General features: G+C 60.0%; 51 protein-coding genes and 2 pseudogenes (2 of these 53 running past the window's edge). 14 read left to right on the top strand and 39 right to left on the bottom strand.

Translation table 11 applies throughout. The features are described from left to right. The 6 genes from CFter6_RS12745 to cyoA all read right to left on the bottom strand — a co-directional run. A protein-coding gene (locus tag CFter6_RS12745; RefSeq protein ID WP_061540241.1) for an ATP-binding protein crosses the window boundary here: on the bottom strand, positions 1-599 show its start. Its footprint begins 751 nt before the window's first position; 599 of the gene's 1,350 nt are visible here — the first part of the coding sequence; it begins with the start codon at positions 597-599; its stop codon lies beyond the left edge, outside the window. Next, entirely contained in the window at positions 589-1,431 is an 843-nt protein-coding gene (locus CFter6_RS12750; protein WP_061540242.1) for an SURF1 family protein, read from the bottom strand. Before CFter6_RS12750 ends, CFter6_RS12745 begins: the two co-directional genes overlap by 11 nt. Next, the gene (cyoD, locus tag CFter6_RS12755) at positions 1,428-1,922 is read right to left on the bottom strand and encodes a cytochrome o ubiquinol oxidase subunit IV (protein WP_061540243.1); all 495 of its coding nucleotides are present in this window, start codon (positions 1,920-1,922) and stop codon (positions 1,428-1,430) included. The genes CFter6_RS12750 and cyoD overlap by 4 nt, the downstream gene beginning before the upstream one ends. Then, a complete protein-coding gene (gene cyoC / locus CFter6_RS12760) occupies positions 1,919-2,548 on the bottom strand; it encodes a cytochrome o ubiquinol oxidase subunit III (RefSeq protein WP_061540244.1) in 630 nt (209 codons plus the stop codon). Before cyoC ends, cyoD begins: the two co-directional genes overlap by 4 nt. Beyond that, positions 2,541-4,544, bottom strand: coding sequence for a cytochrome o ubiquinol oxidase subunit I (gene cyoB, locus CFter6_RS12765; RefSeq protein ID WP_061540245.1), 2,004 nt, complete (start codon positions 4,542-4,544; stop codon positions 2,541-2,543). Before cyoB ends, cyoC begins: the two co-directional genes overlap by 8 nt. A gap of 105 nt (positions 4,545-4,649) precedes the next feature. Beyond that, positions 4,650-5,603: a ubiquinol oxidase subunit II gene (gene cyoA / locus CFter6_RS12770; protein ID WP_061540246.1), complete on the bottom strand. Its 954-nt coding sequence runs from the start codon at positions 5,601-5,603 to the stop codon at positions 4,650-4,652. A 165-nt stretch (positions 5,604-5,768) separates the two neighbouring features. Between cyoA and CFter6_RS12775 the strand changes: the two are divergent. Then, positions 5,769-7,113 (top strand): annotated as a pseudogene (locus tag CFter6_RS12775) (MFS transporter). A 53-nt stretch (positions 7,114-7,166) separates the two neighbouring features. On the opposite strand, the gene CFter6_RS12780 reads toward CFter6_RS12775, so the two are convergent. The 3 genes and pseudogenes from CFter6_RS12780 to CFter6_RS25625 all read right to left on the bottom strand — a co-directional run. Continuing rightward, entirely contained in the window at positions 7,167-7,619 is a 453-nt protein-coding gene (locus CFter6_RS12780; protein ID WP_061540247.1) for a transposase, read from the bottom strand. A gap of 119 nt (positions 7,620-7,738) precedes the next feature. After that, entirely contained in the window at positions 7,739-8,644 is a 906-nt protein-coding gene (locus tag CFter6_RS27045) for a YadA family autotransporter adhesin (RefSeq protein ID WP_470294992.1), read from the bottom strand. 282 nt (positions 8,645-8,926) lie between these two features. After that, positions 8,927-13,321, bottom strand: a pseudogene (locus tag CFter6_RS25625) (ESPR-type extended signal peptide-containing protein); the annotation flags it as partial. Between the two features lie 567 nt (positions 13,322-13,888). Here CFter6_RS25625 and CFter6_RS12795 point away from each other — a divergent pair. Further along, the gene (locus CFter6_RS12795; RefSeq protein WP_061540248.1) at positions 13,889-15,133 is read left to right on the top strand and encodes an alkaline phosphatase family protein; all 1,245 of its coding nucleotides are present in this window, start codon (positions 13,889-13,891) and stop codon (positions 15,131-15,133) included. 31 nt (positions 15,134-15,164) lie between these two features. On the opposite strand, the gene CFter6_RS12800 is transcribed toward CFter6_RS12795, so the two are convergent. Next, on the bottom strand, positions 15,165-15,824 hold the full coding sequence (locus CFter6_RS12800; RefSeq protein WP_061540249.1) for a class I SAM-dependent methyltransferase: 660 nt from the start codon (positions 15,822-15,824) through the stop codon (positions 15,165-15,167). A gap of 204 nt (positions 15,825-16,028) precedes the next feature. Between CFter6_RS12800 and CFter6_RS12805 the strand changes: the two genes are divergently transcribed. The 4 genes from CFter6_RS12805 to CFter6_RS12820 all read left to right on the top strand — a co-directional run bounded on the left by CFter6_RS12805 (position 16,029) and on the right by CFter6_RS12820 (position 20,306). Next, entirely contained in the window at positions 16,029-16,991 is a 963-nt protein-coding gene (locus CFter6_RS12805; protein ID WP_061540250.1) for a sulfonate ABC transporter substrate-binding protein, read from the top strand. A gap of 36 nt (positions 16,992-17,027) precedes the next feature. Next, on the top strand, positions 17,028-18,329 hold the full coding sequence (locus CFter6_RS12810) for an LLM class flavin-dependent oxidoreductase (RefSeq protein WP_061542356.1): 1,302 nt from the start codon (positions 17,028-17,030) through the stop codon (positions 18,327-18,329). A gap of 295 nt (positions 18,330-18,624) precedes the next feature. Beyond that, entirely contained in the window at positions 18,625-19,359 is a 735-nt protein-coding gene (locus CFter6_RS12815) for an SDR family oxidoreductase (protein ID WP_061540251.1), read from the top strand. A 47-nt stretch (positions 19,360-19,406) separates the two neighbouring features. Beyond that, a complete protein-coding gene (locus tag CFter6_RS12820) occupies positions 19,407-20,306 on the top strand; it encodes an SDR family oxidoreductase (protein ID WP_061540252.1) in 900 nt (299 codons plus the stop codon). A 7-nt stretch (positions 20,307-20,313) separates the two neighbouring features. Here the strand turns inward: CFter6_RS12820 and CFter6_RS12825 are convergent, their stop codons facing one another. The 4 genes from CFter6_RS12825 to CFter6_RS12840 are packed head-to-tail and all read right to left on the bottom strand — an operon-like array spanning position 20,314 to position 24,321. Further along, entirely contained in the window at positions 20,314-20,634 is a 321-nt protein-coding gene (locus CFter6_RS12825; RefSeq protein ID WP_061540253.1) for a hypothetical protein, read from the bottom strand. Between the two features lie 8 nt (positions 20,635-20,642). Beyond that, complete coding sequence (locus CFter6_RS12830) at positions 20,643-21,536, bottom strand: type II secretion system F family protein (RefSeq protein WP_061540254.1); 894 nt, start codon at positions 21,534-21,536, stop codon at positions 20,643-20,645. Between the two features lie 33 nt (positions 21,537-21,569). Next, on the bottom strand, positions 21,570-22,427 hold the full coding sequence (locus tag CFter6_RS12835; RefSeq protein WP_061540255.1) for a type II secretion system F family protein: 858 nt from the start codon (positions 22,425-22,427) through the stop codon (positions 21,570-21,572). Further along, positions 22,420-24,321, bottom strand: a complete 1,902-nt coding sequence (locus CFter6_RS12840) for a TadA family conjugal transfer-associated ATPase (protein WP_236904255.1) — start codon at positions 24,319-24,321, stop codon at positions 22,420-22,422. Before CFter6_RS12840 ends, CFter6_RS12835 begins: the two co-directional genes overlap by 8 nt. Here CFter6_RS12840 and CFter6_RS12845 point away from each other — a divergent pair. Next, positions 24,320-24,658 (top strand): DUF192 domain-containing protein, encoded by a 339-nt coding sequence (locus CFter6_RS12845; protein WP_082815030.1) that lies wholly within the window; start codon positions 24,320-24,322, stop codon positions 24,656-24,658. The genes CFter6_RS12840 and CFter6_RS12845 overlap by 2 nt on opposite strands. 15 nt (positions 24,659-24,673) lie before the next feature. Here CFter6_RS12845 and CFter6_RS12850 read toward each other — a convergent pair whose 3' ends face one another. The 10 genes from CFter6_RS12850 to CFter6_RS12895 all read right to left on the bottom strand — a co-directional run bounded on the left by CFter6_RS12850 (position 24,674) and on the right by CFter6_RS12895 (position 34,374). Further along, entirely contained in the window at positions 24,674-26,323 is a 1,650-nt protein-coding gene (locus tag CFter6_RS12850; protein ID WP_167351385.1) for a type II and III secretion system protein family protein, read from the bottom strand. Positions 26,324-26,349: 26 nt separating this feature from the next. Continuing rightward, positions 26,350-27,333 (bottom strand): Flp pilus assembly protein CpaB, encoded by a 984-nt coding sequence (cpaB, locus tag CFter6_RS12855; RefSeq protein ID WP_061540259.1) that lies wholly within the window; start codon positions 27,331-27,333, stop codon positions 26,350-26,352. Between the two features lie 98 nt (positions 27,334-27,431). Further along, complete coding sequence (locus CFter6_RS12860; protein WP_061540260.1) at positions 27,432-28,730, bottom strand: TadE/TadG family type IV pilus assembly protein; 1,299 nt, start codon at positions 28,728-28,730, stop codon at positions 27,432-27,434. Between the two features lie 23 nt (positions 28,731-28,753). Further along, the gene (locus CFter6_RS12865; RefSeq protein ID WP_150118737.1) at positions 28,754-28,960 is read right to left on the bottom strand and encodes a hypothetical protein; all 207 of its coding nucleotides are present in this window, start codon (positions 28,958-28,960) and stop codon (positions 28,754-28,756) included. Between the two features lie 25 nt (positions 28,961-28,985). Then, positions 28,986-29,486, bottom strand: a complete 501-nt coding sequence (locus tag CFter6_RS12870) for a hypothetical protein (RefSeq protein WP_061540262.1) — start codon at positions 29,484-29,486, stop codon at positions 28,986-28,988. Positions 29,487-29,488: 2 nt separating this feature from the next. Next, positions 29,489-29,698, bottom strand: a complete 210-nt coding sequence (locus tag CFter6_RS12875) for a hypothetical protein (RefSeq protein WP_150118738.1) — start codon at positions 29,696-29,698, stop codon at positions 29,489-29,491. 24 nt (positions 29,699-29,722) lie between these two features. After that, on the bottom strand, positions 29,723-30,898 hold the full coding sequence (locus tag CFter6_RS12880) for a hypothetical protein (RefSeq protein WP_150118739.1): 1,176 nt from the start codon (positions 30,896-30,898) through the stop codon (positions 29,723-29,725). 100 nt (positions 30,899-30,998) lie between these two features. Continuing rightward, positions 30,999-33,326 carry a pilus assembly protein TadG-related protein gene (locus CFter6_RS12885; protein WP_061540265.1) on the bottom strand — a complete coding sequence of 776 codons (2,328 nt, stop codon included), beginning with the start codon at positions 33,324-33,326 and terminating at the stop codon, positions 30,999-31,001. A gap of 203 nt (positions 33,327-33,529) precedes the next feature. Further along, complete coding sequence (locus CFter6_RS12890; RefSeq protein ID WP_082814749.1) at positions 33,530-33,820, bottom strand: Flp family type IVb pilin; 291 nt, start codon at positions 33,818-33,820, stop codon at positions 33,530-33,532. A 182-nt stretch (positions 33,821-34,002) separates the two neighbouring features. Then, positions 34,003-34,374, bottom strand: a complete 372-nt coding sequence (locus CFter6_RS12895) for a MerR family transcriptional regulator (RefSeq protein ID WP_061540266.1) — start codon at positions 34,372-34,374, stop codon at positions 34,003-34,005. Between the two features lie 571 nt (positions 34,375-34,945). Between CFter6_RS12895 and CFter6_RS25635 the strand changes: the two genes are divergently transcribed. Further along, positions 34,946-35,143: a hypothetical protein gene (locus CFter6_RS25635; RefSeq protein ID WP_150118740.1), complete on the top strand. Its 198-nt coding sequence runs from the start codon at positions 34,946-34,948 to the stop codon at positions 35,141-35,143. Between the two features lie 270 nt (positions 35,144-35,413). Here the strand turns inward: CFter6_RS25635 and CFter6_RS12900 are convergent, their stop codons facing one another. Beyond that, the gene (locus CFter6_RS12900) at positions 35,414-41,155 is read right to left on the bottom strand and encodes a putative Ig domain-containing protein (RefSeq protein WP_167351386.1); all 5,742 of its coding nucleotides are present in this window, start codon (positions 41,153-41,155) and stop codon (positions 35,414-35,416) included. A gap of 619 nt (positions 41,156-41,774) precedes the next feature. On the opposite strand from CFter6_RS12900, the gene CFter6_RS12905 reads away from it, so the two are divergent. The 4 genes from CFter6_RS12905 (at position 41,775) to CFter6_RS12920 (ending at position 44,047) form a co-directional block, all read left to right on the top strand. Next, entirely contained in the window at positions 41,775-42,308 is a 534-nt protein-coding gene (locus tag CFter6_RS12905; protein WP_061540268.1) for a phage tail protein, read from the top strand. A 38-nt stretch (positions 42,309-42,346) separates the two neighbouring features. Then, on the top strand, positions 42,347-42,880 hold the full coding sequence (locus CFter6_RS12910) for a phage tail protein (RefSeq protein WP_061540269.1): 534 nt from the start codon (positions 42,347-42,349) through the stop codon (positions 42,878-42,880). 68 nt (positions 42,881-42,948) lie between these two features. Further along, entirely contained in the window at positions 42,949-43,482 is a 534-nt protein-coding gene (locus CFter6_RS12915; RefSeq protein ID WP_061540270.1) for a phage tail protein, read from the top strand. Continuing rightward, a complete protein-coding gene (locus CFter6_RS12920) occupies positions 43,460-44,047 on the top strand; it encodes a GNAT family N-acetyltransferase (protein ID WP_167351387.1) in 588 nt (195 codons plus the stop codon). The genes CFter6_RS12915 and CFter6_RS12920 overlap by 23 nt, the downstream gene beginning before the upstream one ends. Here the strand turns inward: CFter6_RS12920 and CFter6_RS12925 are convergent. The 9 genes from CFter6_RS12925 to CFter6_RS12965 form a co-directional block, all read right to left on the bottom strand. Further along, positions 44,040-44,330: a DUF6916 family protein gene (locus tag CFter6_RS12925; protein WP_061540271.1), complete on the bottom strand. Its 291-nt coding sequence runs from the start codon at positions 44,328-44,330 to the stop codon at positions 44,040-44,042. The two genes, CFter6_RS12920 and CFter6_RS12925, sit on opposite strands and share 8 nt — an antisense overlap. A gap of 105 nt (positions 44,331-44,435) precedes the next feature. Next, on the bottom strand, positions 44,436-45,047 hold the full coding sequence (locus CFter6_RS12930) for a glutathione S-transferase family protein (RefSeq protein WP_061540272.1): 612 nt from the start codon (positions 45,045-45,047) through the stop codon (positions 44,436-44,438). After that, entirely contained in the window at positions 44,956-46,050 is a 1,095-nt protein-coding gene (locus CFter6_RS12935) for a cupin-like domain-containing protein (RefSeq protein WP_061540273.1), read from the bottom strand. Before CFter6_RS12935 ends, CFter6_RS12930 begins: the two co-directional genes overlap by 92 nt. A gap of 19 nt (positions 46,051-46,069) precedes the next feature. After that, positions 46,070-46,372: a hypothetical protein gene (locus tag CFter6_RS12940; protein ID WP_061540274.1), complete on the bottom strand. Its 303-nt coding sequence runs from the start codon at positions 46,370-46,372 to the stop codon at positions 46,070-46,072. 2 nt (positions 46,373-46,374) lie between these two features. After that, on the bottom strand, positions 46,375-46,701 hold the full coding sequence (locus CFter6_RS12945) for a YbjQ family protein (protein WP_061540275.1): 327 nt from the start codon (positions 46,699-46,701) through the stop codon (positions 46,375-46,377). Between the two features lie 76 nt (positions 46,702-46,777). Then, complete coding sequence (locus CFter6_RS12950; protein WP_061540276.1) at positions 46,778-47,803, bottom strand: NADP-dependent oxidoreductase; 1,026 nt, start codon at positions 47,801-47,803, stop codon at positions 46,778-46,780. Positions 47,804-47,892: 89 nt separating this feature from the next. After that, positions 47,893-48,507, bottom strand: coding sequence for a 3-isopropylmalate dehydratase small subunit (gene leuD / locus CFter6_RS12955; protein WP_061540277.1), 615 nt, complete (start codon positions 48,505-48,507; stop codon positions 47,893-47,895). Next, positions 48,500-49,924, bottom strand: a complete 1,425-nt coding sequence (gene leuC / locus CFter6_RS12960) for a 3-isopropylmalate dehydratase large subunit (protein WP_061540278.1) — start codon at positions 49,922-49,924, stop codon at positions 48,500-48,502. The genes leuD and leuC overlap by 8 nt, the downstream gene beginning before the upstream one ends. 17 nt (positions 49,925-49,941) lie before the next feature. Next, positions 49,942-50,832, bottom strand: coding sequence for an alpha/beta fold hydrolase (locus tag CFter6_RS12965; protein ID WP_061540279.1), 891 nt, complete (start codon positions 50,830-50,832; stop codon positions 49,942-49,944). Positions 50,833-50,924: 92 nt separating this feature from the next. Here CFter6_RS12965 and CFter6_RS12970 point away from each other — a divergent pair, with 92 nt between their 5' ends. Continuing rightward, positions 50,925-51,848, top strand: a complete 924-nt coding sequence (locus CFter6_RS12970) for a LysR family transcriptional regulator (protein WP_061540280.1) — start codon at positions 50,925-50,927, stop codon at positions 51,846-51,848. Here CFter6_RS12970 and CFter6_RS12975 read toward each other — a convergent pair. Both CFter6_RS12975 and CFter6_RS12980 read right to left on the bottom strand, forming a co-directional pair. After that, entirely contained in the window at positions 51,802-52,710 is a 909-nt protein-coding gene (locus CFter6_RS12975) for a pirin family protein (RefSeq protein ID WP_236904257.1), read from the bottom strand. The two genes, CFter6_RS12970 and CFter6_RS12975, sit on opposite strands and share 47 nt — an antisense overlap. 35 nt (positions 52,711-52,745) lie before the next feature. Beyond that, positions 52,746-53,480 (bottom strand): isochorismatase family protein, encoded by a 735-nt coding sequence (locus CFter6_RS12980; protein ID WP_061540282.1) that lies wholly within the window; start codon positions 53,478-53,480, stop codon positions 52,746-52,748. Between the two features lie 155 nt (positions 53,481-53,635). Between CFter6_RS12980 and CFter6_RS12985 the strand changes: the two genes are divergently transcribed. Then, a complete protein-coding gene (locus CFter6_RS12985; RefSeq protein WP_061540283.1) occupies positions 53,636-54,556 on the top strand; it encodes a LysR substrate-binding domain-containing protein in 921 nt (306 codons plus the stop codon). Positions 54,557-54,766: 210 nt separating this feature from the next. On the opposite strand, the gene CFter6_RS12990 is transcribed toward CFter6_RS12985, so the two are convergent. The 3 genes in view from CFter6_RS12990 to CFter6_RS13000 are tightly spaced (at most 11 nt apart) and all read right to left on the bottom strand, a layout consistent with a single transcriptional unit that may run on beyond the window. After that, entirely contained in the window at positions 54,767-56,257 is a 1,491-nt protein-coding gene (locus tag CFter6_RS12990; RefSeq protein ID WP_061540284.1) for an efflux transporter outer membrane subunit, read from the bottom strand. An 11-nt stretch (positions 56,258-56,268) separates the two neighbouring features. After that, on the bottom strand, positions 56,269-57,411 hold the full coding sequence (locus CFter6_RS12995; RefSeq protein WP_061540285.1) for an ABC transporter permease: 1,143 nt from the start codon (positions 57,409-57,411) through the stop codon (positions 56,269-56,271). Further along, positions 57,408-57,671 carry the 3' portion of an ABC transporter ATP-binding protein gene (locus CFter6_RS13000; RefSeq protein ID WP_061540286.1) on the bottom strand. Its footprint extends 738 nt past the window's final position, so the window shows 264 of its 1,002 coding nt (coding positions 739-1,002); its start codon lies off the right edge, out of view; the stop codon is at positions 57,408-57,410. The genes CFter6_RS12995 and CFter6_RS13000 overlap by 4 nt, the downstream gene beginning before the upstream one ends.

The following is a 57,671-nucleotide window of genomic DNA, read 5'->3' on the forward strand; positions in this document are numbered from 1 at the left end:
CGGCCGATGCGGGTGATGAAAAACACCAGCAAGGCGGCATTCAGCACAAAACAGATCAGCAGACCTTCGACATACAGGCTGGACAAGCCGTTGCCATGGTCGGGCGGCAGCGCCAGCGGTTCGGAAAACAGCGAGAGGCCGGCCAGGCAGGCGCTGGTGACGGCGACAATGGTCCAGGTCGACCAGGTTTCCAGCAGCACGGCGCTGAGGATCACCTGCAACAGGAACAGAAAGGCGAACGGATTGGTGATGCCGCCGCTGAAATACAGCTGGGCGGTGAGGATGCCGACGTCCACCAGCAGCGCCAGGAACAGCTCGCCGTTGCTGGCCACGCGCCGTTCATGCCAGCGCAGGTGGCTGGCGATGTTGAACGCCACCAGGCACGCCAGCACCTTCAGCATGTGCGGCAGCGGCAGGTGGATGCCGAAACCGGCGATCACGATAGCGATGGTGGTGATCTGCCCGACCACGGCGATCCAGCGCAGCTGGATCAATTGCAGCATGTTCTTGTGGCCGGCGGCGTTTTCAACGCCTGCCGCCAGCGTCCAGCGCCGCTTCAAATCTTCTGTATTTGCAAGAATATCAATTTTACTTGCCATCGTCACTTTCACGGTCGATACCATCGGCATGGGCGCCTGGCGGATGCCGCCGGCGCAGATTCCGCTCTTCCCGTCCTACCCAGAAACAGGCGCCTGCCACCATCAAGGCAAGAGCATACCAAGTGAGAGCATAAACCAGATGGTTATTGTGAAAGGCGATCACCGTCAGGCCGCCGACCGGGTGGTTGCCGCCGGTATCCTTGCTGGCCGTCGCTGCGTCTGCATCGATGAAATAAGGCGCCGCCGGCAACAGGTTGCGCGCCGCCGCTATCGCTTGCACGTCGCGCGAAAACCAGCGGTCGCCGGCCGGATCGTTGTGGCGCAGGAAGCCGCCGCCCGGCTCACTCATGCGCAGCAGTCCGCTTACCTCGGCCGGACCGACCTCCGGACCATCCTGTTCGGCGCCGGCCTTGGCCGGTACAAAACCGCGGTTGACCAGCACCACGCTGCCGTCCGCGCAGCGCAACGGCGTCAGCAGCCAGAATCCGCCGCCGAGTTCGGTCGAAGCCTGGACCCGGGCTGTCAGTGCATAGAGGAAGGTGCCGCTGAGGCGCACGCGCCGGTATTCGTCGGCGTCGGCATTGACCTGCGGCCAGCGTTCAGGACCGGGAGCAGCCACGGCTGGCGCATGCACCCTTTGCTCAACCCGTTCGATCAGGTCAAGCTTCCATTGCAGGCGCTTGAGCTGCCAGGTCCCCAATGCGAAGAAACCGGCGAACACCAGCCCGGCGCAGATGGCCAGCGCCAGCAGCACAGCTTTGGAGCGAGCCCTTGGCGCAACCGGCGCCGTGCCCTGACCGTCCGTCACCATGCCGCGCGGCGCCTGTTTCATTGCATGTTTTGCATATGCTGCATGTCTTGCATATTGTGCATTTTCGGCATGTCAGGCATTTTCTGCATCGATTCCGGCACCACTTCCGTGGTGTCGGGCATCATGCCCGGCATCATGTTGTGGTTCAGGTGGTACATCACCCACAGCGAACCGCTCAGCATGATGAACACCAGCATGATCGTGAAGATCAGCGCCAGCATCGACCAGCCACCTTCGGATTTGGTGTTCATGTGCAGGAAATACACCATGTGCACCACGATCTGCACGGCGGCGAAACCGAGCAGCACCAGCCCGGTGGTGCTGGATTTGTCGAACACCTTGGCCATCACCAGCCAGAACGGAATCGCCGTCAGGATCACCGCCAGCACGAAGCCGGTGGTGTAGCTCTTCAGGCTGCCGTGGTCGGCATGGGTGTGGCCGTGATGACCATCGTGATCACTGTGGCCGTGGCCGACGACGCGCGCCGGGTGCTGTTGATGTCCGCCGCTCATGGCAAAACTCCCATCAGATAGACAAAGGTGAAGACGCCGATCCAGACCACGTCCAGGAAATGCCAGAACATCGACAGGCACATCAGGCGCCGGCCGTTTTCAGCGGTAAGGCCGTGGCGCTTGACCTGGAACATCAGCGTGACCAGCCAGACGATGCCGAAGCTGACGTGCAGGCCGTGGGTCGCCACCAGTGCGAAGAACGAGGTCAGGAAGCCGCTGCGCTGCGGGCCTGCGCCTTCGTGGATCAGGTGCACGAATTCGTACAGTTCGAAGCCGATAAAGCAGGCACCGAGAATGCCGGTGACAGCCAGCCAGGCCAGCGTTGCGCCCTGGCGCTTGCGCTGCATTTCCAGCATGGCGAAACCGTAGGTGATCGACGACAGCAGCAGCAGCGACGTATTGACTGCCACCAGCGGCAGGTCGAACAGTTCGGCGCCGGTCGGGCCGCCTGCATAGTTGCGGCCCAATACGGCGTAAGTCGCGAACAGGCAGGCGAAGATCAGGCAATCGCTCATCAGGTACAGCCAGAAACCCAGCAAGGTGCCGTTTTCCGGATGGTGTTCGCGGGTGTAGAAGCGCGCGCTCGGATCAGCCGCGCCGGTAGTGTTCATGGTGGTATCAGACATGGCTAGCCAGCAATCGTGTGCGTTCGCCCTCGGTGCGGACGACTTCGTCCGCCGAGATGTGGTAATCGCGGTTGTAGTTGAAGGTGTGGATGATGATGGCAGCCATCATCGCTGCAAAGCCGAGGCCGGCCACCAGCCACATGTGCCAGATCAGGGCAAAGCCGATGGCTGCGCTGAGCGCGGCGATGATGAAACCGGCCGCCGTGTTCTTCGGCATGTGGATGGCGACGAAGTCTTTCAGCGGACGCGCGTAGCCGTTGGCCTTCATGTCGGTCCAGGCGTCGTTGTCATGCACCACCGGCGTGAAGGCGAAATTGTAGTCCGGCGGCGGCGACGAGGTCGACCATTCCAGGGTGCGCGCGCCCCATGGATCGCCGGTGGTGTCGCGCAGCGATTCGCGGCGGCGGAAACTGACCACCAGCTGCACGATGAAGGACGCGATGCCGAGTGCGATCAGGACAGCGCCGAAAGCGGCGATCTGGAACCAGATCTGCAGCGACGGATCCTCGAAGTGGCCGAGGCGGCGGGTCACGCCCATCAGGCCCAGCACGTACAGTGGCATGAAGGCAAAGTAGAAACCGATGGTCCAGAACCAGAAGCAGCACTTGCCCCAGAAGTCGTCCAGCTTGTAGCCGAAGGCTTTCGGGAACCAGTAATTGATGCCGGCAAACATGCCGAACAGCACGCCGCCGATGATAACGTTATGGAAGTGGGCGATCAGGAACAGGCTGTTATGCAGCACGAAGTCGGCCGGCGGCACTGCCAGCAGCACGCCGGTCATGCCGCCGATGGTGAAGGTGACCATGAAGCCGATGGTCCACAGCATGGGCAGCTCGAAGCGGATACGGCCGCGGTACATGGTGAACAGCCAGTTGAAGATCTTGGCGCCGGTCGGGATCGAGATGATCATCGTCGTGATGCCGAAGAACGAGTTGACGCTGGCGCCGGAACCCATGGTGAAAAAGTGATGCAGCCACACCAGGTAGGACAGGATGGTGATCACCACGGTGGCATAGACCATCGAGGTGTAACCGAACAGGCGCTTGCTGCTGAAGGTCGAGACGACTTCGGAGAAGATGCCGAAGGCTGGCAGAATCAGGATGTAAACCTCAGGGTGGCCCCAGATCCAGATCAGGTTGACATACATCATGGCGTTGCCGCCCATGTCATTGGTGAAGAAATTGGTGCCGACGATGCGGTCCAGCGACAACATGCCCAGCACGGCGGTCAGCACCGGGAAGGCGGCGACGATCAGGACGTTGGTGCACAAGGCGGTCCAGGTGAATACCGGCATCTTCATCATGTTCATGCCGGGCGCGCGCATCTTGACGATGGTCGCTATCAGGTTGATCCCCGATAGCAGCGTCCCTACCCCGGCAATCTGCAAGGCCCATATGTAGTAGTCGACTCCGACGTCCGGGCTGGCAAGGATGCCTGACAGCGGCGGATAAGCCAGCCAGCCGGTGCGGGCGAATTCGCCGACGAACAGCGAAGCCATCACCAGCATGCCGCCGAAGGTGGTCATCCAGAAGCTGAAATTGTTCAGGAAAGGAAAAGCCACGTCGCGTGCGCCGATCTGCAGCGGCACCACATAGTTCATCAGGCCGGTCACCAGCGGCATGGCGACGAAGAAGATCATGATGACGCCGTGCGCCGTGAAGATCTGGTCGTAATGGTGCGGCGGCAGGAAGCCGGCCGAATCGCCGAAGGCAAACGCCTGCTGGGCGCGCATCATCAAGGCGTCGGCGAAGCCGCGCAGCAGCATCACCAGGCCCAGCACCACATACATGATGCCGATCTTCTTGTGGTCGATGCTGGTGAACCAGTCGCGCCACAAGGTGCCCCAGACTTTGTAGTAGGTCAGCGCGCCAAGCACTGCTGCGCCGCCGATGGCGACCATGAGGAAGGTCGCGATAAGAATCGGTTCGTGGTAGGGAATCGCTTCCCAGGTGAGACGGCCGAAGATCAGCTTGGTCAGATCAATATGGTCTAGCATCGTTACTTTCCGGTGAAAAAGGGAAACGCGGCGGCTGTCATATGCACTGCGGCGACAGCGCCGTTGCTGGCAGAACGGAGCACTGCCGGCTCTTGTTGCAAACGGTTATTCATGGTGTTTGGCCGGGTCCTCGGCCTGGTGTTCTGCCATGTTGTGGCCGCTATCGGCCGCCATCATCTGGTCCATGCACATCTGGCCCGGCTCGATGCAGCGGTTGAGGATGGCGTGGTACAGGCTCGGATCGACAGCACCGTAGTAGCGCACCGGTTCCTTCTCGCTCGGCTTTTCGAGCTGCAGGTAATCGGCGCGGTCCAGCTTGCCGCTGGCTGCCTTGGTGGTCTTGACCCAGTTCTCGAAATTCTCCGTGGTCATGCCATGGAACTTGAATTTCATGTCGGAAAAACCGGCGCCGCTGTAGTTGGCGGAGAAGCCGTCGTACTCGCCCGGCCGGTTGATCACCGCGTTCAGGGAGGTCTGCATGCCCGGCATGGCGTAGATCTGGCCAGCCAGCGCAGGAATGAAGAAGGAATTCATGATGGCCGACGAGGTGATCTTGAAGCGGATCGGCATGTCGACCGGCGCCGCCAGCTCATTGACGGTGGCGATGCCTTGCTCGGGATAGATGAACAGCCATTTCCAGTCCAGCGCCACCACTTCTACCGTCAGCGTCTTGGCATCGGCGGGAATCGGGCGGTTCGCATCCAGGCGCGACAGCGGCCGGTACGGGTCCAGGGTATGGGTGCTGATCCAGGTCAGCAGGCCGAGGGCGATGATGATGAGCAGCGGCGCGCCCCAGATCACCAGCTCCAGCTGGGTCGAGTGGTCCCAGTCGGGTTCGTAGCGTGCAGCGGTATTGTTTTTACGGTAGCGCCAGGCAAACCAGATGGTCAGCGCAATCACCGGAACGATGATCAGCAGCATCAGAATCGTGGAAATCACGATCAGGCGGCCCTGCTGGGAGGCGATATCGCCAGACGGATTCATCACCACCGTGTTGCAACCAGCCAACAAAATGAGGGGAAGGAGGAGCAATCCACGCCGAGATAAGAGGGAAACCATAGAGTAAAAGTACCGTCGAAGCTATCAGATTGTGATAATGTACACTGACTGGTATGCGTTGGCGATTGGACGTTTTGTCCTACCCTACACTCATAACATCGGGAAGGGTTCGACACGGCTGGTTGGCATGGCCAGTATTAACAGAAACCCACTAGAGACAATATTATGATGACGAGCACCCATAGCCACAATGGCGAAGTTTCCGCTGATTTCTCGTCGCATTCGACCGTCAATGATGCGAGAAACACCAAACCAGACTCCATCGCCCCGGCGAGATAGCAATCGGCGTAGTTATAGGCCGTGCGTCTGAATATTTCGACTTTTTCGTGTACGCCATGGCCTCGGTGCTGGTGTTTCCCTCGGTGTTCTTCCCGTTCGAGCAGCAGCTGGAAGGCACGCTTTACGCATTCGTGATTTTCTCCTTTGCCTTTTTGGCAAGACCTTTCGGCACCGTGTTGTTCATGGCGATCCAGCGCCGCCTCGGACGCGAGGTCAAATTGACGGCTGCGCTCTTCATTTTAGGCATCTCTACGGCCGGGATTGCGTTCCTGCCAACATACCAGCACTTGGGATTTTACGCCATCGTCTTGCTGGCGCTGCTGCGCATCGGCCAAGGCATTGCGCTGGGCGGCTCCTGGGACGGCCTGCCCTCGCTGCTGGCGCTGAATGCGCCGCAGAACCGGCGCGGCTGGTACGCCATGCTGGGCCAATTGGGCGCGCCGGTCGGCTTCATGATCGCCGGCGGCCTGTTTGCCTACCTGCTGTCGAACCTGACCACCGAAGACTTCCTCGACTGGGGCTGGCGCTACCCGTTCTACGTGGCGTTCGCCATCAACGTCGTCGCCCTGTTCGCCCGCCTGCGCCTGGTATCGACCCCGGAATATGCCCGCTTGCTTGACGAACGGGAGCTGGAGCCGGTCAACGCCCTGGAAATGACCCGTTCGCAAGGACGCAACGTCATCATCGGCGCCCTGGCGGCCTTGGCCAGCTACGCCCTGTTCCACCTGGTGACTGTGTTCCCGCTGTCCTGGATCACTTTGTATTCGATGCGCTCCGTCAGCGACTTCCTGATCATCCAGGTCATCGGCGCCGCGCTCATGGCGCTGGGCGTGGTCGCCTCCGGCCTGATCGCCGACCGTCTCGGCCGCCGTACCACGCTAGGCGCCTGCGCCGTGCTGATCGCGGTGCTGAGCGCGTTTGTGCCGACCTTGATGAACGGCGGCGAGTTTGGCCAGAATACCTTCATCCTGCTGGGCTTCATCCTGCTCGGCTTGTCGTACGGCCAGGCCGCCGGCGCCGTCACCGCCAATTTCCCGGCGAAATACCGCTATACCGGCGCTGCCCTCACTTCCGACCTGTCATGGCTGGTCGGGCCGGTTTCGCACCGCTGGTGGCGCTTGGCCTGTCGGCGCATTTTGGCCTGGCTTATGTCAGCTTCTACCTGCTGTCGGGCGCCGCCTGCTCGCTGGCGGCGTTAAGCCTTAACCGCGCCCTGGAAATCCGCGACTGATTATGAAAAAAGCCTGTTTTCATGTGAAAACAGGCTTTTTCGATTATCCGGCCTTACAATTTCCCGCTATCGCTCACCAGGCTTAACCAATGCAAATTGGCGTCGCCCGCTCTTGAGAGCGAATTCCCCTCATTTCCGGCCTGCCATGCACGCTGGTTAAAATTTTCCCGCCGGTTTTTCTGCGCAGCTCTCAGCAATGTCCGCTTGATGCGTTGATCGCCGTAATTGGCGATCTTCTCGATGACGGCCCGCAACTCCGGATCTCCGCGCAACTTCTCAAGCAGCTGATGCCAGAAACCGCATACATACCAGCGCCCGAAACGCTTGTATGCTGCGTTCCAATTGCCAAGATAAGACGGCAGGTCGCTCCACCTGCGCTGATTGCGGGCTTGCCACAGCACCGCCTCTACAAACAGGCGGTTGTTATGGCCGTGCAGCCCGGGATCGCCTTTCTTTCCGAGTAACAGCGGCTCCAGCCGGCGCCATTGATCCTCTTGCAGATACAAGTGTGGTTCAGACATTGTTAGACTTTTCAGAGAATATCGGTTTCGGGCGGCACTTCTTTAGCCTGTATCGCCGGCCCCTGCCCGCGCCATCGGCATCGAGCAAAGAACGGCAACCTCGATTACCAGGAGTAACCGATCCCGGCATTGATCAAGGTACGGCTGCCTGAAGTGGTGCTGACTCCGAACTTGACGACGGTGTCGCGACTCACATGGGCGCTTGCCCCAATTGCCAGCGCGGTATAACCGGCGTAACTGCCGATGCCCGCGCCCAAGGCAAAGGTCTTGCCTGCTTCGACCTGCGGCAAGCCTGCAAGCGCGCCAGCCATCGCCACCCCGCTATAAGCCATGCGCTGGACATCGCCGACCTGCGAAGCGACCTGGTTCAGCTGTGAAACATTGACGGCGTCGGTAGGATTGACACCGGCGGCAACATTGGTAATGCGGCGTTCGCTGCCGGGAGCGCCGACCGATACCGTACTGGCCTGGTCCGCAACCGAATTGGCGCCCAGCGCCACCGAATTGTTGGCGGTTGCTTGCGCACCGGCACCCATCGCTACCGAATCATTGCCGGATGCCAGCGCATTGTTGCCGATCGCTACCGTCGGATCGCCGGTAGCCCGGGCGTTGTAACCGATCGCCACCGAGCCGGCTTGCGAAGCCAGGGCGCGGAAACCGACCGCGGTGGTGTTGGTGTCGGTCGCCTGGGCATTCGAACCGATCGCCGTTGCACCGTCCTTGGTCGCCTGCGCGCACAGCCCGGTGCCGGTGGCGTCGACGCCGTTGACGCTGCCGCAGGTAGCGGCGTTCACGTTATTGATCACCGTGCCGCTGGTGCCGCGGGTGCGCACCGTACCGTCGCTGTTGGCGCCACCTATGGTGGTGGCGCCAACGGTCGCACCGTTGGCGTTGGCGGCATTTGCGCCGTCCACCAATGGCTTGAGCGACGTCGACAGCGAAGCTGCGCCGTTAGTGATGTTGGTTATCCCGGTCGAGAGCGAAACCACCTGGCTCAAACCGGTCGACAACGATGAAATTCCCGTCGACAAGGAGGAAATCCCGGTCGATGTCGAAGTCGACAGCGATGCTGCATTGCTGTTGGTCGTCGATAGCCCGGTCGACAGCGAGCTGACGTTCGAGGTCGTGGTGGAGAGCCCGGTCGACAGCGAATTGATGCTGCTGGTGTTGGTCGACAAGCCGGTCGAAGTCGACGTCGACAGCGAATTCACGTTACTGTTAGTGGTGCTCAGGCCGGTCGAAGTCGACGTCGACAGCGATGCAATGCCGGACGAGGTCGTGGTCGACAGCGATGTCAGCTGGCTGACATTGACGGCGTCAGTATCCGCCGTGCCGGCCGCCAGGTTAGTGATTTTCTGGCCGCTGTTGTTGATGCCGTTGGTAGTGGTCTGCCCGGTTACCGTCAATCCGCCGGTAGTGATGCCGGTCGACAGCGAAGTGATCGTTGTACTCAGGCCGGTAGACAGCGAAGACACTCCGCTTTGCGCCGTGCTGATGCCGGTTGACGCCGAGGTCGACAGCGAAGTGACATTGCTGACGGCCGCACTCAAGCCGGTTGAAGCGGAAGTCGACAGTGAAGCAATGCCGGTTGAAGTCGATGTCGACAGCGATGAAACATTGCTGTTGGCGGTGCTCAGTCCGGTCGAGGTTGATGTCGACAAGGAATTCACGTTGCTGTTGGTGGTGCTCAGGCCAGTAGAGGTCGACGTGGACAGCGATGCAATGCCAGTAGAAGTTGAAGTCGACAGCGACGAGACATTGCTGTTGGTTGTGCTCAGTCCGGTGGAGGTCGATGTCGATAGGGAGTCGACGTTGCTGCTGACTGTGCTCAGGCCGGTTGAAGTCGACGTAGACAGCGACGATACTGTGCTGTTGGTAGTGCTTAAGCCGCTGGAGGTTGAGGTCGACAGTGAGCTGACATTGCTGTTTGTGGTGCTCAGGCCGGTGGAACTCGAAGTCGACAACGAAGCCACGTTGCTATTTGTGGTGCTTAAGCCAGTCGATGCCGATGTGGACAGAGATGCTATGCCGGTCGAAGTCGAGGTCGATAACGAAGTCAGGTTGCTGTTAGTGGCACTCAGACCAGTCGAGGTTGATGTCGACAGCGACGACACATTGCTGTTCGTTGTACTCAATCCTGTCGAAGTCGACGTGGACAACGATGCAATACCGGTCGAAGCCGATGTCGACAACGAAGTCAGGTTGCTGTTAGTGGTACTCAGGCCAGTCGAGGCTGAAGTCGACAGCGACGACACATTGCTGTTGGTCGTGCTAAGACCAGTCGATGTTGATGTGGACAGCGATGCAATACCGGTCGAAGTCGATGTCGACAACGAAGTCAGATTGCTGTTAGTGGTACTCAGACCTGTCGAGGTTGAAGTCGATAGCGACGATACATTGCTGTTGGTCGTGCTCAATCCCGTCGAAGTCGACGTGGACAGCGATGAAATACCGGTCGAAGTCGATGTCGATAACGAGGTCACATTACTGTTCGTTGTACTCAGGCCAGTCGAGGTTGAAGTTGACAGTGACGACACATTGCTGTTGGTTGTGCCAAGACCAGTCGATGTCGATGTGGACAACGATGCAATACCTGTCGAAGTCGAGGTCGACAACGAAGTCACGTTGCTATTTGTGGTGCTCAGACCTGTCGAGGTTGAAGTCGACAGTGACGATACATTACTGTTCGCTGTACTCAATCCCGTCGAAGTCGATGTCGATAACGAGGTCACGTTGCTGTTAGTGGTGCTCAGACCTGTCGAAGTTGATGTCGACAGCGACGAGACATTGCTGTTCGTTGTACTCAATCCTGTCGAAGTCGACGTGGACAGCGATGCAATACCAGTCGAAGTCGAGGTCGACAGCGAAGTCACGTTGCTGTTAGTGGTGCTCAGACCAGTCGAGGTTGATGTCGACAGCGACGACACATTGCTGTTCGTCGTACTCAAGCCAGTCGATGTCGACGTGGACAGCGATGCAATGCCGGTCGAAGTCGAGGTCGACAGCGAAGTCAGGTTGCTGTTAGTGGTACTCAGACCTGTCGAGGTTGAAGTCGACAGTGACGACACATTGCTGTTCGTCGTACTCAAGCCAGTCGATGTCGACGTGGACAGCGATGCAATGCCGGTCGAAGTCGAGGTCGACAGCGAAGTCAGGTTGCTGTTGGTGGTGCTCAGACCTGTGGAGGTTGAAGTCGACAGTGACGACACATTGCTGTTCGTCGTGCTCAGACCAGTCGATGTCGACGTGGACAGCGATGCAATACCGGTCGAAGTCGATGTCGACAGCGAAGTCACGTTGCTGTTGGTGGCACTCAGGCCAGTCGAGGTTGAAGTCGACAGCGATGAAACATTGCTGTTCGTTGTACTCAATCCCGTCGAAGTCGACGTTGACAGCGATGCGATGCCGGTCGAAGTCGATGTCGATAACGAGGTCACATTACTGTTCGTTGTACTCAGGCCAGTCGAGGTTGAAGTTGACAGTGACGACACATTGCTGTTGGTTGTGCTAAGACCAGTCGATGTCGATGTGGACAACGATGCAATACCAGTCGACGTCGAGGTCGACAGCGAAGCCACGTTACTGTTGGTGGTGCTCAATCCCGTCGAGGTTGAAGTCGACAGTGACGACACATTGCTGTTCGTTGTACTCAATCCCGTCGAAGTCGACGTTGACAGCGATGCGATGCCGGTCGAAGTCGATGTCGATAACGAGGTCACATTACTGTTCGTTGTACTCAGGCCAGTCGAGGTTGAAGTTGACAGTGACGACACATTGCTGTTGGTTGTGCTAAGACCAGTCGACGTCGAGGTCGACAACGAAGCCACGTTACTGTTGGTGGTGCTCAATCCCGTCGAAATCGAAGTCGACAGCGAAGTCACGTTGCTATTAGTGGTGCTCAGGCCAGTAGAGGTCGACGTGGACAACGATGCAATACCTGTCGAAGTCGAGGTCGACAACGAAGTCACGTTGCTATTTGTGGTGCTCAGACCTGTCGAGGTTGAAGTCGACAGTGACGATACATTACTGTTCGCTGTACTCAATCCCGTCGAAGTCGATGTCGATAACGAGCTCACGTTGCTGTTAGTGGTGCTCAGACCTGTCGAAGTTGATGTCGACAGCGACGAGATATTGCTGTTCGTCGTGCTCAAGCCAGTTGATGTCGACGTGGACAACGATGCAATGCCGGTCGAAGCCGAGGTCGACAACGAAGTCACGTTGCTATTTGTGGTGCTCAGACCTGTCGAGGTTGAAGTCGACAGTGACGATACATTACTGTTCGCTGTACTCAATCCCGTCGAAGTCGATGTCGATAACGAGGTCACGTTGCTGTTAGTGGTGCTCAGACCTGTCGAAGTTGATGTCAACAGTGACGACACATTGCTATTCGTCGTACTCAAGCCAGTCGATGTCGACGTGGACAACGATGCAATGCCGGTCGAAGTCGAGGTCGACAACGAAGTCAGGTTGCTGTTAGTGCTGCTCAGACCGGTCGAGGTTGATGTCGACAGTGACGACACATTGCTATTCGTCGTGCTCAAGCCAGTCGATGTCGACGTGGATAGCGATGCAATACCGGTCGACGTCGAGGTCGACAGTGATGTCACGTTGCTGTTAGTGGTGCTCAGGCCAGTCGAGGTTGATGTGGACAACGACGCAATGCCGGTCGACGTCGAGGTCGACAGCGAAGTCACGTTGCTGTTGGTGGTGCTCAGACCTGTGGATGTTGAAGTCGACAGCGACGACACATTACTGTTGGTCGTACTCAATCCCGTCGAAGTCGACGTGGACAGCGATGCAATACCGGTCGAAGTCGAGGTCGACAACGAAGTCAGGTTGCTGTTGGTGGTGCTCAGACCTGTGGATGTTGAAGTCGACAGCGACGACACATTGCTGTTCGTCGTGCTAAGACCAGTCGATGTCGATGTGGACAACGATGCGATGCCGGTCGAAGTCGAGGTCGACAGCGAAGTCACGTTGCTGTTGGTGGTGCTCAGTCCCGTGGACAACGAGGTTTCCGCTACCCGGGACGTACTGAGGCCGGTCGAAGCAGATGTCGACAACGAAGACACATTGCTGTTGGTGCTGCTCAATCCCGTGGACAGCGAGGCTTCCGCCACGCGTGACGTGCTCAGGCCGGTCGAAGCGGATGTCGACAGCGATGACACATTGCTGTTGGTGGTGCTCAAACCGGTCGAAGTCGAGGTCGACAAGGAATTCAGTTGGCTGACATTGGCGGCGTCTGTATTGGCGACACCGGCCGCCACCCCGGTAATTTTCTGGTTATTCAGATCCAGTCCGTTAATGACAGATCCCGTGCTATTGACGTTGATTTTCCCGCCAACGGAAATGTTTACAGGGTCGGAAGCCGTAGCGCCCGTGCTTGTCTGATAGAAAATGACACGGTTGGTCTGGGTCGTTACATTGCTGGTGCCGCAGTTCGCATTGGTAACCTGGACAGTCCCGCCATCAGCAACCTGGCTGCAGGCCGTGTCGTTATTATCGTTGACATAGATGCCTCCGCCTGCGAAAGCCGCACCCGGCAACAGCAGTTGTCCCATCGCAAGCGCGGCAACCACGGCGGCCATTTTTTTGCTGCTGCGCTTGCCGCGAGCCTTCGTATTTTCCGATACGGCTACCCAGATACCTAGCGCTTCGTTGTAGACGGTGCGGTAAACTTTATTCATGGTTGGCTCTATACAAAGATGGGTGCGGTTCGGGGTTTTCGCTCAGATCAGTCGCACAGGAAAACTGGGTTGGACAATGGCAAGACTGCGGCGGCTGCTTAAAACAGGAATGCGAGACGAGCGAAATTTATCACCATCTAATGTTCTATTTTTCTCAACTTAACAATCTTTGACTACGTGTAACATTTGTTCACATATTAATTTCTTTGTGCCAATTATTTGTCTCTCCAATGCCACTAAATTGATGTATGGAATGCATACTGAATCCACCCCCAATTATTCCCGGAGTGAACATTTCAATACATTTGCTGACATCGGGCTGGCGGGGCTTTCCGCACATACCCAGTCTTGCTCGCGCAACAATTCATTGGGTCGTAATAAATTGCATGTATCTTCAACATGACAGGACTTGCCCAGACACAGCTTGCGCAACGGAAATCGACACGGATGAACATGCAATCCGTCCGTTTACGAGGCTATAAGAGCAAAGCATGGAGCACCGCTTCCGCAGCACTGGCAAGCTCTCGCCCTGGCCACATCACCCTCTCTTATCCTCAGAAAAATATTGTGAAAAACTTGATTCCCTATCCGGCTCTACGCGGCCTGCTTTGCATATTGCTTCCAGCGATCGCTGCCGGATGCGCGCCAGCTACGCTGCAACCGCCGGAACAAGATGCAAGAGCGCCGCTGATCCTGGTATCGATTGACGGTTTCAAGCCCGATTACCTGACCCGTGGGGTCACGCCGAACCTCAACGCCCTTGCGGCGCAAGGCGCCAGGGCCGAGGCCATGCGGCCATCGTTTCCTTCGATAACCTTTCCCAACCACTACACGCTGGTGACCGGACTGAGGCCTGATCGCCACGGCATTGTCGGCAACACGATGGGGGACAGCGAGATTCCTGGAGTCCGTTTCAGCCTGGGCAACCGGCAAGCCACCAATGACCGCCGCTGGTGGGACGAGGCAGAACCGATCTGGGTCACCGCCGAGCAGCACGGTGTGCGTAGCGCGACCATGTTCTGGCCTGGATCCGAGGCCGCCATCCATGGCGTTCGTCCGAGCGAATGGCGCAGCTACGACAGCAAGCTGCCGGCGAACCAGCGAGTCGACACCTTGCTAGGCTGGCTGGACAAGCCGGTCGCATCTCGGCCTGCTTTCCTTACGCTGTATTTCGAGGATGTCGACCATGCCGGCCATGAATACGGCCCGGATGCGGCGCAGACCACCCAGGCAGCTGCGCATGTCGATGAGGCGCTAGGCCGGCTGGTCGCAGGCCTGCAGACGCGTGACATCAAAGCCAACATCGTGATCGTGTCCGACCACGGCATGGCGGCAATGAGCAGGCAACGGGTCATACGCCTGGACCAGATAGCGCCGCCCGGCAGCTATCGGACAGTAACCAGCGGCACCTATGCCGGGCTTGAAGCAGCGCCGGGACAGGACGGCGTGCTGGCCGCCGCACTGCTGAAACCGCAGGAGCACATGCAGTGCTGGAGAAAGGAAGCCATCCCGCCCCGCTTTCACTATGGGCAGAATCCGCGAGTCCCGGGCTTTATTTGCCTGGCTGAAGTTGGTTGGCAGATTGCGTCCGACGCACGCAGCGCCGAGCGCACGCCGGCTGGCGGCCACGGCTATGACAACCTGGCTGTCGAAATGCAGGCGATTTTCATCGCAGCGGGGCCGGCGTTCAAACCAGGCATCGTTTTGCCGCCGTTCGACAATGTCGACGTCTATCCACTTATGATGAACTTGATCGGCTTGCAGCCATTGCCATCGGACGGTGAAATGACGCTGGCGCCCGCCTTGAACTGAGCCTGAAATTATGGGCGGCGGCGCTGAACGCTCAGCGCTTGCGCGCCAGCGTCAAGCCGTCGCCGACCGGCAGCATGGACAGGTCGATGCGCTCATCGCGGTGCAGCTTGCGGTTAAGGTCCTGCAGGGCAGCTGTATCATCGTCTTCCGCGGTAAAGGCAACGCCGCCGTCCCACAATACATTGTCGATGGCGATCAGGCCGCCCGGGCGCAATAGCTGCAGGCAACGCTCATAATAGGCATCGTAGCCGGTCTTGTCGGCGTCGATAAAGGCAAAATCGTATTGTCCGGCGGCGCCGCCGGCCAGCCGGGCGTCGAGCGTCGCCAGCGCTGGCGCCAGCTGCAAGTCGATCTTGTGCGCGACTCCTGCCGCTTCCCAGTAGGGACGCGCAATGCTAGTGTACTCATCGCTGATGTCGCAGGCCAGGATGCGGCCGTCGTCAGGCAGCGCGAGCGCCACGGACAGCGAGCTATAACCCGTGAATACGCCGATCTCAATCGTATTGCGCGCGCCCATCAAACGTATCAGCAAGCCCATGAATTGGCCCTGTTCGGGCGAAATCTGCATGCCGCCGCGCGCATGTTTGGCGGTTGCCGCGCGCAACGCGGTTTGCGCCGGATGTTCGCGCAGCGAATGGGTCAGGAGGTAATCATAAAGAGTGTCGTCAAGATTCAGTGTGCGACTGGACATGGATTGTGCTCCCGAGATGAAGGAAATCAATTTACCACACCCGCCATGGAGCGGTTGCCGACGGATATGGCGCCGCGGGCAGCGCTTATACAGAAACCAATTTAGCATCGTCGAAACGCTTCGTTCCCCTTCCCTCCCGCCGCGGCTAGGATGTTTGTTTGCATAGCGCAGCCTTGCAGTAAATCCATCGAGGGAACCAGCAGAATGACGACGACATCAAACAAGAGGCGCCTGGTATTGCAGGGGTTGGCTGCCGGTGCGGCGGCGGCCGCGGTACCGGCTTTTGCAGCTGAAGAACGCACGCTGCGCATCGGTTACCAGAAATTCAACACTCTCAATATCCTGAAAGGCAGCGGTAACCTGGAACAGGCTTTGCAGCCGCTGGGATGGAAAGTCAAATGGTTCGAGTTCGCGGCCGGTCCGCAGTTGACCGAGGCCTTGAACAGCGACGCCATCGATTTCGGCCATGCCGCCGACACGCCCTCCGCCTTTGCCAATGCAGCCGGCGTCAACGCTGTGTACCTGGCCGCCGAACAGCCCTATCCGAAAGGAATAGGGATTTTTGTGGCACAGGATTCGCCTATCCGTTCTATCAAGGAACTTAAAGGCAAGAAAATCGCGCTCGGCCGCGGCTGGAATGTGCAATACCTGCTGGTGCGGGCGTTGGAAGAAGCCGGCTTGAGTTATAACGACATCATTCCGGTCTACGTCACCAACGCGGCAGACGTGCGCGCGACTTTCCAGTCCGGCAACGTCGACGCGGCGACCTTGTGGGATCCTTACCTGGCCGGCCAGCAGATCTCGACCAGTCCGCGCATCCTGCGCGACGGCACCGGCCTGTCCAACAACCGCACCTTCCACCTGGCCAATCCGGGTTTCGTCGACCGCAACAAGAATATCGTCCGCATCCTGTTTGCCGAACTGAAGAAAACCAACGCCTGGGCCCAGTCCCATCCGCAGGAAACCGCGGCCCTGCTGGCGCCGCAGCTGGGCGTCGATCCCAAGGTGCTGCAGCTGGCGACCGAACGCCGCAACTACACAACGGTGCCGATCGACGCCGCCATCATCGCCGAGCAGCAGCAGATTGTCGAAGTCTTCTACAAACTGAACCTGATCAAGACGCAGGTGCAAGTCAAGGACAAGGTTTACGCCGAGGCTTTGCTGTAGCCGCTGTCGACCTATCGTTACGGGAAAAATACCATGATGCACCTTGCCGCCTTCCTGATCGCCGGCAATGCCGCCCACAGCCAGGTATTGTGGCGCCATCCGGAGAGCAATCCGGGCGGATTCCTGAAGCTCGACTATTACGCGCGCATCGCGCAAACGCTGGAGCGCGGAAAATTCGACCTGCTGTTCTTCGCCGACCGGCTGGCGGTCTCGACCCGTTTCGGCGGCGACCATCGCTACGGCGTCGGCCATGGCGACCAGGATGCAACCCGGCTCGATCCTCTGCCGGTGCTGGGGGCACTGGCCGCGCTCACCAGCAAGATAGGGCTTGGTGCGACGCGTTCGACCACCTACAGCCAGCCCTACAGCCTGGCGCGCGAATTCGCCACCCTGGATCACCTGTCGTCCGGCCGCGCGGCATGGAACGTGGTGACCTCAGTCAATCAGGGCGAGGCCGACAATTTCGGCTTGCGCCAGACCTTGAGCCATGATGCACGCTATGACCGCGCCGACGAATTCCTCGACGTCGCCCATCAGTTGTGGGGCAGTTGGGCGCCCGACGCGCTGCTGCTCGAGGCAAGCAGCGGCCGTTACGCCGATGCCGACCGGGTTTCAGCGATCGCCCACAACGGCGCCTACTTCAATGTGCGCGGCCCGCTGAATATTCCCGCTTCGCCGCAGCGCGGGCCGGTCATCATCCAGGCCGGATCGTCGCAACGCGGCCAGGATTTCGCCGCACGCTGGTCAGAAGTGGTGTTCGGCATACAGCCCGACCTGGCCCGCATGCAACGCTTTTACCAGGACCTGAAAGGCCGCGCCGCCAAATTCGGCCGCAAGCCGGGCGACATCAAGGTGCTGACCGCTGTCATGCCTTTTGTCGGCGCTTCACGCGCAGAGGCGGAAGACAAGCGCGCCCGCCACAATGCGCTGGTCGATCCCATCGTCGGCCTGTCGACGCTGTCGAGCCACATGAATGTGGATTTTTCAGGCTACGCGCTGGATGCGCCCATCGCCGACCTGGAAGTAGCCGGCATGCAAGGCTTGTTCAGCCTGATCCGCGAGCTGTCCGCCGAGCGCCAGTTGACGCTGGCGGACATCGGCCGCATGTATGCCGGCGGCGTACTGGTGCCACAGGTAGCCGGCACAGCCGCCGACATAGCCGACTGGATGGGGCATATCGTGGCGCAGCAAGGCGCCGACGGTTTTGTCGTCACGCCGGTGCATTTGCCGCATGGCTTCGACGATTTCGTCGACCTGGTGGTGCCGGAACTGCAAAAAAGAAAACAGTTCCGCCTTGACTACCAGGGCGACACCTTGCGCAGCTACCTGCAAAGCTGACGCCCCGGCAAGACATCTCGCCAGCAACTCGCCACGCCTTCCTCAACTCACCTGTCACGCGCAGGTGAAACTTGCAATTTACCCCACCTGTAACCACGGACCGAAGCAGCCTTCCCAACCCGGGTTGCTGGTCAATTTCGCCCAATTGTTGGCCCTTATTGAATAGTGCTGCCAATTACAGGCAGTTTATCCATTGGAAATTAACCGGCATGATGCACTCACTGCCTGGCACGCCGATATCAAGAACCCCAAAGACGGCTAAGGCAACACTCAAACCAACTTCAAGGAGCTTCAAATGAACAATGCAAAGGTAGCCATCGTCACCGGATCGTCGCGTGGCATCGGCGCAGCGGTAGCGCAACGGCTTGCGGCCGACGGCTTTGCCGTCGTCATCAATTATGCCGGCAGCGCCGCGGCTGCCGAAACCCTGGCCGCGCAACTGGTGCAGCAAGGCGGCCAGGCGCTCGCCGTGCAAGCCGATGTCAGCGACCCGGCTGCGGTGCGCGCCATGTTCGATGCAGCCGAACAGGCATTCGGCGGCGTCGACGTGCTGGTCAACAACGCCGGCATCATGCTCAATGCACCCATTGCCGACACCGATGACGCCGCTTTCGAGCGCCAGGTCGCCATAAACCTCAAGGGCAGTTTCAACACCCTGCGCGAAGCCGCCAAGCGGCTGCGCAACGGCGGCCGCATCGTCAACTTCTCGTCGAGCGTGGTCGGCATGCTGCAGCCTTCCTATGGCGTATATGCCGCCACCAAGGCCGCGGTAGAAGCAATGACCAGCGTCCTCGCCAAGGAACTGCGCGGCAAGAACATCACGGTCAATGCCGTTGCGCCGGGGCCGACCGCTACCGACCTGTTCCTCAACGGCAAACCGCAGGAAGTGGTCGAGCGCCTGGCCAAGCTGGCGCCGCTGGAACGCCTGGGCCAGCCGCAGGACATCGCCGCCGCAGTCTCGTTCCTGGCCGGCGCCGACGGCGGCTGGATCAACGGCCAGGTGCTGCGCGCCAACGGCGGCATCATCTGATCACCGGAACGACAACTCCTTCTTCGATTTCTGCGAAAGGAAACATCATGCAACAAGTCATCGTCATTACCGGCGCCTCGAGCGGCTTCGGCGCCCTCGCCGCGCGCGCCCTGGCCCGCGCCGGCCACGCGGTCTATGCCAGCATGCGCGACACCAAGGGACGCAATGCGCCCCAGGTCGCTGAGGTGGCGCGTTTTGCCGCTGAACACGGAGTGGACCTGCGCAGCGTCGAACTTGACGTCGCCGCCAGCGCTTCGGTCGAGGCCGGCATCGCCAGCATCATCGCCGACTGCGGCCGCCTCGATGTGGTGATCCACAATGCCGGCCACATGTCTTTCGGTCCGGCTGAAGCATTTACGCCGGAACAGTTCGCGCAGCTGTACGATATCAACGTGCTCAGCACGCAACGCGTCAACCGAGCCGCCCTGCCGCAACTGCGCAAGCAAGGCAAGGGGCTGGTGATCTGGATTTCTTCCAGCAGCGCGCGCGGCGGCACGCCGCCCTACCTGTCGCCGTATTTCGCGGCCAAGGCTGCCATGGATTCGCTGGCGGTGTCGTATGCGGGAGAACTTGCGCGCTGGGGTATAGAAACTTCGATCATCGTGCCGGGCGCATTCACCAAGGGCACCAACCATTTCGCCCATTCCGGCGCGCCGGCCGACCAGGCGCGCGCCGCGGAATATGACAATGGTCCTTACGCTGGCGTGCCGCAGCAGGCGCTGCAAGGATTGGCTGCGCTGGAACCGGCCGATGCCGATGCCGGCTCGGTGGCCGGAGCCATCGTTGAAGTGATCGGCATGCCTTTCGGCAGCCGTCCGTTCCGCACCCATGTAGATCCTTCGCAGGACGGCTGCGAAATCGTCAACGGCGTCGCCGACCGTGTGCGCAGCGAGATGTTCCGCCGCATCGGGCTGGAAGACCTGCTGCGCCCGAAGGTGATCGGCTGATGCGGCTTTATCCGGCCTTCTTCAGGCAAGCCGCCTTGGCTACGTCAAGGCGCTTTTCCAGGTTGGCTTCCAGCGACGGCGATTTGCCGGTCTGCACCAGCAGGTTGTATTCGCTTTGCGGCACGCTGTCCCAGTAGGCATCGGACACACAGCTGCAAAAGGCCGGCATTTTTTCCGGCGCTTTTGGGGCGCCGCGGGCCGAACCGCCCATCTTCATGCAGATCTCGGTATTGGCCTTCTTCAGTTCCGGCATGACCTTGGCGCCCCATGCCAGCTGGCTGGCAGCGATCAAGAAAAATGCAGCAATCGCGGCGAGGTTTTTTTTCATCTGCTCTCTTATTTGAAATTCATCAGGATAGTCATCACTATCGGGAATGCAATGATGATAAAGGTAATCGGGAAGATGAACATGATCAGGGGCGCGATCATTTTCATCGGCGCTTCCATCGCCAGTTTCTCGGCGCGCTGGAAACGCTCGGTGCGTTTCTGTTCGGCGAACTTGCGCAAGGTCGGCCCCAGCGGCACGCCCAGTTTGTCGCATTGCAGGACAATGCCGACAAAACGCGAAATGTCGATGTTGCCGGTACGGCGTGCGAATTTTCCCAAGGCATCGGCGCGGCCGGCGCCGGTTTTCATGTCGCGCACCACCCGTTCGATCTCATGGCGCAAGATGCACTCCGGGCCGCGTTCGCAGAAATTGACGATGGCGGTGTTCAGGGTCAGGCCGCATTCGCAGCAAAGCGTCACGATATCGACGAAAGATGGGAAGTAGCGCGAGATTTCGATGTTGCGTTTCTTCTTCTGGTCGCGGATCCACATCAGCGGATAAAACCAGCCTATCAGTCCCAGCACCAGCATGATGATGAGCACGATGTAGTCGACGCCAAACGCCGCCAGGCCGACCAGCACGGCACAAAACAGCGCCACTGCCAGCGAAAAGAATTGCAGGGCGTACGTCTCGGCGGGCGTCATGAAATATTCCAGGCCGGCTGCGTTAAGCATCTGCTTGCGTTTCAGCAAGCGCGCCTCCGACACCGTGGCGCCAAAATAGAAATCAAAGAACATCACTCCGTTCCAGATTTTTTTCAGCAGCGGCGGCAGCGGATCCATGTTCGGCCGGAATTTGGTGACCTTGACATTGGCCACCAGCCGGAACAGGTAAAACATGAACACACTAAGGCTGCCGAAGGCCAGTATGATCGCGCCGTAAAGATAGATTGAGCTGCTCATGGCATGTATCCGATAACAGTATGTCCGCGGCCGTCAGACGTCGATGGCCAGGATTTTCTGGATCACCTTGTGGCCGACATAGGCCATGGTGAGACAGATGAAGAGTACGATCTTGCCGTAGAACGTGGTCAGCAGCAGGCCCATTTCGGCCGGCTGGATGAAGAACAGCGCAACCCCGACCAGTGCCGGCAGGCAGATCATGACCCAGCCCTGCATCTTGCCCTGCGCCGTGAGCGACCGGATCTTGCCCTCGATCGTCAGTTTTTGCTGGATCGTGTTGGACAGGCTCATCAGTGTTTCCGACAGGTTGCCGCCCACCGATTTCGAAATCCGGAAGGTCATCACCAGCAGCTGGAAATCGACCAGGTCTATGCGCTTGCCGACTTCTTCGATCGCCGTTTCGAAATCGACGCCCACCTTCTGCAGCCGGATCACGTGCGCGAACTCGCTGGCCAGCGGCGAGCTGCTTTCCTTGGAATAGGATTGCAGGGCAATGCTCAATGACACGCCGGCGGTCAGGCTGGAAGCGATCACGGTGAGCGCTGTCGGCAATTCGTACTCGATGCTGTTGAGGCGGCGCTTGCGTTTGTAGTTGCTGATCCACAGCGGCGCCTTGAAGATGAAATAACCGATCAGCAGCACCAGGAAGATGTTGCGCAACACGAAATAAATCACCACCACCAGCATCAGCGCCGCCGCAACCTGGGCGAACAGCACCATGTAGACGCGGCCGTCGCGCAGCCCGGTCCATTCCTTGATATGGCCGATGTAACGCACGTGCATGTCGAACAGCACCTTGAGGAAATAACTCTTCGAGTTCATCAGCGACCAGGCGACGAACAGCACCAGTGCAAACAGGATCCCTGAAAACAGCAGTATCTGGTTACTCATTTTCCATCCTCTCCATAAAGACCGGCTTCATGCCCGAATAGCGGAATTCGCCATAGGTCTTGCCGTTCTGGTCAATGCCTTCACGGTGAAACTTGAAAATGTCCTGCAGCTGGACCGTTTCCGATTCGATGCCGACCACTTCGGTGATCGCCGTCACCTTGCGCGCGCCGCAGGAATAACGGGTGAGCTGGATGATCAGGTGCACCGCGGAGGAAATCTGTTCGCGGATCGCCCGCACCGGCAGGTTCATGCCGGCCATCAGCACCAGTACTTCCATCCGCGCCAATGCGTCGCGCGGCGAATTGGCATGCAAGGTGGTCATCGAACCGTCATGACCGGTATTCATGGCTTGCAGCATGTCCAGCGCTTCGCCGCCGCGGCACTCGCCGACGATGATGCGGTCCGGCCGCATCCGCAGCGAATTGCGCACCAGGTCGCGGATCGCCACATGGCCCTTGCCCTCGACGTTAGGCGGCCGGCTTTCCAGCGACACCAGGTTCGGCTGCGACAGCTGCAGCTCGGCCGCATCCTCGATGGTGACGATACGCTCGTCGTTCGGCACGAAGGCGGACATCATGTTGAGGAAGGTGGTTTTACCGGAACCGGTGCCGCCTGACACCACGATGTTCAAGCGCTGCTCGACCGCGCTGCGCAGAATATTCAGCATGTCCTCGGTCATCGATCCGTATTTGATCAAGTCTTCCGCCACCATCTTGCGCCGCGAGAATTTCCGGATGGTCAGGGTAGGACCGCGCAGCGACAGCGGTGAAATGATCGCATTCACCCGTGAACCGTCGCGCAAGCGTGCATCGACCATCGGCGAACTTTCATCGATACGCCGTCCGAGCGGCGTGACAATCCGCTCGATCGCGCCCAGCACCGCCAGGTCGCTGGTGAAAGTGGCGCTGGAAAGTTCCAGCCGGCCGCCGCGCTCGACCCAGATTTCGTCGTGGCGATTGACCATGATTTCAGTCACGCTTTCGTCGGCGATCATCGGCTCCAGCGGTCCCAGGCCAACCGCTTCGTCCAGCACTTCCTTGGTCAGCAGCTCTGTGTCTATGTTGTCCGGCAAGGTGAAGGTAGTGTTCAGCAACTCCTTGATCAGGCTCTTGACGTTGGCCTTGAGATCGTGCTCCGACATCTTGTTGGCGTCGATGCGGCGCAAGTCGATTTCATGCAGCACCGCTTCATGCAAGGTCTTGCGCCAGCGCGAAAATTCAAAATCGATCACGCGCGCCGGAATATTCGCGACCTGCTTGCCGCCGGCGCCCGGACGCGTTCCCGACTGCTGCGGGGCTGGGGCTGGGGCTGGGGCTGGGGCTGGGGCTGGGGCTGGGGCTGGGGCTGGAGCCGGTGCTGCCGCCGCTGCAACCGGCGCCGCACGCGGCGGTGGCGGTGGAGGCGGCGCCTGGACCGGCTCGGCAAACTGCTGGCGCGGCGCGGCCTGAGGAACGGTTCGGCTTGCCTGTTTCAGCGGGCGTTCCGCCACCAGCACTTCTTCGTAGTCATGTTCGATAGCGCTGATTGCATGGTTGACGGCGTGGTTCTGCCGCTCGCGGCCGGCGCCGGCCTCATGCCGTTCCTGGTTGGTATGCAAGGTCAGGCTGTAGTTGCCGATCTTGATCACGGTGTTGCTGCTCAGCGGACCGAGGCGGTTGATGCGCTCGCCGTCGACCCAGGTGCCGAAGATGCTGCCGCTGTCTTCAATGAAGACGCTGCCCTCGTTCAGCAGGAAAGTCGCATGCAGCTTGCTGACATTCCAGCCTTTGAGACGCAGGTCGCAGCTCTCCGCCTTGCCGAGGACGAAGCGATCCTTGTCGACGAAAACTTCGTCGAGTATGTCATAATCGTCCGCGACCACCATCAACACAAATCCACTTTGGCTCTCTGCCATGAAAATTATTCCCGCATATAAAAACAATCAGATCATCGTCGCCAATGTCACCATCGGAGACACGTTTTTCAGCCGCGCCCGCGGCCTGATGTTCACCAGGACGCTGGCGCCTGACAGCGCCTACCTGCTCAAGGACTGCAACTCCGTCCATACTTTTTTCATGCACTTCACCATCGGCGTGGTGTATCTGTCGCAAGACTTCATCATCACCAAGATCGTCCCGGTGCTGGCGCGCAGAAGTCTTTCCTCCGACCGCTCCGCACGCCATACGCTGGAACTGCATCCTGCCACTCTTGCCTCTCTGTCCCTGCGCGTCGGCGACCAGCTGCGCTTCTAGCCGGCCGCCGTCCAATCAATGATTGCCGTACTCAGGCGGCAATGCCGGCTCAGGGCGTAGCGGCGCAGCCTGGAACGGCGACTTCACCGGAATTTCCTTCTGCAGGTTGCGCAGGGTCGGCAACTCTGCCTCCTCCGGCATGCCCACCGCCTTGCGCGCCTGGTTGATGCGGTTGCTTATATTGCGTAAAGCATTCGAACTCTCTCCCGACTCCCCTTCCTGCGTATGCGGAATCGCCACCAGGTACACCTCGGTCTGGTTGCGGCTGGTGCCGGTGGTCTTGAACAAGTTGCCCAGCAGCGGCACATCGCCCAGTCCCGGCACTTTCTGGATATCGGTGCTGCCATCCTGGCTGTACAAGCCTGACAGGATGATGGCGTCGCCGGTCTTTACGGAGAAATCCGTTTCGGTGCGGCGCGTGGTAAAGCCTGGAATGCCGCCAACGCTGACGGTCGGATCGATCTTGCTGACTTCAGCCTTGAGGATCCCTGTGATGTTGCTGAAAGCATCCAGCTTCGGCGCAATCTCGATCAGGATGCCGTAAGGCTTGAAGGTGACGTTGGTGCCGTTCTGGCTGACCGTCGGGATCGGCACTTCGCCGCCGGCGACGAACCTGGCCTGGCCGCCGTTGCGGGTGGCGATGCTGGGCGAAGCCAGCACAAAGGCGTCGCCGCTGTCGACCGCCAGCTGGATCACCGAGGGAATCGCAATCGAGGCATTGACGCTGGCGGCGACGCCGCGCAATTTCTGGTCAGGCAGGTCAAACTTGCCGCCGGTGCCGGTGTCTTGCGGCAAGGGCCGCAGGTTGACGGCCCCGCGCGAGGCTTCGCCGAAAATACCGATGTTGAAACCGTTGAAACTCTTGGCCCAGTTGACGCCGAGGTTTTCCAGGTAACCCTTCTTGAATTCGACAAAATACAGGTCGAACACCAGCATCTGCGATTCCTGCTTATAGGCGGGTACAGTGTCGATATCGAGCTTGGTGCTGTTGATCAGGTTGGCGTACTGGTCGGTCAGGGCCGTGATCTTGGAAAGATCCTCGCGCGAGCGGATGTTGCCCTCCACGTATAGACGGTCGCCACGGCGCACTACATCGATGTCGGGCAGGCTGGACAACGCCGCCTTGATGTCGCGCTGCTGCTTGATGACGTTGAGCGCTGTCACCCGCAGGCGGATTTCGCGCGAAAAATTCGGCTTGTTCCAGAGCAGGATGTTGGTCAGGCCGACTTCCTGCGCAATGATCAGCAGCCGGGTCTTTTCGATCACCGCGGTCGAAGCGATCTTGCCGTTGCCGATCGCGATGCGGTTAACTGCGCCGACTTCGATCACCCTTGCCTCGCCGGCATACATGACCAGCTCGTCATCGACAGCTTGCTGCGCCCTCGGCCCACCGCCATGAGCGGTGGAAGGTTTCAGAGCCGCCAGGTCGCCGGCATTGCGGATAGGAATTCCCTCCGGCCCGCTCATCTGGTTCTTTTGTTCAATCGCATTGCCGTCCAGGTATTCGACGCCGCCGTCGCGGCTGCTGTGGACCTGGTTTTGGCTGATTTTTTGTGCCTTGTTCTGGTTTTGCAAAGTCTCCGGTAAAGGTGCGGCGGCAAAGGCGCGGCTGCCAATCAGGGCGGACAACAGCAGGCAGGAGCGGAAAGTTCTTGGATTAGTCATGTTATTGCGTGGTTTTTTGTTGGATATCATTGTGGATTACCGGCTGCGCTGCCCAGAAGGCGCTTGAAGGCTTCGAGTTTCTTGGCCTGGTCCTCGCTGCTGTCTGCGTATTCGCCGGTCCTGAAACGGCCGCCGATAATGTAGTCGACCTGCGGCCCCGGCATTTGCAGGCGGCGTTTGGCGTCCGGATCGATGACATCGGACAGGAACAGTCTTTTCTCGGCGTCGCCTTGGTCATCGGGACTGCGCAGCACGGCGACGATACGGGCGCCGGTCTGCACCAGGATCACTTTCTGCGCATCCGCCGCCGGCACCGAAATCGTCACCGTGCTGTAAGTGGCGCGCCCGGCCTGGCCCTGGCGCTCGCCAAGGCCGGCTTCACGCGCGCGGTCAGCCGCCAGCACCTCGCGCACCGTGGTCTGGCCGGTGGCGCGCACTTCGATATTTTTCAGCAACGGCGCCAGTACGGTGTCTTCCGGCTGCGGCCCGGCGCTCGGAGGCCCTTCCTGCGGCCGCTTCATCATGTAGAACAGGTCGATGTGGTCGCCGGCGCGCAGCAGGCCGGAGAAGGAATTGATCTCGTCCACAGGAATCGTAATGGCGCGGCTGCCGGCATCGATCGACTTGGAAAACGGCACCGACTCGTACATCAGGAAATACGATTCCAGCAAAGGTGTGCCCTTCCGCACTGGCCGGATGATCTTCTTGCCTATATAGGCATCGATCTGCTCCGGCGAGATGACGTCGAAGTTCATGTATTCCTTGGGCACCGTGCGCGAGGCCAGCTGCTCCATGGTCAGCACGTCGCCGGGGTTGAGGTCGATCCGCGGCACTGTCACCGTAGTGCGCACCTTGCTGGCTTCGTCGCTCAGGCTTTTTTCGATTTCACTGGAACGGGTTTTCAGGTAATTGTTGGCGAGAAAAACGGCGAACGCGGCAATCAGGACAATGATGACCAGCGGCAGCGCCTTCTTGATTTTTTGCAGGTTGATGAAACGTTTTATATTCATGATGTGAGAGTGAAAGTAATCGTCGTTGCGAACTGGCGAGAGTCGCTGCTGGTGTTGGAAAATCGGGAGTGTTGCGGCTCTGGCGGCAAATGCGCGACCTAGTGGCTGGCTTTGTCATAGTCTTCGCCCCACCAGTGTTCTTTCACATCGTTCTTTTCTCCGGCAGCCCAGTCGCCCATGTCCATCGCGCCCAGGCAAAATCCGATCTGCGGCTCGGCCGGATCGAACTGGCCCTCCAGCCGGCTCAGGATGCTGTTCCAGATCAGCCTGACCACGTCGAACGCCTGGTAGCCGCCGCTGCCGCCGATAGGCGGCGATTTGCTGCCCAATGGATAGAAGGGATGCCAGTGCAAGGCGTTTTGCGCCCGGTAGCTGGCCGATGAGCTGAACGGATAGCGGCCGCGCTCCAGCGCCTTGGCCTGGAACGAAGCCGCGATGCCGGAACTCTGGCTGCTGTTGCCGAACAGGCGCGTGATGCCGATGATGATGCTGTTGGCGATAGGCACCTTGAGCGGATAGCTCCACCAGATTTCGATCGACAGCACGGTGTTTTCCTGGATGCTCTTGTTGGTGATGTCGCCTTTCAGCTTGCTGCCGGAAAGATCTTCGCCGCCGTCGGCGGCGACCGTGCCTAGCGGCGTGCGGAAACGCATGTAGTCGGCCGGCAGCTTGAGGATGCCGTAATCGAGCCCTTGCAATTCGATCACGCCGGATTCGAGGAAGGCGGCCTGGGTCGGGTTGTGGTACAGGATGCAGGAATTGAACATCGCGTCTTTGTAGGCTTCGACCTGGGCTTCGACTACCGCTCCCTTGCCGGTGTCGTTGCCCATGTACATCGGCGTGATGCCGTTGATGTAGCCTTGCAAGACCGAGCTGTCGCCATAGCGCATCAGGCCCTTGACGAAGGCCCACACGGCGGGACCGATTTTCTGCTTGGCCTTGCCGAGGAAGCCCGAGATCGGACCGGCGCGGTTTGCCGCTTCGTCAGGGTCGCCGCTGGATAAGCCGGCGGCGTTATTGACCGGCACGCCGTTGCTGGCGGCTTCGGCCTGGCCGGAGCCAGCCAGTTCATTGCCGGGAGTAGTGACAGTCGAGGTCACATCGCGCCCCGAAGAATCCTTGCTGTGCACGATCTTGCCGACTGCCGCGTACCCAAGATTGCCCAGCTGCGCCGTCAGCGGATCGGTGACAAAACGCGGCACCACCCGGCCGTTGCTCATGGCGCCGATGCGCGCCGCTTCCTGCACCGCAAAGTTGTGCGCCAGCTTGGCCCGGTACATCAAGACCATTTGCAGGCATAGCAAGGCAAAGATCAGCACGATGGGGATCGCTACGACGAATTCGGCCAGGCTGGCGCCGCGCCCCAGTTTCAGATTTCTTCCGACTTTGATCAACATATATTGCGCTCTCGGCTTGTTTGCTAAATTGGCGTGGCGCTGACACCTAAGCCGTTGATGTAACTGAAATTCAGATGACGTATCGCGTCCAGCAGCAGGCTCAGCAAAGACACGCCGTCGACCGATACAAACAGCACCAGCGCCACGCACACCAGCAGGATCGAATATTCAACCGCGATCTGCCCATGCTCGTGCCGATTCATCGCTGTCCCGGTAGGCATCGTTTTCATTGCTCTTCCCTCGTCAGCCGCGTCTTCATCGTGTAATCCAATTGACCACGACATAGGTCTGGCCGGCATTCCTGGTAAAGGTGTAGGTCGCCTCCTGCTGTTTGGGCGAGACATAGCGCATCACCGTGCCGCTGTTGTCTTCGGCGGTTTTCTTGAAGCTCAGCTTCCATGCTTCGGCGGCACGGTCTTCCTGGTAAAACGCAATGTTCTGTTCCATGTCAAAATTGTTGGTCATGGTGGTCAGGATCGATTCGCCTGCCATGTCCACCGTGCGTACTTCGTTCAAGATCACCGTGCCCGAGGGCTTGCGCAGATGTTTGGCCAGCACCGGCGCCTTGGTGTCGATGTCCTGCTCCATGCGCGCCGGCAGGTCCGACATGCTGAGGTAACCCTGGGTCTGCTTGCGGTTGCTGCTGCTCAGGTTGGCCTGCTTCAGCCAGCCGTCCTTGACCGCCACGATCTGCACTTCATGCCCGGCCGCCTTGGTGGTGACTTTCCACCTGGCCTTGGCCCACGCCCCCGCCAATATCACCGCCGCTTCGCGCAGCGGCTGCGGCCCTCGATTTCATAAATCAGCATCGGCAAGCCATTCACCTCGATTTCATCGGCCAGTCGGGTCTGCTGCCAATTGTCCGGTACGCCGTCCAGCATCAAGCCTTCCACCGATTTCCATTTATCCGCCGCATAAACGCTGGTGCACAGGAGCAGGCACCAGCCAACCGCCATCAACACTTTCAAATAAATCCCCTTTTACCTTGTCTGCTACGGCGCCGGAGAAAAGCGCCAGGCTGGATTGTCGAACATGGAGATCGTGCGCGCGCGCATGATGCCGGCCGGGCACAACTCATCCTGGGTGTATTGGGTCAGCCGGATGTCGCGTCCGGGAGCGGATGTGCATTTCACCGCCATATAGTCTGCTTCGTTAATGCCGCCGGCCAGGCTGAGATTTTCCTTGTAGTCGTCGGTAGACTTGTATGCCTTGATGATGCCGCTGGGATTCTTCAGGCTGTCAAAATCCAGCCCCATGCCCTGCGACACCAGGGACGACACCTGGGCCGGGTTGATGCCCGCCAGGTCGACCCGGAAATTGCCGCCGAAGCCGGAAGCGCCGCCGATCAGTCCTGGCAGGTTGAAATAATTACTGTTGAGTATCTTGCCGACAGGATTGCCAGTGCTGCCGGAACTGGCGGCGCCATCGTAAAACGGATTTAGCTGCTCGGCGACGCGGTGGTTTGCCACCGGCACCGGCGCCGACCAGGAATTGGTGACCATGGTCAGGCTACCCAGGCTGCGCGGACTGAGCCCGCCGGCGGGCATGCCGGTCTCACCTTTGGCGATGCCGAAGGTTCTTTCCATGAAGGTCTTGATGAAATCGCTGAGGCCGATCGAGCCGTTGACCTGGACTCGCTCGTAGGGTTCGCGGTCCAACGTCAGGTTGGTCAAGGTATTGCCGGTCGGATCGAATCCCATCGGCCCGCCTGGCGATTTGCTGGAATTGGTGGAAACATTCAAGGCGCCGCTGCTGATGGAGCCGAATGTAGCGCTATCGAACTTGTCGGTAAAGAAACGCGCCGCGGTGCTCATCCAGTCGGCATGGTCCTGCAGCAGCGCGGTGCTGCCTTCGGCCTGGCTCTGGCGCGCGCCGCGCGGCGTCAGGTAGACGCTGCGGAACACCTTGGGCGCCAGGTCGGCATCGGCGCTATACAGCGATTTGTAATCGGCATCGCCGTTCGCCTTGTAGGCCGTGCGTTCCCATACCGCAAAGCGCGCCGCTTCGGTATTGAGCTGCTTGAGTTCGCCGAAGCGCCATACCCATTGCAAGCCGAACAGGAACAGCATCAGCACGCTGCAAGCCAGGATCGACTCGAACAGGGCCTGGCCCCGCTGGCCTGGTCCGGACATGCGTGGCAAGGCGATGGTTCTGGATGGGATAGGCATTGGGGTCGCGGCTCAGTTAATTGAGTTCAGTTAATTGTGAAAAACAATAATTTTTCCGGATAATTCAAGCCTTCCAGCCGCGCGTTCCAGTAAGGCAGCATCAGGTTGGCGTGCGACACCACTTGCATGCGGCCGGTCCAGCGTTCAACCGGGCCCGGTAATAGACCCGCGCCTTGCCCATCGCCTGCAGGTAATCCTGCTTGATTTCAGTGTCGTAATCCTTGATCGGCGCGCGTCCCAGGTTGAACTTGCCTTCCTCCTTCAACGGCGACTTCATGGCGCCTACGGTTTCCTGCAACCCCACTACGAACGATGGCCCCAGGTCCTTCAAGGCGTTGTCCTGTATTTCCTTGGAGGCGACAAACAGGTTGCTGGCCGCACGGTCGCCGATCTGGTAGTTGCCGATGTTGGCGTCGCGCATTTCCCAGAAACCGAAACGTTCTGCCGGCAAGCCCATGTCAGCCGCCACCACGCCGCCCAGGCCAGGCTTCTGGAACAAGGTCTCGGTGCCGCGCGAAGTACGCATGTTGATGACATCGATCAGATCGCCCAGGCCCAGCGCATTCAGAATGAATTTCAGAAAACCGTTGACATTGTTGAGCGGATCGCCAGCTGCTTCCTGGGCCATTGAAAAGCCTTGCCCCAGCATGTTCGATACGGAACTAGCCACATTGCCCCCCAGGTTCGAGAGGCTCTGAAAATTCGCCGCCTGCTGCGCCAGCGCTGTCGCCAGCTGTACTTCCGGATCGCCGCTGCCCGGGCTGGGTGCGTTCAGCGATGAGCCGGAAGCCGGCATGCCCGCGGGAGAACCGCCAAGCACGCTGCTGGTGCTGCTGTTAGGCATGTTGATCACGCTTCCCGACGAGTTGCTTGAATTGAGGCTGTTGCCGGCGGCTTCCAGCGCCGGCTCCAGCGGCGCCACGATGGCGTTGTTGAGCGTGCTGGTGGCACTGGCGGTAGCGGATTGCCCTTTCATCGCGCTGTTGCCGGCCGCCCTGGCGATATTCATGACGCCGCGTTCGTAGTATTTTTTTGCCGAACCGGCCGCCAGCGAAGCACATGCGCCACTCTTCCCGCCCAGGCGTGGCGCATAAATCTCACCGCTGGGCAGCGTGAAATACATGCAATCGTCGAGACCTGTCGCTTCACCCCAATAGGCTTTTTTGGCGGCGTCGTCGGCCTTGACCACATCCGAGAATTTTTTCATGTCCTCGGGAATTTCCTGGTTTGCATCCACGCCCTGGTGCCCGACCTTGGACATGGTCACGGCGCCGGCAAGGGGAATGTGAATATTGAACAGGTGCGGATTGATGTCAATCACATCGAAATTGCTCCAGCCGTAGGTCCCGTCCTGCATCTGCATCATGCGCGTGCCGCCGGTGCGCTCATACAAACACATGATGGGGCTGACGATGACGCCCACCGTATTCATGAAAGCCTCGATCACGGGGCCGATGATGTCGGCCGCAACATTGCCTTTCAGCGCCGGCACAATTTGTTCAAGCCCATTTGTTTCAAGGCCGGTCAGCATGCCGTTGATGGCAGACAGATTGCAGCCGTCAACCGCCCACAGGCCAACCGCGTTCGGAAACAGGCGGCGGCCGCCGCTGCCGCTGGTGAAGTTGAACATTTCCTTCATCATCATATGCTGGACCAGGTTGAATTCAATCTTGTCCTTATCCTTTTCCCCGGACTCCAGCATCTTTTTCAAACCAAGGAATTTGCGCGGCGGCTGGTGCAGCTTGATCATGCTGCCGAAGTCCACCATGCTCTTGCCGATCTGGTAGGCGATGGTTTGCGGAATGTATTCGGCCTGCGGTGCATTGGCCGCCAGCAGGTCGTTCTGCATGCTGACCATGGAAGACACCGTGGTCGCCAGGTGCACCTGCTGCGAGGCGAAGATCGCATAGTTGGACAAGGATACGGTGGCAGTGCCGGCATTAGCCAGCACCTGGCTGGTCAGGCGCACGCCGTTCACTATTTTTTCCCAGAAGTCGCCGAACTTGGAGATGGCGTTGGTGACGCCCGACAGGGCGGAGCCGATATAGGGAATGAATTTGGTCAGGGCAGCGATGCCCTTCAATACCTTGCTGTTGTTTTTCCAGTACTGGTCCGACATGCCGACGCTGGACCACATCGCTGTCAACTGCCCTACCGACTGGTAATTGGAAATCATGGCGCGATTGGTGTACGCGGTATAGTTCAAGCCTTCGGCAGCGACGTTGGCGGTGCTGAAAGCGATGGCGTCGGCGGCATTCACCAGCTGCCGCTTCTCGCTGGTCACCTGCGCCATGTTGTAGACCGCAAACAGGCCCACGCACAGCACCGCAAAAAAGAAGATGGCGATAGGCAGCACCGCGCCGCGCTGGCGCCAGCCGCCATGAGTCCGGGATCTGCCGGCCCTGTCCTGTTCCGATGCCCGTTTCACTATGCGCTCCCTATCAGAAATCAATTATTGATGATTGACTGACGGCCTCCGGCCGAACCAATTTCTTACTTTTCTGATGAAAGTATTTTCTGCTCGCAGCGGAAATATCCGGCCGCGAAAAGCCCCGCTAAAGGAAGCGTGCTGGTTGAAATTCAAGGATTTGCTCCGGCCTGCGGCGACGCGGGCCGGAGCGTGTCGATCGATCAGTGGTTGTCGGAACCGTAGTCTTTCATGGTACGTTGGGTCCCGGCTTTTGTAGTAGCCAAGTCTGCCGAAGTTTTGGCGTTGCCGATCTCCGCTTTGCCGTCGTTACCTGACAATTCCTGCGCCATGCCGGCTACCTGATGGCGGATGGTGCTGCCGAATGCCGCGAACACACCGATGCTGACAACCGCAATCAGCGCCACGATGATGATGTACTCAGACATGCCTTGGCCGCGTTGCAGCAATGCGGTTTTGATGCGACGGGATGAAGCGTTTAATGATGTTGCCATTTTGAATCTCCTGAGGCTGGTGGTGGTGGGACAATTCCCTGTTGCTAAAACTGAGTGCGTTCAATTTTTAGTCTATCCAGCTGCCGTGTTTTCTATGTCTTCACGAAACACTGTCGCAGCCTATCCCGCGCCATCGTCAACGACGATGGCGTGCCTGAATCATTCGAATGATTTTTATTGTTTTACTTCACCGATGCAACGGTGCGCGAACCGAACAAGGCAATGCGCTCGGAGAGCCGGCGCCGGCGTTCGGTCAACACGTCGATCAGACCATCCAGCTCGTGAAGTTTCTCTATGTGCGGCGCCAGGTCCGCGGCGCCTTGTTTTGGATCAAAATTTTCGCTTCCGGAAGACTGCAAGAAAGTGCCAATCTGCCGCGTGCTGAAACCACATTCAATCAGGTCCTTGATCTGCCTGACGATTTCCACTGTCTGCAGCGGATAATCGCGGTAACCGTTAGCCAGACGCTGCGACAGAATCAGTCCTTGCGACTCGTAGTAACGCAAAATACGTGCGCTTACTTTTGCTCGATTTGCTATTTCTCCTATTCGCATTTCGCCTTTGCCTTGTTAACAAATAAGCGGTCCGGATGGCGGTGCAAACAAGGTAAAGAGATGACAGATATTTTTGTGCCAGCTTTTCATAACGTATTGCGATCCGTCCGAATTGCTTGATCCGATTAATAAAACGCTCTACTAACTGCGGTCTTTACACGGTGAAGATATACAACAAGAACCTTGTCACGATGCGCCTGGAAACTGCTGACGATACGCCGCGCAAGCGCTCGCCTCCTTGATGTTATGCAAGACATGTGCCATTCGAAGTGAATGTAAATACGTGTCTTTTATTGTCAAATAATGTTGAAGTAAGGTAACTATAGAACATTGACACTAATGAGAACGTCAAGAAAAAAATCACTACATTCGATACAAGTGAGCAGTAATCCGTTGTTTAGTTGCAGCAATATTTTTGTTTAGTGCCAATGCCGTTTTGTTTAGTTGAAACAAAAATTGTCACCCGTATTTCGTTGTGGCGAAGCCGATGTGCAGTCATTTTCATCTCTGGAATTCAATTGATAGCGGCCAGCTTCTCACTCGTAAAAGACGCGTTCATGACACCGCACTTATGACTACAAAAATTGAAAAAACAGGATTTAGGAGATGTCTCATATCGCTGAAAAAATTTGGCGGCACACACGTGCAAACTGCTGCTTCGGATTTGGAAAAATTATTTTTATTTAAAAAAAACGGTAGCGATGCTCTCAGTGTGGACTTGGTCCGCCATATACAATGTCAAGGTTTGGCAAGGTTTGGCAAGGTTTGATTTTCCTGGATATCGTCATTACCGCCTTCGCCCGGATCGGACGGCATGCAATAGTCTTTGCGTTCGACAGATAGGTCTACTGCCATATCCGGCCACTGTTGGATTGAATGGCGGACTAAATCATCACGCTCGGCGCTACCGGCGCAATTGCGGAACTGCCTCGGAGATTCGGAGATATTGCGTGCCGTCGCATCGCAACCTCGATTGCCGTTTCTATAAAAAAAGCCCGGGCAGCAAGCGCGGCCCGGGCGTATCTGATGCAAAAGCAGATCAGTTAAGCGGCACTTCCAGGCCAAACATGATCGACTGGCTACGGCCGTTGCCGACATTGAGATTACTGCTGTAGTCGATCGTAAACATCACGCCGTTACGCATAACCAGCTTGGCGCCAAGGCCAGCGCTCCAGTTGCCGGTGTCCTGGCTGGTAGTATGGACAATATAGGCAGGCCCTGCCGCCGCCAGATCGGCGTAGGCCAGGCTGGCGTCATCCTGCCCTTGGAACTGATGGCGGAATTCCAGCCGCGCGCGCGGTCCCCATGTGCCCAAACTCGTCACATACTGACCTTCTGCGCGCACGCCCAGGCTGCCGCTGCTGGTGCGCACGGTCTGCTTGAAGTAAGTCAGCGCATTGAGGCCGCTGGCGGACTCGGTGTACTGGTCAAGCGTGGCCGACATCAGCTCAATCCTGCCGTACGGCGACCACATCCAGCCTTGCTGGCGGAACTCGATGCCGCTGACGATGGCGCCGAACACCTGGTCGCCATGCCTCAGTCCGGTGGCAAAACCGCCGCCATCGGTGATGTAGCGCGTGGCGTTGAAATTGAGCGTGCCGTAGCCGAGGACACCGTCGATGAACACATTCTTGGTTGGACGCAAACTGCCGTACATGGCCGCTACCACGCTTTCCGCCGTGCTCTTGGTGCCGTTGTCGCCGACGTCGCTGCTGTCGCGGCTGAAACCCGCGCCAAGGCCGATGCTGGCGAAATCGTTGATCCGGTAGTCGCCGCCGGCGCTGACGCCGTTGGTGGTGAAGCGGAATCCGGCCTGGCGGCCATTCACGTTCTGCTGGCCGAAATCAACCGCACCACCCATCCACAACGACAAGGGCTGCTTGGGATTGTCTTGGCGGATCGGCATTTCCGGCAGGCCGGCCACCGTCGACTGGGTATCGTTGGCTGCCAGCACCGGTCCGTTACCACTGCCGTTGCCACCTGTACCACCCGCTGCCCCGGCCTTCTGCGCAGCCATCGATTGCAATGGCCAACCGACCTTGCGCATGTTCGGCTGCAAGGGCGAGCCCAGCATGCGGTCGACGTCGCTGTTCTGCCACTGTGCCGCGTTGCTGCCCGGCCGGTCGGTTGCCGGCGGCGCAAAGCTCAGGCCGAATCCCGAGCTGCCCCAGCCGTCGCCGTGCAGGCTTTCCAGGCGGCGGGTGAAGTTCGATATCTGCGCGGTGGCGAAGCGCCTGGCGCTGTCGGCCTGCGCCGCCAGCAAACCGATCACTTCAGGATCGGTCGACATGTCGCGGCGCGGCGTCACGGTGATATTGACGCTGCCTGGCGCGGAAGTCGCAAAGGCGTTGCTCAGCGTGTAGCTGACCGCAACCGATCCGGCAAAAGTGCTGGCCGCGGTGAAGTTCATCTGGTACGCCGGTTTGCCCGCCGTGCCGACATCGCGGATGACGGCGTTGCCAGCCGCTGCAGGCGACACCGTAACCACGCTGGCGGCAGTGAACGGGCCGCCGCTGGCGCCGGCCATCAGGTCGACATTCACCGTGGCGCCTGCACTTACGGTTGCACTATGGGCGCCGGCCACCGGCATCGGATTGACGCTGATGGTCGCCGTTACCGGCGCCGAAGCGCCGAAGGCATTCGCCAGCGTATAGCTGAAGCGGATGTCGCCGCTGCTGCCGACCACGGAGGTGTACACGATGTCGGTGCCGCTGACCGCCGTGGTCCCGGCACTCGGCGGACTGACCACCGCAACTACCGTAAACGGGCCGCCGCTGGCGCCATTGGCGGCATGCACAGTAACCGGCTGGCCGGCCAGGACGGTGGCGGTTTGCGGCACGGCTACCGGCACTGCAAGCGGTGTCACGGCCACGGTCACGCTGGCCGGGGCCGAAGTGCCGCCTGGCCCGGTTGCGGTATAGCTAAGGCTATCGCTGCCGAAATAATTGCCGGCCGGCGTATAGACCACATTCAAGCCGCTGACGACGGCGCTGCCGTGTGCAGGTGCGGTGCTGATCGCAATGCTGGTGATCGGCCCGCTGTCGTTGGCCGTGACATTCACGGTTACCGGCTGGTTGGCTGTGGTAGCAGCGCTGTCGTTGACTGCAACCGGCTGCGCCTGCCCTACGCCAAGCGTCAATGCCTGTTGCCCGTTGAAATTCTGCGCATCCGTCGCGCGCACCGTGAAGCCAAAACTGCCGGCGGCGGTTGGCGTTCCGCTCAGGAGACCGGTTGTGGCATTCAAAGTCAGCCCGGCCGGCAAGCTGCCTGCAGCTATCGTAAAGGCATACGGCGCGATGCCGCCGCTGGCCGCGAATTGCTGGCTGTATGCGATGTTGACCTTGGCCGCGGCCATTACCCCTGGCGTCACGCTGATGGTCGGCGCGCCGACATTCAAGGTGTAGCTGACGGTAGCACTGAACGGCGCACCGACGCCGCTGCTGCTGTCGCTGGCGCGGATGCTGACAGTAAAGCTGCCGCTCTGGTTGGTAGTGCCGGACAACACACCAGTGGCCGAGTTGAGCGCCAAGCCGGTTGGCAAGGCGCCGCCGGTCACGGCAAAACTGTATGGCGCCGTACCGCCGGCGGCCGTCAGCGTGGCGGTATAGGCGGCCTCCGCGGTCGGATTGGGCAAGGTGGCCGGATTCAAGGTCACCGCCGCGGCGGCGATCGCCAGGCTATAAGCCTGGCTGCCGCTGAAGCTGTTCGCATCCAGCGCTCTTACCGTGAAACTGAAAGTGCCGGCAGCGCTCGGTGTCCCGCTTAAAGCGCCGGTCGAGGCGTTCAGCGTGACACCGGCCGGCAACGCACCGCTGGTCAGGCTATAGGCATAGGGCGCGGCGCCGCCGCTGGCGCTGATTGTCGCGCTATAACCGAGCGCCACCGTGCCGCCGGCAATACTGCTCGGCGCCAGGCTGATGCTCGGCGCCGCCACCGCCAGCGTGTAGCTGCTCTGCACGCTGAATGGCGCACCGGCGCCGGTGCTGCTGTCGGTAGCGCGCACCGTGATCGGGAAGCTGCCGGCTTGTACAGTAGTACCGGACAATACGCCGGTGCCGGGATTCAGCGTGATGCCGCTCGGCAGGGTGCCGGAAGTCAAGGCATAACTATAGGACGCGGTGCCGCCGGCGGCGCTGAATGTCACGCTGTACGGCGCGGCAACGGCTGCCGCCGGCAGCGAAGCCGGTGTCAGCGTCAGGGTCGGCACGCCGACCGCGACGGTGTAGGCGCGGGTCCCGGCAAAACCATTGGCATCGCTGGCGCGCACGGTGAAATTGAAGCTGCCGGCCGCGGTCGGCGTCCCGGACAGCGCCCCGCTGCTGCCATTGAGCGTCACGCCGGTCGGCAAGGCGCCGGCCGAGATTGTATAAGAATAGGCGCCAATGCCGCCGCTGGCACTGATCGAAGCCGAGTAAGATGCCGCGATTGCTCCGCCCGGCAAACTGGCCGGCGTCAGGCTGATGGTCGGGGCACTGATCGCCAGTGTATAAGCGATGGCAATCGAGAATGGCGCACCGGCGCCGGTCGACTGATCGGTAGCCGTGACGGTAACCGGGAAGTTGCCGCTCTGCGTCGGCGTACCCGACAGCGTAGCGGTGGCCGGGTTCCAGCTCAAGCCTGTCGGCAGGCTGCCCGACAGCACATAGGTGTAAGGCGCAACGCCGCCGCTAGCCGAGAATGACTGAGAGAACGCACTGCCATAGACCGGCGTCAGCGTCGGCCCGGCCGGCGTCAGGGTCATGGTCGGGACCGCTACCGTCAGCGTAAAGGCTTGGGATTTTGTGAAAGGCCCGGTGCCGGTGCTACTGTCGGTCGCCGCAGCCGTGACCGAAAAGCTGCCGGCTACGGTCGGCGTACCGGAAATCGTCACGCTGCTGGCGCTGCTGCCGGTCACCGTCAGTCCGGCCGGCAAGCCAGTCACGCTGTAAGCAGAATAAGGCGCACTGCCGCCGCTCCAGGTCAGGGTCTGGCTGTAGCTGACGCCATCTGTCGCCGACCACGATGCAGATGGCGTGATCGCCAGCGTCGGCGCGCTCACCGTCACCGAGACGGTCGCCGGACTCGAGGTACCGGCGCCGTTGGTTGCGGTATAGGTGAACGAATCGCTGCCGGCATAACCTGCTGTCGGCGTATAGGTGATGCTGGTGCCGCTGGCGATGGCCGTGCCGTGTCCCGCGGCCGATGCGACAGCAACCGAAGTCGCCACGCCGCCGCTCAGGTTGAGCGGGATCGCATTGGCTGAACTGCCGTAGGCAACCGTGGCGCTGACGGCGCCGGCAACCGGCAGGCCGGGAGCGACAGTCACCGAGTAGGCGCGCGAGCCGGTGTAGGGGCCGGCGCCGGTAGAACTATCGGTAGCGGTGACCGTGAAATTGAATGGACCGGCTGCGGTCGGGGTGCCGGTCAGCGCGCCGGTGGATGCCAACGACAGGCCCGGCGGCAAGGCGCCCGAGCTGATGCTGTAAGTGTAGGAAGAAGTCCCGCCGCTTGCGGTCACGTTCTGATTGACGCTGGTGCCGACAGTCATGGCGGCCAGAGTGGTTGGGCTGAGCGTGATGGTCGGCGCACTGACCGTCAATGAATACGCCCGCGCGCCGTTATACGGTCCAGTCCCGGTTGAACTGTCTATAACCCTGACGGTGAAATTGAAAGTACCGCCTGCGGTTGGCGTACCTGACAGCACACCAGCAGACGACAGCGACATGCCAGCTGGCAAAGCACCTGCCGTGATCGCATAAGTGTAGGGAACGGTGCCGCCGCTGGTAGTCAAATTCAGGCTGCCATAGGCGGTAGCTACCGAAGCCGGCGGCACGGTGGTCGGCAAGATGTTTATCGTTGGCGGACTGATGACGAGGCTATAGGCGAGCGAACCGGAAAAACCGTTCTGGTCAATGGCCTTGACCGTGAAATTGAAAGTACCTCCCGCAGTCGGCGTGCCGGACAAAGCGCCGCTGCTGGACAACGACAGTCCGGCCGGCAGCGCGCCGGCGGTGATCGTGAAGGTATAAGGAGAGGTGCCGCCACTGGCTGTCAACGGTCCCCCGGCATATGCCGTGCCAACCGTACCGGCGCCGAGCGTGGCTGGGCTGACGACGATGGTCGGCGTCGCATTGATCACGATCGTCACGTTCTGGGCCTGGGAGAACGGCCCGCTGCCGCTAGTGCTGTCAGTGTACTTGACGGAAAAAGTAGAGCTGCCGACCACTGTCGGGGTGCCGGAAATCAAGCCGCTGGACGACATGCTCAGGCCCGGCGGCAGAGTTCCCAACCCGACCTGCACCGAATAACTGTATGGCGCCGTGCCGCCGCTGGTGCTGAGCTGCTGGCTGTACGGCAGCGATACCGTGCCGGCGGGCGGACTGCTCGGCGACAATGCCATTACCGGTATGGCAACGACCATCGAGTAGGTTTTGGTGGTGGCCAGCGCAGTCGGCGTAGTCGAATCATGCACCCCGACGGTAAACGTGAATGAGCCAGCCGCGGTTGGCGTGCCGGTGATGGCGCCGGCTGATGACAGGCTCAGCCCCGCCGGCAGGCCGCCGGAAGAAAGCGAATAGACATAAGGCGCAACACCGCCGGAGGAACTCAAGGTTTGGTTATAGCTGCTACCGATCGCGGGTGCCGCCAAGACAGCAGGGGTTACCGTGATAGGCGAAGCCGCCGGCAGGATCGTAACCGTAAATACTAGCGGATGGTTCAGCTCGTCTTGGATGGTGAACGTATCAGATAAGGCGCCATCGCCATTGTTGACGTAGGTTAGGATGCCGGTGCCGTTTCCCACGGCTGGATCTACATCCGGAATACTACCGTGCGAAGGCAAAACCGAGATTCCAGTGAAGCCAAATGTCGAACAGCTCGACAGGTCCATGGTAGCCGAGCCGCCCGACGCAACGGTCATAGTTTGAGTCGGTGCGCAAGGCGCCGCATACGCCAAGTTTGCCCAGCCAAAAATCACTGAAAACAACAAACCAAACATGATCCGGACAACAAGCCCGGGACAGTAAGTCCCGGCCCCATGCTGTCCGGATATCTCCCCCGCTGCGCTTGATGCTGAAGTTGTCGCAGGCAATGGCAAAACACAAGTGCCGGCACGACCGTGTGGACGTAGCAACATGAAAGCTCCCTGATATTTTTTTGGATTCGAACCGTCGTTATCAGCGATTCGATATTGTTTTAATAGATATTCGAGGAAAGAGCTGATAGCAGTCAGGAGTCGCTCTGGAAGCTATTGACGCTTGCCTTCTGGCAACGTATGCTACCCCTAATTATAAAAACGGCAAACAATGAATTTTGCTTTAAAGCAAATTTATATTGCCTGTTGCGGGAATAACACAAAATAAACAATCCCGCGCTTTCCACCAGCCACTGTCAGTGCATTACCAATCTTGGGAGAGATATCGATGGCTGAATACTATGTTGGACAAATCATGCTGAGCGGTTTCAATTTTGCACCGCGCGGTTTTGCTGCCTGCAATGGGCAGCTCATGCCAATCAGCCAGAACCAGGCGCTGTTCTCGCTGCTGGGGACCATGTATGGCGGCAACGGGCAAACCACCTTCGCGTTGCCAAATCTGCAAGGAAGCACACCGGTCCATGCGGGCTCCTCGGCCGACCCCAACTGGCAACCGGCGCCGTATATACAGGGACAGCTGGCCGGCGTTGAAAACGTCACCCTGCAGCCGGGGCAACTTCCCGTGCATAACCATCTGGCGAACGCCACCACTACAGCCGGGTCGATCAAGAATCCGACCAATACGCTGTACGGCGGCAGCGGCACGGAAGCCCTGTACGGCCAGGCTGCAGGCCCTCAGGTAACGCTGGCTCCGCAAACCGTCGCCTCCGTCGGCGGCAACGGCGCGCACAACAACATGCAGCCGTTCCGGGTCCTGAATTTCAGCATTGCCCTCTCTGGCGTTTTTCCGCCTCGCAACTAGACTAGCCACATCCCCGTCACCTTTAAGGGAATACAGCCATGACCACACCATATGTAGGTGAGATCCGCCTGCTCGCCTTTCAACGCACCCCGAGCGGCTGGTTTGCCTGCGACGGCAGCCTGCAATCAATCTCGGGATACGAAGTCCTGTACACGTTGCTGGGAACCACCTTCGGCGGCGATGGCGTCAACACCTTCGGCTTGCCCGACATGCGCGGCCAGGTGCCGCTCCACCAAGGAACCGGCAACGGCCTGTCGCCTCGGGTAATCGGCCAGCAAGGCGGCAGCGAAAACGTCACCCTGATACCCGGCAACATGCCAGGCCACACGCATTCTTTTGCCGCCAGCACCGCCTTGGCCAGCGCCACGACGCCGGCAGCCACCCTTGAACTGGCCGCCGCTGCGGGCAACGACAAGACATATACAAGCAGCGTGGCCGGGCTCACGCCGTTTTCCATGTCGCCGGCGTCCACTTCGACGGCAGGCAATACCCTGCCGCACGAGAACACCATGCCGACGCTGACCGTATCGTTTTGCATTGCCTGGGCCGGGATTTTTCCGTCGCAGTCGTAATTTAGCCAAAAGCGCAGCCAGAGCGCCTGTCGCCTGAGACCGCCAACAGATGAGATGAGGAGAACACCGTGACCACACCATTCCTGGGTGAAATCCAGATTTTCGGCTTCAACTTCGCGCCTGCAGGCTGGGCCCAATGCAACGGCGCCACCTTGCCGATCCAGCAATACAGCGCCTTGTTTTCCCTGCTCGGAACCAACTATGGCGGCAATGGAACGACTACTTTCCAGCTGCCGAACTTTGCCGGACGCGCGGCATGCAGCCAAGGGCAAGGCCCGGGACTGACGCCGCGCACCATCGGCGAAACTTTCGGCACCAATCTAGTTAGCCTGGGGCTCGGCGAAATGCCTGGCCACTCCCATGCCGTCAACGTTTTTCACCAGACCAATACGGCGCTGCAGGCCAACGTACCGGACAATGGTTATGGTTTGACCGGGCCGGCCAATACCTCGCCGTTTGTACCGACTCCAACGGCAAACACGACTTTTGCATCCACCGTCATCGGCACCGCCGGCGGCAGCCAGCCGCACGAAAACCGCCAGCCGCTGCTGCCTTTGAATTTCTGCATTGCGTTGCAAGGTGCATTCCCCGCCTTCGACTGATCCCGGGCTTGCTGCGCTGCCGGCCTTCCCGGCCGGCGCAGTTCCGGAAACACCGGCTGCGCTGCGCCAGCGCGGCATCGTCCTGCGCCCCTGCACAACCGCGGATATCGCATTCCTGCGCGAGTTGTACCGCCAGCTGCGTGCCGAAGAACTGGCGCCGCTGCCGTGGCCGCAGGCGCAAAAAAATGCCTTCCTCGACAGCCAATTCGCGCTGCAGCACCGTCACTACCTGACCCAGTACCCGGACGCGGATTTCTGCCTGGTTGAATCGGCAGCGCAACCGATAGGACGCCTGTACCTGTGGCGGCAGGCGCCGCAGTTCCTGGTCATCGATATCAGCCTGCTGCCGCAATGGCGCAACAGCGGCATTGGCACCGCCCTGATGCGCGGCGCCCAGGAGCTCGCGCGAGTGGGTCAGGCCGACCTGAATCTGCACGTCGACCAGCGCAACAGCGCTGCGCGGCGGCTCTATGAACGGCTGGGATTTATTGCGACGGATGAGGACGGACCATACGCCGGCATGCGCTGGCAGGCGCCGCAAGAGCTTGGAAAACAGGCTAGTTGAATACTGCCTGATACAAAAAACCTTCCTGGTCGCGCGCCACCGGCACCAGGAAAATACCTACTTCGCCTATGGCTTCATGCTTCATCTGGAAGATTTTCTGGGCGAACAGGATGGGCGAACAATTCCGGAACAGCAGGCTGAACGGCGCCCGCAGCATACCCGCCAGGGTAGGCGCCGCCAGCGGTTTCACTTCGACCAGCACAAAAGGCGCATTGCCGTCGCCCACGGAATAAAAAGTCTCATTAACGCGTGCGGCAAAATGTTCCAGCGTGAGGATATCCATAATTCCGTTGAGTATGCAGTGTTGATCGGGCGACAGTCATTCTAATGGAATTCAGCGCCGTCCCGGCTGATCATTTATGCCATTGGGCCGTGCAGCCGGCCCCGATCAGGCTGGAAACGGTTCGCGCCAGGCGGGAAGCTCGTTGAGCCGCTCATGCCAGCGCTGTATAGCCGGAAAATCGGCCAGCGGCAAGTTGGCCTGGCCAGCGTATGGCAAGGTGACAGCGGTCGCGAAGTCGGCCACCGTCAAGCTGTCGCCCACCAGGAATTTCCTGTCGCGCAAGTGGCTATCGAGCACGCTGGCGTAGGTCCTGAAATACTTTGTCGCTTCTTTCAGCGCAGCCGCATCGGCGGCAGGTATGCCCAGCATCGGCTTGACGACATGTTCGAAATACAGGACCGAGGCATGGCGCGTGAAGTGCTGGCTGTCCCAGTTCAGCCAGCGCATGACTTCGATCTGGCGCGCATCATCGCGCGGCCACAAATCGGCCTGCGCCAGGTTCGACAGGTAGCACATGATGGCGTTCGATTCCCACAGCGTCCAGCCGCCATCCTGCAGCACCGGGGCCTTGCCGTTCGGGTTCATGGCCAGGAATTCCGGCGTCTGGTGATCGCCGCGCCCCAGGTCAAGCCGGACAAACTCGACCGGCGATTCCAGGTAGCGCGCCACCGCGCAGGCTTTTCTCGGATTCAGGGTTTCGCAATAAAACAGTTTCATCTTTATCTCCGTTTTGGCTGTTCCGCCATTTGCCAGACCTCTGCGGGCTCCTACGCCAGATGCTTGTGGCAGATGCAGTGCCCCAGCGGTACAGATGCATATTGTGCAGCAGGTCCTTGGTCGCCGTCGGCACGCCGCTCACCAGGATTTCCTTGGCGGTCAGGCCGAATACCGCCAGGCTGATCGACGGCGCCAGCGACACTACCGCGTGCCAGGTCCGTTTCGGTATGAACAGGGCGTCGCCCTGCTCAACCCGTGCGTACAACCCTTTGGCCTGCTCCAGCTCGCGCAGCTGTTCCGGGTGCTGGTCGAAACGCGCAATATTGATCGAGCTCAGGGTAGCGCCCCAATCGTATTTTTTTGACGGCCGCATGAACGCTTCTTCCGACGGCGGGAACATGACAAATTCCTTGACTCCGCGCGCCTGGCAAAACCAGTTGTTGGGCACATCACGATGCAGGCCAGTATGGGTGTTGGCCGGCCCCATGAATACCGATTCCCAGGTCCAGCGCCAACCCGGCCACAAGCTGCGGATATCAAAATCGCTGCGCAGTTGCGGGAAATCTTCCAGGATGCTCCATTGCGCCAGGTAATTCTGGTGCGGCGTAAACGATTGCATGTGCGCCCAGTTGAGATGGAACTCTTCGCCTGGCTGCAATTGCAGGCGCCGCCGGTTCGGCAGCAAGCCGGCTTCGTCGCTGACCGGCTCAGTCGCCAGCGCGGCGAGTTCGCGCAGGTATGGCGCAATCGGCAACAGCGGCCGCTCTTGGGTTTCCCCTTGCTCTACCAGTCCATTCTGGAATTTCCTGGTCGGTTCCGAGCCGTCTTTATTGCGTAACTGCGCCATCTTTTCAAAAGACCAGTTTTCCTGCGCCGGCCAGTTGCGCAGCGCGCCCTTCACCAGCAAGGGCCGGGTCCGTTCGCCGAAGCCGCCCTCATGCGCCAGCTGCACCGCGTCGATTTCATCCACCAGCCTGAATGCCGGACCTAATATCTGTGTCATATCCTGATTGCCTGCGATGTCAAGGGAGCTGGTTGTCGTTTTCACTGATGGGAACATAACGCCGCTCACCGCTGTTGGGGCTGTACCAGACGCTCATTACGCGCCCCGATTCCGGATCGACAAAACGCTCTCCGGTTTCCTGCCATGGACCGTCGTCCGCTTTGGGGGTGTGCGAATAACGCCAGCGTTCCAGCAAGACCGCCGCCACCAGCAGCAGGCCCCAGAGGGTGAACGGCCATGCGCCGTCGGCGCCGGCAATGGTGCAAACCAGGCCGGCCAGCACCAGCAGGATCGCAAAACCAAGCAACAGCAGGCGCAACATGATTAAAGCGCAATCGGCTCAACCACTACCGCCGTGCCGTATGCAACGATTTCGCTCATGGTCTGCCCCATTTCCGATGAGTCAAAGCGCATCATCACCACCGCGTTGCCGCCCATGCTATGAGCGTTCTTGACCATGCGGTCAACTGCATGGCGGCGCGCTTCCTCGAGCAGTTGCGTATATTCGGTGATTTCGCCGCCCAATATCGAACGCAGCCCGGCCATGATGTTACCGGCCAGGCCGCGGCTGCGCACCACCAGCCCGAACACCTGGCCTTTGACTTCCTTGACCCGGTAACCCGAGATGTTTTCCGTAGTAACTACAAGCATATTGACCCCTTGGATATTGCCGCATTCCAATTGTAATTCAGCGCGGCTACTCTACGGAAATTTCTCGGTTGCCGTCTTAAACCCGAACCAGCAGCTTGCCGGTATTCTTTCCTTCGAACAGGCTGTTAAGCGCCTCCGGCAACTGCTCGAAGCCGTCGACATAGGTTTCCTGGAAAACGATCTCGCCGCTTTTCACCCATGGCGCCACGATCGCCAGCATCTCATCCATGCGGCTGGTGTAGTCGCGCGCCAGGATGCCCTGGATGGTGGCGCGCTGGAATAGCATGTGCTGCAGGAAACGCGGGCCAAGGTCCGGTGTATCCAACCCGCCGTCGTACTGGCTGATGGCGCCGCAGATGATGATGCGCGCGCGCCGCTTGATGAGCGGGATGACGGCATCGGTAATCGGACCGCCGACGTTGTCGAAGTAGATATCGACACCGCCGGTAGCCGCCTGGATGGCTGCGCTCAGCGCCGCAGGCGTGGCATGTGCACGATAGTCGACGGCGCCGTCAAGCTTCAGCGTCTCGGTAAGGAATCTGCATTTTTCAGGCCCGCCGGCAATGCCGATCACGCGGCAGCCGGCGCGTTTGCCGAACTGCGCCACCAGGGAGCCGACCGCGCCGGCGGCGCCGGACACCAGCAAGGTATCGCCTGGACGCGGACGCCCCGCCTCGGTCAAGCCGAACCACGCCGTCCGGCCCGGCATGCCAAGCACGCCCAGCGCCGTGGAAACCGGCGCCGCACCTGGGTCCAGCTTGGTCAGTTCGCTGTGATGGCAACGCGCATAGAGCTGCCAGCCGCTGTACGCAGACACCCAATCACCCGCCTGGAACAGCGGACTGGCCGAAGCCACCACCTCGCCCACCACTCCGGCGCGCTGGACGATGCCCAGCGGATGCGGCACGTCGTAGGTATTACGCTCATGCTGCTGGATGCGGATATAGGGATCGACGCTGACGATCCTGGCGCGCAGGATCACTTCATTGGCCGAGAGATTGCCGTCCAGTTCGGTTTTACGCAATTCATAGTGCTCATTGCCGACGCGTCCGTCGGGACGCTTGACGTAAAACCATTGCTGGTTCTGGTATGTGGTTTGCATGTGCGGAGCCTGGTTGCTTTTGGCCTGACAGTGTAGCCAAATTGCGGCGACTGCGCCGGCCGGGCCAGAAATCCAGGTTCCCGATACTGTTATGCGGACGGCAACACATACCCCCAGGGAAAGGCGGCATAGTGCCGTTTCTCAAATGCTTCTATCTGCGGCAACAGCTGCAAGGTCGCCCCCACCATGTCCAGTCCTTCGACGATCATCTTTTTGTGACGCCCGCCAAGCGAGAAACTGAACACATGCGATGCGCAGCGGATTTCCATTTTTTCCAGGTCGATGGCCAGATGCTTGTCGATTGCCTGGTCCTGCAGCAACAAGCCGATCTTGTCCGGTTCCAGCACGATCAATAACAGGCGGTTATTCAAGGCATTACTGAAAAATATCTCGCCGAAACTAGGCGCGATCACCGCCTTGATGCCCAATTGCTGCAAACCCCATACCGCATGCTCGCGGCTGGAGCCGCAACCGAAATTGGGGGCGCCGACCAAGATATTGGCGTGCGCGTATTCTGCGCGGTTCAGCACAAAATCCGGCCTGGGCCTGCCATCCGGATGAAACCGCAAGTCAAACAGCACGCCCCGGTCCAACCCTTCCTTGGTGATGGTGCGCAGGAACTGCTTGGGCATGATCTGGTCGGTATCCAGGTTGTCTATCAGCAGCGGCGCTGCGATGCCTGTTATGTATGTTTTGTCATGCATGCCGGTTCTCCATCTTGCGTACGTCACTAATGCAGCCGCTGATCGCGGCAGCCGCCGCCATCGCCGGGCTCATCAGGTGGGTGCGTCCATCCCGGCCCTGGCGTCCTTCGAAATTGCGATTGGTAGTGGAGGCGCAACGCTCGCCAGGCGCCAGCACATCGTCGTTCATCGCCAGGCACATCGAACATCCCGGCTGGCGCCATTCGAATCCGGCGTCGATAAAAATTTGCGCCAACCCTTCCTGCTCGGCCTGGCGGCGCACTTCGCCGGAACCTGGCACCACCATTGCCCTGACCGTTGCCGCAACATGGCGGCCGCCGACTATCGCTGCGGCGCTACGCAAATCCTCGATGCGGCCATTGGTGCACGAGCCAATGAAGACACGGTCAATCGGCAAGCCAAGCATGGCTCCGCCGGCTGCCAGTCCCATGTATTGCAGCGCCTGGGAAATGGTGGCGCCGGCATGTGCGTCGGCTGCCAGCGCCGGGTCGGGTATCGATGCCGTGACCGCCATCGCCTGGTCGGGACTGGTGCCCCAAGTCACGAACGGCGCCACTTCCGATGCCGAGAATGCGTGTGCAATATCAAAGACGGCGCCTTGGTCGGAATACAACTGTTCCCAGTCCGCCAGCGCCTGCGTGAACTCCGGTTCACTGAGGCCGGCTGCTTTTTCCCTGATGTAATCGAAGGTGGCCTGGTCGGGCCGGATCAACGCCGCCCTGGCGCCTGCTTCCACCGCCATATTGCACAGGGTCATGCGGGCCTCGGCCGACAGCGCCGCGATCGTCGATCCGCAAAATTCCACGGCATAACCGCGCGCGCCTTGCGCGCCTATGCGGGCGATGATCAGCAGGACCAGGTCCTTGACTGAAGTGCCGGCAGGCAGCTTGCCATCGACGGTGATGCGCATGTCTTGCGCCAGCCGGTACACCAGGGTTTGTGTCGCCAGGATATGCTCCACTTCGGAAGTACCTACGCCAAATCCAAGCGCGCCCAAGGCGCCATAAGTGGTCGTGTGGCTGTCGCCGCACAATACCACCATGCCGGGGCGGATCCAGCCATGTTCGGGAGCGATGATGTGTTCGATGCCCTGCTCTTCGTGATTGGTGTCGAACAGCTTGATGCCGAAATCGCGGCAATTGCGTTTCAGGTTGCTGGCCTGCAGCGCCGACGGCGGATCGAAGATCACACGGTCGGCGACGCTGACCGGATGGGTCGGAATGATGTGCGACACCACGGCCAGTTGCTGCCGCGGCCGCAGCACCTTGCGATTGTTTTCACGCAGGCTGCTGAATGCCTGCGGACTGGTGTATTCGTTCATGATGTGCAGATCGGCATACAGCAGTACGTGCTGCTCATCCAATACGGCGACGGTATGGCTGTCGACCAGCTTTTTATATAGTGTGCGAGGTGGCATGGGATGATCTCCGGCGATCAATCGGTAAAACCATCGGCAAAAAATGGCAGGACTTCCGCCAGCAGCTGGTCCGGCGCTTCTTCCGGAATGTAATGGCCGCAGGCCAGCGCCTTGCCGCTCAGATTCGTCGCCAGCTTCTCCCATTCAGTTAGCGGATCGAAGCATTTTTCGATGACGCCGTCGGCGCCCCACAGGACCTTGGTCGGGCATGCGATCTTGTGGCCTTGGGCCAGGTCCAGCCGCTCGTGTTCCAGGTCAATGCCGGCGCTGGCGCGGTAATCCTCGCAGATACCGTGGATCGTCGCCGGATCGCTCAGGCAGCGCAGGTACTCGGCATAGGCCTGCGGCGTGAACGGCGCCAGGCCGGCGCTGCGGCCGCCTATCGTATGCTTCAGGTACTCCTCGGAATGAGCGCCGATCAGCATTTCCGGAAAAGGCGCCGGCCGGATCAGGAAGAACCAGTGGTAATAGGCTGTGGCGAAGGCCATCGTGGTTTGTTCATACATCGCCAGCGTCGGTGCGATATCCAGCAGCACCAGCTTGCTGACGGCATGCGGATGATCGAGCGCCATGCGATAAGCCACGCGGCCGCCGCGGTCGTGTCCCATCAGCAGGAATTGCGGAAAACCCAGTTGCGCCATGAGCTCGATCAGGTCCTGCCCCATGGTGCGCTTGGAATAATTGCTGTGATCTGCCAGGCCGGCCGGCTTGCCGCTGTCGCCATAGCCGCGCAGGTCGGCTGCAATCACTGTGAAGCGGCTGGCCAGGCGTTCGGCCACCTTGTGCCAGATCACGTGGGTTTGCGGATGACCGTGCAATAACAGCAAGGCCGGGCCGCTGCCGCCGCGGATGTACTTGATCTGTGTGCCGTTGACCTCGGCCATGCCGTGCTCGAACCCTGGAAACATCGCTCATCCTCCTTTTGATGAAGAGATTGTATAACCGGCTGTTCGTTTTATAATTCATTAATATTGATTCTATTATTTCTTTAAAGTTAATAATGAATGCACTCTCCGACCTGGCATTTTTTGCCGCCCTGGTGAAGACCGGCAGCCTTGCGGCGCTGGCGCGCGAGCTCGGCGTTACCCCGCCGGCGGTCACCAAACGGCTGGCCAATCTCGAGCAACGCCTTGGCGTACGCCTGCTGAACCGCACTACCAGGACCATGAGCGTGACGCACGAGGGCGAGATTTACCTGGCGGACGGCGCCCGCATCCTGGCCGACATCGAAGCGCTGGAACGCACTATCGGCAGCAGCCGGGCGCTGCCCAAGGGACTGCTGCGGGTGAATGCCAGTTTCGGTTTCGGCCGCAAGCATATCGGCCCCGCCGTATCGGAATTCAGCAAACGCTTTCCTGATGTGGAAGTGCAGCTGCTGCTATCCGAACGGCCATTGAGCCTGGCCGACCAGGCTTTCGATATCGGCATCCGCATCGGCGAGTTGCCGGATGCGCGCATCATTGCACGCAAGATCGCCGCCAACCGCCGCCTGCTGTGCGCCGCGCCGGCTTATCTGAAGCAGCATCCGGCGCCGGCCTCGCCGCGCGATCTGCAGACCCACGCCTGCATCGTGCTGCGGGAAAACGAGGCCGCCTACGGCAGCTGGCATTTAAGCCGCGGCAAGCGCCAGGAGACGATCAAGGTGCGCGGCGCCCTCAGCAGCAACGATGGCGAAACCGTGCTGGCGTGGGCGCTGGCCGGCCATGGCATCTTGATGCGCTCCGAATGGGATGTCGCTCCTTACCTGCGTTCCGGACGCTTGCGCCAGGTATTGGAAGACTGGGCACTGCCCCCATCCGACATCTTTGCGGTCTATCCGGAGCGCCTCAACCTGTCGGCCAAGGTCAGCGCCTTCGTCGACTTCCTGGCGGCGCGCTTCAAGTCGCATCTTTTGCCGCGGAAAGATGGCCAGCCAGGCTGGTAGGCAGCTCCAGCCGGCCGAACTCGCCGCGCCGGTAAGCCCGCAGCCGTTCGTTCATCTGCTCCAGGGTATTCATTACCAGCGGCCCGTGCTTGACCATCGGCTCCGCGAGCGCAGGGCCGGACAGGATCACGAAATGGGCAGGATCCGCTGCTGCCAGTCTGACAGTGTTCGCCTCGCTGGTTCCCAGCGCCTGGCCCGCCGTCAGCTGCTGGGTGCAGGCAAAAGCGTCCATGCTCACGCCAAGCGTGCCCTGCACCGCATAGATCATCGCGTTCCAGCCGACCGGAACGGTATGTTCAAAGGTGCCGCCCGCTTCCAGAAAGCCATCCAGCAGCGTGAACGGCTGCGGCAACTGCGCCGGCGAATGCAAGCCCTGCGATTCGCCTGCCACCACCCTGACCCGCACGCCCGGCGCCTGGAACACCGGCATGTCGGCGGCATCCACGTGCACCGCATGCGGTGCTATCATTTTCTGGATAGCCGGCAGATTGACGAAAATCTGCAAGGCATGCACATGCGGATTCTCGCCTTCCGGCTGCTCGGTATGCACCGCGCCGCGTCCGGCTACGAACCAGTGCAGGTCGCCGCCATGGATCGGTCCCTGGTTGCCGAGCGAATCGTAGTTGTGGTGAGGGCTGGCGGAATCTTCAAATACATAGGTCACGGCCGAGATGCCCGCGTGCGGATGCGGCTCGAAGGTCGGCACTGTCATGTGGAAGTGGTCCAGCATGACGACCGGATCGATCATCCCCTGGAAATCGTTTTCCGCAAAATGGATGGCGTTGAAGCCCTGGCCGATGCGCATCTCATGGCCGGCGACCACCGGCGAGACGGATATTTTCTTGCTCATTTGCATTCTCATGTGGATTCTCCTGCTCCCGATGAAGGACGGCTGCCTTATTGCTTGCTGAACGCACTGTGCAACTGCCAGACCAGGCTGGCGAACGGCATGTCCAGCGCTGCGTAGACCTCCTGCGCCTTCGGATCGGTGTTGTCCCCCAGCATTTCCACCGCCGCCGTCGCATAGTCGGTCACCGGCACGCCGGCTCCGGCCAGCCGCTGCAGACCGACAGTGCGCTTGGCGTCATTGAATGTGCCTGAGGCGTCCAGCACCACGCGCGCATCGTAGCCGGCGGCCTTGGCGGACAAGGCCGGGAAGGTTGCACAGACTTCCAGCGACACGCCGGCGATCAGGATTTGCTTGCGCCCGGTTTTACGGATCGCCGCTTGCACCTGCGGATCCTGCCAGGCGTTGACCACGTTGCGGCTGATCACCGGCACGCCTGGCAAGGCTGCGCGCAGTTCCGGGATGGTCGGCCCCCACATGCCATCCGGCATGGTGGCCGTCATGATCACGGGCACGCCCAATGCCTGCGCCGCCTTGGCCAGCGCCACCACGTTGTGCCTGAGCTCGGCGACAGGCATGTCGCGCACGCCCGTGAACAGGCCGACCTGGTGATCGACCAGCAGCAACACGGTGTCGTTGCGCGATTGCGGCGTCAGATAGGCGTTGCTGCTCTGGACCTGCGTGCCAGCCGCGGCAACCGGGGCGGCTGCGGCAACATTGGCCGCAAATAGCGAGAAAGCCAAGGCGGCGATGGCGCCAGCCCGGATAAATTTGCTGTTTTTCATGTAATTCTCCTGTGGATGGAAACGGTTTTGGTGAGCGGCGATTTATTTTCTTTGCCCGCAATGAATGGTGCGCTTGCAACGATTATTAAAAAAGGTGCAAAATAACAACCCATCGTTTCACTGGCGGAACGATAAACAGCAAAGTGCTCACCTCTATGAATCCTTTAGCAATCGACCTGAACGACCTTTATCTGTTTGCCCAGGTAGTGGAGCGGCGCGGCTTTACCGCAGCCGGCGATGCGCTGGGGATCCCGAAATCGCGCATTTCGCGCCGCATCACGCAACTCGAAGCGCGCCTCGGTGCGCGCCTGCTGCAACGCACTTCGCGCCGCATGAGCCTGACCGAGGCCGGCCAGGAACTGTACCGCCATTGCGTCACCATGATCGCCGAGGCCCATGCCGGCGAAGATGCGGTGCGCAAGCGCCTTGGCGAACCGGTCGGCACGGTGCGCGTCAGCTTGCCGATGGCCATTGCTGACATCGCCTTGCCGCGCCTGCTGCCGCGCTTCATGCAGCAATTCCCCAAGGTGCGCCTGATGGTCCAGGCCAGCAACCGCCAGATCGACCTGATTGAAGAAAACATCGATGTAGTGGTGCGCGGCACCGGCGTCCAACTGGAATCGTCGAGCCTGGTGCAGAGCAGCCTTTGCTCGGTGCACTGGATGCTTGTGGCCAGTCCGCCATACCTGGCGCAGCATGGGCCGATTGCCGACCTGGCGGCGCTCGCCGGCGTCGACGTCTTGCACTATGCGCCGTTGAGCGACACCGAAGCCAGCTGGCGCCTGCTGGGACCGGATGAGGCCAGGCACCAGGCGCCGATCGGCAAAGTCAGGCTGCAAAGCGACAATTTGTCCATATTGAAGCAGGCGGCGCTGGCCGGCATGGGCGTCGCCAGCCTGCCACGTTATGCATGCGCCGCAGAACTGGCTGCCGGCAGCTTGCTGCCGGTGCTGCCGGACTGGCGTCCCAGGGCCGGGTATCTGGTGGTGCTGTTCCCGTCGCGCCGCGGCCTGGCGCCGGCGGTTAGGGCATTTGTCGATTTTCTGAAAAACGAGTTGCCGGCCGTGCTAGCTTAGCCAACGACAGCCGCCGAAGGCCTGCCAGCACATCAACGCTGCCGGACCGAGAATATCCGTTGCTGTCTCTACCAGCCCCGACTCAAGGTATCCTGCACGCACACACCCTCCAACACCTGGCTCGGCGGCGTGATACTGAACGGCGTGAAATTACGCCCTTCTTGCTACAGCATGCGGGACGGAAAATACCGGCAAGTCAACTACTACTGATCAGGGCTGATCGGACGCCACAGTATTCCACCAGCCGCCGCCCAAGGCTTGCAGCAATGCCGCGGTGTCGGCATAACGCGCTGCTTGCGCGACAGTGCGGTCCAGCTCGGTTTGCAGCCCCTGGCGTTGCGCATCCAGCAAACTGAGATGGCTGACGCCGCCCGCCTGGTACTGGCGCGAGGTGATCGCCAGGCTGCCTTGGGCATTCTCCGCGGCTTGCGCCCTCGCCTGCAAAACCTTGGCGTCATTCTCCAATGCGCGCAAGCTGTCCGCCACCTGCTGCAAGGCCTGCAATACGGTCTGCTGATAACTCGCCGCCGCGGCGTCGTAGGCGGCAACGGCAGCACGTTTCTTGGCGCGCAATTCGCCGCCATGGAATAACGGCTGCATCAGCTTGAGGCCGATGTTCCAGACGTTGAGGCTGTCGGCCAGGTCGGCGATCCGGCCCTGCTCCGTTCCGACGCTGCCGGACAAGGTGAGCTGCGGATAAAGATTGGCGCTGGCCACGCCGACCTGGGCGCTGGCCTGGTGCAGCGTTGCTTCGGCCGCGCGGATATCGGGCCGCTGGCGCGCCAGTGTCGAAGGCAGGCTAAGCGGCAGCCTGTCGGGCAAGGTCAGGCTGTCCAGCTCCAGCGGTGGCATGTCGGCCTGCGCCGGCGCCCTCCCCAAATAGACTGCAAGCTGATGGCTGGTTTGCGCTTGCTGCTGCAGCAGCGCCGGCAACGCCGCTTCGCTCTGCGCCACCAGCGTGCGCTGGTTCTTGAGATCACGTTCGGCGATGCCGCCGGCGGCCAGGCGCTGCTCCATGATGCCGAGCTGCTGACGCTGCAGTTGCAGCATCTGTGCTGTGCTGGCGATTTGCGCATGCAGCGAGGCATGGCGGATGGCCGCAGTCACCACATTGCCGGCCAGCGTCAGCCGCGCCGCCTGCAATTCGGCGGCCTGGTTGTCCACCTGCGCCTGCAAGCCTTCCAGCAAACGCGTATTGGCGCCAAAAACATCGACCGTGTAGGAAACATCGAGAGAGGCGTTATACAGCGTAAACGGCCCTGCCTGCGGCACATTGGGAATGCCGAGCGCAGCGGTATCGATCTGCTGGCGCACTCCGCCCAGTTGCAGGTCGACCTGGGGATAGCGGGTAGCGCCGACCTGGCCGCCCAGGTTTTCGCTGGCCTGGCGCAAGGCAGCTTTTGCCTGCATTATTGACGGGCTGTTGGCCAGTGCCTCGCGCACCAGCGCGTCCAGCTGCGGCGAATGGAACAAGGTCCACCATTGCGCCGGGATGTCCATGCCGGCATTGAAATGCTGGGCGCCGCCGCCGGTTCCCGTGCTGGAAACAGTCGCCAACGGTTGCAGACCCGCCGTGTACTGCGGTACGGCAGGCGCTGGCGGCGCCTGGAAATCCGGACCAGCCGCACAAGCAGCCAGCAATCCGGCCATGCCCAGGCATGACAAGGATCGGCGCAGCGGATAACTCATGATTGTTTTCATCCCGGCATTCCTCAGTCCAGAGTACGCCGGTAAAAGCGCAGCGCAATACCCATCACGATCAGGGTAAACAACATCAGCGGCCAGACATTGGGCCAGAGGTCAATCCAGCCGTTGCCCTTGAGCAGGATGCCCCGTATCAAGCGGTTGAAATAAGTCAGCGGCAGCAGGTTGCCGATGAACTGCGCCCATTTCGGCATGCCCTGAAACGGAAACATGAAACCTGACAGCAGGATGTTCGGCAAGAAATAGAACATGGTCAGCTGCATCGCCTGCAGCTGGTTTTGCGCAATCGACGACAAGGTGATGCCGACCGTCAGGCTGGCTGCAATGAACAGCAGCGCCGCCAGGTAGATCGCCAGCACGCTGCCGGCAAACGGCACATGGAACATGAAGCGTGCGCCGAGCAGGATGATGCTGGCCTGGATCAGGCCGATGGCGATATAGGGCATGATCTTGCCGGTCATGACTTCCACCGGCGATACCGGCGTCGCCAGCAGGTTTTCCATGGTGCCGCGCTCTCGCTCGCGGGTCATCGACAAGCCGGTCATCATCACCATCGTCATCGACAGGATCACCCCCATCAATCCCGGCACGACGTTGTACTGGGTCACGCCTTCCGGGTTATACAGGCGCTGCACCTGCACATCGAAAGCCGGCGCGCCGCCGCTGAACCTGGCCAGCGCGCCCTTCAGGTCCTTGTTGGCCACCGATTGCACCAGTTGCGGCAAGGCTGCCAAAGCCATGCCGGTGGCGGTAGGATCGGTGGCGTCGGCCTCGACCAGCAGCGCCGGCCGTTCGCCGCGCAGCAGGCTGCGGGTGAAATCGGCAGGAATGTTCAGGACGAACAGCACTTTTCCTTGCGCCAGTGCGGTACGGCCGGCGGCCTCGTTCGGCAGTTCGGCGACGATGTCGAAATAATCGGACGCTTTCATGGCGGCGATGAAGGTGCGTGTGAATTCACTGTGGTCGGCGCTGATGACGGCAGTCGGCATGTGTTTCGGATCGCTGTTGATGGCGAAACCGAACAGCAGCATCTGCATGATCGGAATCACCGTGATCATGCGTACCGTGACACGGTCGCGCATCAGCTGCAGGAACTCCTTGAGCACGATGCTCCACCAGCGCGAGAATGAGAAACCCGAAAACCCGCTCATGGCTGGTCTCCGAAATTGTCGGCCGAACGGTTCATCATGTAGATGAAGACGTCTTCCAGGCTGGTGTCTATCTGCTCCATGCGCAAGCCTTGGCCCTCGGTCATCTGGCGCAAGGTTTTCTCCAGTAGCGCGGCGTCCTTGCCGCACACGTGCAAGGAGGTGCCGAACACCACCAGCTGGTCTACCCCGGGCTGGTTGTGCAGCTGCTGGGACAGGCCGACCAGCTTGTTGTCGTGGATATCGCTGTCGCGCTTGTTGTA

Origin of the sequence: Collimonas fungivorans (genome assembly GCF_001584145.1) — a bacterium.
GTDB classification, from domain to species: domain Bacteria; phylum Pseudomonadota; class Gammaproteobacteria; order Burkholderiales; family Burkholderiaceae_D; genus Collimonas; species Collimonas fungivorans.

Coding starts and splice junctions, on each gene's coding strand:
- CFter6_RS12750 (WP_061540242.1), bottom strand. CDS start 1,431: ATGAAACAGGCGCCGCGCGGCATGGTGACGGACGGTCAGGGCACGGCG.
- CFter6_RS12975 (WP_236904257.1), bottom strand. CDS start 52,710: ATGAGAATGCAAATGAGCAAGAAAATATCCGTCTCGCCGGTGGTCGCC.
- CFter6_RS12815 (WP_061540251.1), top strand. CDS start 18,625: ATGAACAATGCAAAGGTAGCCATCGTCACCGGATCGTCGCGTGGCATC.
- CFter6_RS12935 (WP_061540273.1), bottom strand. CDS start 46,050: ATGACACAGATATTAGGTCCGGCATTCAGGCTGGTGGATGAAATCGAC.
- CFter6_RS12835 (WP_061540255.1), bottom strand. CDS start 22,427: ATGAGTAACCAGATACTGCTGTTTTCAGGGATCCTGTTTGCACTGGTG.
- CFter6_RS12810 (WP_061542356.1), top strand. CDS start 17,028: ATGCACCTTGCCGCCTTCCTGATCGCCGGCAATGCCGCCCACAGCCAG.
- CFter6_RS12865 (WP_150118737.1), bottom strand. CDS start 28,960: ATGAAAACGATGCCTACCGGGACAGCGATGAATCGGCACGAGCATGGG.
- cyoA (WP_061540246.1), bottom strand. CDS start 5,603: ATGGTTTCCCTCTTATCTCGGCGTGGATTGCTCCTCCTTCCCCTCATT.
- CFter6_RS12925 (WP_061540271.1), bottom strand. CDS start 44,330: ATGGATATCCTCACGCTGGAACATTTTGCCGCACGCGTTAATGAGACT.
- leuD (WP_061540277.1), bottom strand. CDS start 48,507: ATGCATGACAAAACATACATAACAGGCATCGCAGCGCCGCTGCTGATA.
- CFter6_RS12980 (WP_061540282.1), bottom strand. CDS start 53,480: ATGAAAAACAGCAAATTTATCCGGGCTGGCGCCATCGCCGCCTTGGCT.
- CFter6_RS12880 (WP_150118739.1), bottom strand. CDS start 30,898: ATGCCTATCCCATCCAGAACCATCGCCTTGCCACGCATGTCCGGACCA.
- CFter6_RS12840 (WP_236904255.1), bottom strand. CDS start 24,321: ATGGCAGAGAGCCAAAGTGGATTTGTGTTGATGGTGGTCGCGGACGAT.
- CFter6_RS12860 (WP_061540260.1), bottom strand. CDS start 28,730: ATGTTGATCAAAGTCGGAAGAAATCTGAAACTGGGGCGCGGCGCCAGC.
- CFter6_RS12930 (WP_061540272.1), bottom strand. CDS start 45,047: ATGAAACTGTTTTATTGCGAAACCCTGAATCCGAGAAAAGCCTGCGCG.
- CFter6_RS12990 (WP_061540284.1), bottom strand. CDS start 56,257: ATGAAAACAATCATGAGTTATCCGCTGCGCCGATCCTTGTCATGCCTG.
- CFter6_RS12985 (WP_061540283.1), top strand. CDS start 53,636: ATGAATCCTTTAGCAATCGACCTGAACGACCTTTATCTGTTTGCCCAG.
- CFter6_RS12970 (WP_061540280.1), top strand. CDS start 50,925: ATGAATGCACTCTCCGACCTGGCATTTTTTGCCGCCCTGGTGAAGACC.
- CFter6_RS12890 (WP_082814749.1), bottom strand. CDS start 33,820: ATGGCAACATCATTAAACGCTTCATCCCGTCGCATCAAAACCGCATTG.
- CFter6_RS12830 (WP_061540254.1), bottom strand. CDS start 21,536: ATGAGCAGCTCAATCTATCTTTACGGCGCGATCATACTGGCCTTCGGC.
- CFter6_RS12965 (WP_061540279.1), bottom strand. CDS start 50,832: ATGTTTCCAGGGTTCGAGCACGGCATGGCCGAGGTCAACGGCACACAG.
- CFter6_RS12820 (WP_061540252.1), top strand. CDS start 19,407: ATGCAACAAGTCATCGTCATTACCGGCGCCTCGAGCGGCTTCGGCGCC.
- cpaB (WP_061540259.1), bottom strand. CDS start 27,333: ATGAATATAAAACGTTTCATCAACCTGCAAAAAATCAAGAAGGCGCTG.
- CFter6_RS12805 (WP_061540250.1), top strand. CDS start 16,029: ATGACGACGACATCAAACAAGAGGCGCCTGGTATTGCAGGGGTTGGCT.
- CFter6_RS12825 (WP_061540253.1), bottom strand. CDS start 20,634: ATGAAAAAAAACCTCGCCGCGATTGCTGCATTTTTCTTGATCGCTGCC.
- CFter6_RS12910 (WP_061540269.1), top strand. CDS start 42,347: ATGACCACACCATATGTAGGTGAGATCCGCCTGCTCGCCTTTCAACGC.
- CFter6_RS12800 (WP_061540249.1), bottom strand. CDS start 15,824: ATGTCCAGTCGCACACTGAATCTTGACGACACTCTTTATGATTACCTC.
- CFter6_RS12950 (WP_061540276.1), bottom strand. CDS start 47,803: ATGCAAACCACATACCAGAACCAGCAATGGTTTTACGTCAAGCGTCCC.
- CFter6_RS12895 (WP_061540266.1), bottom strand. CDS start 34,374: ATGCGAATAGGAGAAATAGCAAATCGAGCAAAAGTAAGCGCACGTATT.
- CFter6_RS12845 (WP_082815030.1), top strand. CDS start 24,320: ATGAAAATTATTCCCGCATATAAAAACAATCAGATCATCGTCGCCAAT.
- CFter6_RS12905 (WP_061540268.1), top strand. CDS start 41,775: ATGGCTGAATACTATGTTGGACAAATCATGCTGAGCGGTTTCAATTTT.
- cyoD (WP_061540243.1), bottom strand. CDS start 1,922: ATGAGCGGCGGACATCAACAGCACCCGGCGCGCGTCGTCGGCCACGGC.
- CFter6_RS12995 (WP_061540285.1), bottom strand. CDS start 57,411: ATGAGCGGGTTTTCGGGTTTCTCATTCTCGCGCTGGTGGAGCATCGTG.
- CFter6_RS12850 (WP_167351385.1), bottom strand. CDS start 26,323: ATGACTAATCCAAGAACTTTCCGCTCCTGCCTGCTGTTGTCCGCCCTG.
- leuC (WP_061540278.1), bottom strand. CDS start 49,924: ATGCCACCTCGCACACTATATAAAAAGCTGGTCGACAGCCATACCGTC.
- CFter6_RS12945 (WP_061540275.1), bottom strand. CDS start 46,701: ATGCTTGTAGTTACTACGGAAAACATCTCGGGTTACCGGGTCAAGGAA.
- cyoC (WP_061540244.1), bottom strand. CDS start 2,548: ATGTCTGATACCACCATGAACACTACCGGCGCGGCTGATCCGAGCGCG.
- CFter6_RS12940 (WP_061540274.1), bottom strand. CDS start 46,372: ATGTTGCGCCTGCTGTTGCTTGGTTTTGCGATCCTGCTGGTGCTGGCC.
- cyoB (WP_061540245.1), bottom strand. CDS start 4,544: ATGCTAGACCATATTGATCTGACCAAGCTGATCTTCGGCCGTCTCACC.
- CFter6_RS25635 (WP_150118740.1), top strand. CDS start 34,946: ATGACTACAAAAATTGAAAAAACAGGATTTAGGAGATGTCTCATATCG.